This window comes from Mastigocoleus testarum BC008 (assembly GCF_001456025.1).
In the GTDB taxonomy this organism is placed as follows: Bacteria; Cyanobacteriota; Cyanobacteriia; order Cyanobacteriales; family Nostocaceae; genus Mastigocoleus; species Mastigocoleus testarum.
Window position 1 is genome coordinate 115343 of sequence record NZ_LMTZ01000107.1, and the last position, 57671, is coordinate 173013.

Here is a 57671-nt window from a genome sequence, read left to right on the forward strand (position 1 = left end):
TAAATAGCTTATGAAAATCGCTCAGATTGCCCCCTTGTGGGAAACAGTTCCGCCTCCTTCTTATGGAGGAATTGAGCTTGTAGTGAGTCGTTTGACTGATGAACTGGTAAGACGAGGTCATGAAGTTACCTTGTTTGCTTCCGGAGATTCGCAAACACTAGCGTCCCTAGAGGCTGTTTATCCTCGTGCATTACGCTTGGATTCAGAGATTCAAGAAAGACCTTTGTACGAAGTATTAGTCCCTAGCCAAGCTTACCAACGAGCGGCGGAATTCGATATCATTCATTCCCACGTGGGAGTTTGGGCATTACCTTTAGCCGAGGTAGTCTCAACACCAACAGTACATACTCTGCATGGTAGATTTAGTCGGGATAGTAGCGAAATATTTGGTTATCACTCAAGGCAACATTACGTTAGTATTAGCGACGCACAACGTCAAACAGACCTTAACTACGTTAAGACTGTTTATAACGGCATCGATATTGCTAACTATTCTTACTATCCCACACCTCAAGATCCACCTTACCTAGCGTTCTTAGGACGTTTTTCTCCGGAGAAAGGACCACAACACGCTATTGCAATTGCTAAGAAAACTGGTTGGCGATTGAAAATGGCAGGAAAAGTAGACGCCGTAGACGTCGAATTCTTTGAACGAGAGATTGAACCTTTGATTGATAACAAGCAAATTGAGTTTCTAGGTGAAATTGATCGTGCAGACAAGGCAGATTTGCTAGGTAATGCATCTGCAACTCTCTTTCCTATTACCTGGGATGAACCTTTTGGCTTGGTAATGATTGAATCAATGGCTACTGGTACGCCAGTAATTGGTATAAAAATGGGTTCAGTCCCTGAAGTTATAGCTCATGGAAAATCAGGTTTTGTCTGCGAAACCTATGATGAAATGGCAGAGATAATCCCAGCAGCTTTAGAATTGGATCGCAAAACATGTCGAGAACATGTGAAAAATAACTTTACCGTGACCCAAATGGTAGATGGTTACGAAGCAGCTTATAAGAAAGTATTGCAAAGTTCAATAATGCAAAGTCTTATGAAGAATAATCGTTTCAATCCTGCTCAACTCTTTTCGTTACTAAGATAGTCTAATGAGTAGAAAAAGGTTTTGCACTAATCACTTTCGACTAGATATTTGATTCAACTAGATATTTGATTCAACTAGATATTTGATTCAACTAGAGATCTGAGAACATAGTTTACTCAGAATAATCTAGCTGCGAACTACGGATGTGGCTTGCTTACAGATAATGGTAAAGATGTCTCAAAAAGGGAAAAGGCTTTCTAAAACCTTCTTATCAATACCTCCGGTAAGTTATAGCCACAGTTCGATCAAAAGGAGAAAATCATTATGTCAGGCAATAATTGTCCTTATTGTAATGGGAAGCTGCTACGTCACATAAACCATGGTGAAGTTTATTGGTTTTGTAGATCCTGTTGGGTACAAGAGCAAGCACCCCTTACTTCTATATATCCCCATTCACAAGAGAATGGTATTCCTAATGAAGTAATGATGAATTGTAAGGGCGAATAAAATACTACAGCAGAATTCAGGAGTCAGAAGACAGGAGTCAGGAGTCAGGAGTAGAATCTGCTTTATAACTGACTTTCAGTTTTTGAACTGTACCTCACTTAGTTGCAATCCGCTATAAATCACACCAATGTGATTTTCCAAGAATTTCAAAAATGACAAGGGTTTTTGGGCTAGGGCTATTTTCAAACTGTGTCTCGATTCCTTTTAAGTCTCGATTCCTTTTAACCCCCTTTAAATCAAAGTCCCCCAACTCAGCGGGGGATTTAGGGGGATCTTATAATCAACAAGTTATGTAGTGTAAATTCACATGTCAAAAATACACCCTAGCCGAGAAAAATCTTTTCCTAAGATATTCTTGAAATTACGAAACTATTCGTAGATTACAAAACCCGCAGCAGGAACCGGGATGAGGACAGATTTACCATTTCTTGTTTCAACAGGTATCTCTTTCCCTAATAGTTCTGGATCGGTAGAGTAAATACATTTGAGGAAATCGCCTTCATTATGTAACTCATTGTCGATGCTTACCCAGGCTATTTGCATCTGTTCGTAGTCAGTATTAATCGCCAACACTATCTCTTTTTCACTGAGAATGCGAGACCAAGGTATAACCGTACGGATTTGATTTCCAATCATTTGCGGTAAACCAAAATTTTCTCCATCGGCAGAAATTGAACGCAAGTATTGACGACCCCGACGCAAAACTATTTTCTCGCGACGAATCTGTAAGATTTTGGCTACTTCTTGGTAAACCCAATTTTCCTCATTGAAAAAGTGTACTCCCTGGCTTCTAAATGCTCCAAAATTACCACCAAACATAGCTTCGCGCAAATAACGATCATTATTTCCGTGACCATCAAAACCTTGTTCTGTACCGTAGTATATACAAGGAATTCCCAAAGTCATAACATTGAGTGCTAAAGCATTCAACACGACTTTTTCCGCATCCGGATCGGCACAGAATCGAGCCTTATTTTCACCCTTACGAACCTGGTCGTGGTCGTCAAACATTGTCACAACCTTGTCCCTAAACCAAGTATGGGATTCTTTATTCACTAGTTCTGAATTACGAAATAAATTGAAGTAATCTGCAGGGTTGCGATATCCCTTAACAAGATATTCGATTTTATCGGGAATATCATTGATTCCTAAAGCTGCATTCAAGCCGGTTTTTTCTAGAGTCGTAAATGCTCTTTTCCGTCCTCCAGTTATTTCACCAATTAAAAAGAAATTTTCCTTACCAATACTTTGAGCAAACTCATGAATAACTGAAACAAAAAAGCGAGTTGCACCCTCCTCCATATGTTTGACAGTATCGATTCTAAATCCATCGATATCTGCATAAGCGATCCAAAACTTATATGCTTGAGACAAATATTTAAGTGCAGGAGAAGGATTGTAATTGTCCAGATTTCCCTCACCATGAGTGACGTCTTTTAAATCAAAAAAATCTCCCTCTAAATACTCTGGGTCATTATCCCAACTATTGATGCGTCCTTTTTGAGTGTAGAATGATGGGTCTTGAAATTCAACGGGCCAAACTGCATCATCTTCATCAACCCAAGTTGACGGATTATTAGGATCTGTTTTCCGAAACGGTATGGTGGGATTACCTGATTTATCATTAAATCCCTGAACAGGATAAAGATTTCCATCCCAACGCGGATCGAAATTCCCATTTATATCTCTGTAGTTGGGCTGATGTTTGGAGTCATAACTAAAAATATTACCGGTATGATTGAAAATAATATCTAAAATGACATAAATATCATTAGCATGAGCAGTTTTAACTAACTCTCGCAAATCTTCACGGGTTCCAAAGCGAGGTTCGACATCAATAAAATTTTGAATTCCATACCCGTGGTATGTTTCTTGAAATTTTACCTGTTTAAAAATAGGGCTGATCCATATCGCTGTTACCCCCAAACGTTTTAAATAGCCAATTTTACTCGTTAAACCTTTAAGATTTCCTCCCACATATTTGAAACCAGCTTCGCGCCAACGTTTTTCATCCTCAGGAGTTGTTATAGCATTTCCCTTATCTTGCTCCTTGAACATTGGAGTAGTTCGAGTTGCACTTTTTGCAACTATATTGCTATCAATATCTCTGTATCCGATTTCTTTACCATCGGAAAATCGGTCGAGCATCATGAAGTAAAATATCTGATCTTCCCAAGCAATTGGAGAAGGATGGAAACCTGTATCGGGAAAAAATGACTCCAGATTCAGCTTTGATAATTGCTTCCCAACCATTTTAGAATTCTCCATAGCACCCCTGTTAGTGAATTGAATTTTGTTTTTTCAATTACAAATAGCTCAATAACTAACACTTAGTTATAAAAATGACAACTTTTTTGCTAAAATCGCTATTTATCTCCTTCCCGAGAATAAGGAATACCCAAAGCTGATGGTGCTGCAGATTTACCCGCCAAACCTATAAGTGCAAATAGTGCCGTAACATACGGTAACATAATTAAAAATTGATAGGGTATGTCTGCTCCCAAAGCTTGGACCCGCAGCTGTAACGCTTCAGTCGCACCAAAAAGCAAACAAGCAAAAAAACTACCTACAGGATGCCATCGACCGAATATTAAAGCTGCGATCGCAATAAATCCCCTACCTGCGGTCATCTCTTCAGTAAAATATTTAACATGTTCTACGGCAAGATATGCACCTCCCAAACTAGTTAAAAATCCACTAGCTAACACCGCCAAATAACGCACCTTTTCCACTGATATTCCTGCAGCATCCGCAGCTTTTGGAGATTCCCCCACCGCTCTCAAAGTTAAACCAGGGCTAGTTTTAAATAAAAAATAAGTACTAAAAATAACTAGAAAAAATAATAAATAGATTAATATATCTTGTCGAAAAAGTAAGGATCCAAGGATGGGTATATTAACAAGAATAGGAATACTAATTTGTGACAGTCCGGGTAATTCTTGAGAAATAATATTACTAAACAACCTTGCCAAAAAAGATGTTAAACCTACAGCAACAAGGTTAATAGCCAAACCAGAAACAACTTGATCTACTCGCAAACTGATAGATAGGAAAGCATGAAGAAAACCTACCAAACTTCCAACTACCACCGCAGCCAAAATTCCCAACCAAACATTAGCAGTATAAGCAGTCACAATTGAACTAGTGAAAGCACCAACTAACAACATTCCTTCCAAAGCAATGTTAAGTACTCCAGAGCGTTCGCAAAATAATCCACCCAAAGCAGCAAACGCTAACGGAACAGAAAGACGCAAACTGGAAAGAAGGTACTCTGTTAAAAAATCGTTGGTCATCTATCACTGGTAATGGGTAATGGGTAATGGGTAATTGGTAATTGGTAATTGGTAATTGGTAATTGGTGGTTCTTCACTTACTATTACTGGCTCCTAACTCCTTACTTTTTACTTTTTACTTCTTACTTTTTACTCTCCGGGGTCGGTTTTAAATCCAAAGGAGGTAATGGTTGACCTGGGCTATTTTCTTCCTGCTTCCACTCCGACAGTTCTCGATTAACAGCGTTAGCAAAATTTTTGGATACTAACAGTACTTCGATTTTGTCACTTGAATTAGAATTTATTTTTTTTCGAGCATAAAGAGATTGATCCTGAAAATCAGAACTACCTAAAATCAGTTTGCGAACTTCCTTATTTTTGAGTTTTATCTCGATAGTTGCTTGGGGTTTATCCAAACCATACCGAGATAATTTTTCTTGTGATGTTGGTATTTTAGTATCACTTTTTCCATTTACTAACAAATCTGTAAGATAAGAAACAGATGCATTACTAGCAACTTCTTGGGAAGGAGATTTTAGCAGCCATTTATTTTTTTTAGATCTATCTGGATTCCTTTCCAAACTAACTTTGGAATCATTGGTACTAATATTTAAAGATTGGATATCGTCAGCTGCAAACGAAAAAATTTGCTTTTCTTCTGCTTGTGCGCCTTCTCGCTGCTTTGTACCCTGAATTTCAAAAAAGTAAACGAAACCCCCCAAACCCAGTGCCAGTAAGACTAAAATTAAAGTTGTGCGCGGTAATTTCATGATTCTACTCCCTCCTTATTTATTACCGAACGCTTAAAAAAATTAACCTATCTCCTGCTCCCCGTTTCTTGATAACTGTAGCCCGTAAGGGCTTGGCGTTAGCCATAAACAGTTAACTGTTAACTGTTAATTGTTAACTGTTAGCACCTAGCGGTTAGCGGAGCGTGACGTTAGTCAGAGCGTACCGGATCCGTAGGTAGCGCAGCTATAGGTATTGCGTGCGCGACAAGGGCGTAAGCGTACTGTAAGTATTGCGCATTAACTGTCACTACCTCCTCCTCAACCACCAAAGAAAACCTGCAGTTACAAAAGCAAGCAAAGGTAAAACAATTACTGATGTAGATGAGACAATAAAACTTTGAGTTGATGTTAAATTCAGACGACGATTCTTTTGTTCCTTGGGACGAATAGAAAGAGCTTGTTCATCATCTACTTGTGAAAGCCAAGTTAATGAATTGAGGAATATATCACCATTTAATTGTTGTCCGAACAAACCATTAATAACAAAGTCTGAATCACCTATGACTACCAACCTTGATTCTTTGGATTTTTCTTCTTTAGGTTTTTCTTCTTTAGGTTTTTCTTCTTTGGGTTTTTCTTCTTTGGACTTTTCTTCAGTTTTTACTTCATTTGGTGAAGGACTTGGTGTAGTATTCGATTTTGCTTGGGGAGAATTCTTTTCAGTAGTGTTTGGAGTTTCTTTAGGAGTAGGTTTTGCTTCAGATGAATTTTCAGGCGTTGAATTTGTATCTGTCGAACTTGCAATTGTTTTCTTTAAAGCAGCACCTAAAATTAATGGTCCTTTGCGATCACGACCTTCATTAAATTTTAAATCTTCACTTTTGAGATCGCTTTCAGCCCAAGAATTAGGGTAAGGTTTAGTTTTCAGTAATTCTGTAACTTCAATTCCATCAACTTGAGTAATCTCAATTGGACGGGCTAAAGGATATAAAGAAAATCCATTACCAAAGTCTTTAGTAATAGGATGTTGACCGTACTCAGAAATATAAATTGCAGATGGACCACCATATTCAGGAGCAACAGAAACATCAACAGCTAGACGGTCATCCAACTTAACACCCCATTCAGATAGCAAGGTATTTAATTTGGGATCGGCATCGGGATCTATCATTAATAATAGATTACCGCCATTATCAAGATATTCTTGTAGTGCTTTAACTTCACTCTCAAATAATTCTTGCTTGGGACCAGCAATGACTACAACATTAGTATTTTCAGGTACTGTTTTTGATTCAACTAAATTTAATGGTTCGGGCACAAAAATTGTGTCTCCAACAGCTTGGAAAGCTTGAGACATTGAATTTTGACCTTGAACTATTTGAGCTTCTCCATGTCCTTGTAAAAAGTAAATTCTTAGTTGAGTGCTACTAGTAATTTGTTGTAAGCGATTTGTTAATTTAACTTCGGAAAGAGGTTGATTGTCACCAACTACTTGTACCAATTGACGTTTATCTCCATACACAAGATAAACTTCTCCTTCCTCTTTGACACCAAAACTTTTCGCCTGTCCTGGTTTAGCTAATGGGTTTATATATTCAAAATCAAAATTAGAGCTTTGTCGTCGATAGTTTTCCAACAATTCTTGGTCTTGAGGGTTTTGATTATTCGTAAATATCAAAACTTTGATTGGTGCTTTTAAGTTTTTTACCAATTGTTGGGTTTGGGGTGCAAGGGAAAATAACCGACTTTCAGTTATATCTGTCCGATATTGATAGCGAATTCCCAAAAAGTTAACTAACCCCAAAATAGTTAATATAGCTAAAGTGGCAATTATGGCGTTAGTTCCTGCTTGGGTCGAACGACGTTCCCACCATTTATTTTGCTGGCTTTGCCAAACTAAATATCCAATAATAACAGCCGTCCCCAAACTTATTAATGCTAAAGGTATAGCATCCCAAGTTTCTGAGACTAAACCGACAGCTAAACCTGCAGTAATAAAAAATGGACCAAACCAAAATAAATATTTCAAAGATTTCCCTTTACTAATACTTTTCATTTATCAGTTAACAGTTAACAGTTATCAGGAGTCAGGAGTCAGGAGTCAGGAGTCAGGAGTCAGGAGTCAGGAGTTAGGAGTCAGGAGTCAGGATTGTGCGCTACCGCGCACCGCTTTGCTAACAGAAGTCAGAAGTCAAAAATAATCAGTGAACAATTACCCATTACCCATTACCCATTACTCATTACTTCTCATTATTGACGTTGAAAACGGAATGCATCAATCGACTGTGCAGTAAGGAAAATACCTAAAAAAATGTAACTAAAGAATAAAATTAAACTACTAGTATCAAAAATTCCTTTGACCAAATTACTATAATGTTTGAGCAATGATAAATGACTTAATGCTTCCCCTAAAACCCCACCTAAATTATTGGCAACCAAGTCAACAAATAGCAGTAATAAAATAACTGCAAAAGTAATAATTGCAGAAAGAATTGTACTATCTGTCAAAGAAGAAATAAACATTCCTAGTGACAAAATAGCTCCCGCAAATAAAATTAAAGCCAGATGACCCAACAAAGGAATTGTAAATTGCATTGGAGGATTCGACGCACTCAATACAATTGCTTCAAATATTAATAGTGGCAAAATTATAGTTGTTACAAAAGTAAGTACGCCAAGCAACTTACCCACCGCAACAGCCCAATTAGTAATTGGTGATGTGGCTAACAATTCTAAGGTCCCACGTTTGCGCTCTTCCGTATACAAACCCATAGATAAAATTGGTAGGATAAATAATAATAACCAACCAATACGATCTAAAAAGGCGCGGATAAACTCATAAGGTACATCTATAGGTGGTGTAGGAATTCCCAATTGTTGTCCCCGTAAGTCCAAGCTGACAACAAAATTTAAAATATCTTGTAAAATCGTGATAAAGAAAAGCCCAGACAAAAACCAAAAAACACCGGCGATTGCATAAGCTAAAGGCGATACAAAATAGCTTTGTAACTCCCGGCGATAGATGGCAATAATGTTATTAATTACTATACCCATTTAGGCAACATCTCCTGACTCGGCTAATACTGAATCTGTTTGTGTTGAATCTGTTTGTGCTGAATCTTTTTTTCCCAAACTTATTTCAGATTCAAGTTTTTCTTCAGTTGTTAACTCCAAAAATACATCTTCCAATGTGGCTCTGACCCTTCGCATTTCATATAACTCAAATTCAGTACGTAACAAAGCAGCAGCTATATTACTCCCTGGTTCGGTACCGGGAACGCAAATCACCCGCAAGTTAACGCGATCTGCATTGTTCTTACTGTGACTTCCAATCGCCGGAATTGATTCTACCAAAGAAACATCAGGTAAATTTTGCAACACTTGTTTGGCAAGTGCTGCTTCTCCAGCAATTTCCAACTCATAGCCAGAACCACCTGCAAGTTCGCCCATTAAATGTTCTGGCGTGTTCGTCGCTACAACCTTACCCCCATTGATAATTGTGACCCGGGAGCAGACCATACTCACTTCCGGCAAAATATGAGTTGAAAGAATAATTGTATGTTCGCCGGCTAAGTTTTTAATTAGATTTCGTACCTCAATAATTTGGCGGGGATCCAGACCAACTGTAGGTTCATCAAGGATAATAACTGGTGGATCGTGGACAATTGCTTGGGCAATACCAACTCTTTGACGGTATCCTTTAGAAAGTTTACGGATGATGACGTGGCGTTTGTCAAATAAGTTGCAGCGCTCCATAGCTGCTTTAATCCTAGCAGCGCGATCGCCTGCTGCAACACCTTTGATCCGCGTCACAAAATATAAGTATCCTTCCACTGTCATTTCTAAATACAACGGCGGAGTTTCTGGTAGATAACCAATCCGCTGGCGTACTGCTAGAGAATTTTCGTGGACGTCAAACCCAGCAATCCTAACCGTTCCACGAGTGGCTGGCAAATAACCCGCGAGAATTCGCATGGTAGTTGTTTTACCTGCGCCATTCGGTCCTAGGAAACCAAGAATTTCCCCTTGTTCGACGCTAAAGGTGACATCACTGATAGCGGTGTGAGAACCGTATATCTTACTGAGATGTTCGACTTCTATCATCAAAAAAACTACCCATCAAAAAAAACTACAGACATCAGCTCGTGAACTTCTAAATTACCAAATCATAGGAAGGGATAGGCGAATGGGGATTGGCGACTGGTAATTGGGACTGGTAATTAGGACTGGGTAAATCGGTAAAGATGTTTGACAAATCACATTTGTGCGATTACCAATGACCAATAAATAGCTAATAGTTGACTGTTCCCCTATGGCTAAAGTAACGCAATAAGCACATAACGAAATGCTAACTAAGCTAACGCCATAACAGTAGTACACGTGTATTCATTTTTTTGATTCCCAGTCGCCTATCCCCAGTCGCCTATCCCCCAATCCAAAAAAAAACCCAGTTTGTGTAATAGGGCATTTGTAGATTTACTTATCATTGTCATAATTTAAACATTTCAGAGCCAATCAGTAATCAATGGAGAACTATAAGCTTGTTACCACAGTTTATGTCAACCCAACCAAAGGCAACGATGCCAATACTGGGTCAAAGTTGGCTCCATTTAAAAGTCTTACCCGTGCCTTAAAGACAATCAATATTACCCTATCCCCCACAATTATTCACTTAGCATCTGGTCTTTACAGCACCAACAGTGGAGAAATTTTTCCATTGCAAGTTCCAAAAGGAGTAATTTTGATCGGTAAGGAAGCCACAAAAGGAAAAGGGATCGTGATTTCTGGGAGTGGTAAATATCGGAGTCCAAGTTTCGGTTTACAGCAAGTTGCAATGGTATTACTTGATGATGCCAGTCTTATGGGTATTACTATCACCAATAACCAAAACAGAGGAACTGGTATTTGGATTGAATCTAGTATTCCCCAGATAACTAATTGCACTTTAAAAAATTGCGGTCGAGAAGGTATTTTTATCTGCGGAAATGCAAAACCATTAATTGTTGATAGTACCTTTATTGGTAATGGGGGTGCTGGGTTATTAATGGCAGGGAACAGCAAAGGAGAAATTTGGCGCAATGTTGCCCAGAGAAATAAACTGGGGATTGTTATTAGCGATTTTGCTGCACCTTTAATTGCAAAAAATACCAGTTCGAACAACCAAATTGGTATAGCTCTGTCGCGACAGGCTAGACCTGTTTTACGCCATAATTCACTTAAAGCCAATACTTTGGGTGGATTGAGGGTAAACGATCACTCTACACCCGATTTAGGTCATCCTGATGATGCTGCTGGTAATATTTTTCGCGACAACCGTCATTTTGACGTTCATAACAATACTTCAACAAAATTAATTTCTGCTGGTAATGAATTAAATCCAACTCAAATTAAAGGAGTCGTGGATTTTATCGCTGTTACAACCCAGACAGCACAAGCTAATTTGTCTCACAGTACGTTGAATGATCTCGGCGGACATTGGGCTAATACATTTATTGAAGCCTTGATTACTAAAGGCATAATTAGTGGTTTTCCCGATGGTTCTTTTCGACCAGAAGCACCAATTACCCGCGCCCAATTCGCCACAATTATTGCTAAAACTTTTCATTTACCTATTATTCGAAATGTTAAGAATTTTATCGATATTCAACCGGGTTTTTGGGGCGCAGATGCCATATCCCGCGCTGCAGGTATGGGATTTATCAGTGGCTTTCCTGATGGTACCTTCCGACCTGAGAAAAACCTGAGTAAGATTCATGCCATTTTAGCCCTAACTAATGGACTTAAATTTAAAGGCGGCAATCCTAATATTTTGCAAGTCTATCAAGACCGGGCCCAAATTCCCAGCTATGCAACCAATGCTATAGCCTTAGCCACTCAAAAACGTTTAGTGGTTAATTACCCCGAAGCTTCGCTACTGGAACCCCAAAGGGATATTACAAGGGCAGAAGTTGTCGCCATCGCCTACCAAGCATTGGTTGCAAGCAATCAGGAAGAACCGATTATTTCACCTTATATCGTTAATCCGAATATTAATATGCCGTCATTTTCTGACTTGCGGGGGCACTGGGCAGAAAATTTTATCCGAGCATTAGTTAGCATGGGATTAACCAGTGGTTTTCAAAATGGCACCTACCGTCCAAACAAATTAATGAATCGCGCCCAATATGCGGCTTCGATCGCAGCGGCTTTTGAACCAGCTGTTAAGGTTCGGGCACCTCAGTTTTCTGATGTTCCTAAGAATTTTTGGGCTTATAGACAAATTCAAATCGCAGCTAGCAGCGGTTTTGTTAGCGGATTTAACGATCGCACTTTTCGTCCTCATGAAAATGTCGGAAGGTTGCAAGTAATTGTTTCCTTAGTCAATGGACTCAATTTGTCTGCTACCAGTGAAGATGTTTTAGAACACTATACTGACATTGAGGAAGTACCTGTTTATGCACAAAGACCAGTGTATATTGCTACACAAAGACAAATTATGATAAATTACCCTGACCCAAAAAAAATCCAGCCTTACAGAAAGGCAACAAGAGGAGAAATAGCAGCAATGATTTATCAAGCATTGGTTGCAGTAGGTAGAGCACCTGCCATTGATTCGCCTTACATATCTAATCTGTATAATTCTTCATCGCGACAATTAACCAGATAAGTCACAATAATTACTATCAATCCAACAAAGGTCTTTTTTTAAGCCTTGTAAACAAAAGTACTTTAAGGCTTTATGCGACGGGAGCAAAATGTGGCTCTATTGCCAATAATAAATACCAATAAATTCGCACCTGTTGCGGAAAATTCTCCGAATTTGGCAATAGGTTTATTAACTCACTATAGTTTTGACCTTGGCGGCTACAGTGCTAGCGAACTAGTAAATCGCTGGCGCAAAGATTACGCTGTGAGTTGGTTGCGTCTGGCAATTATTGAAGCGCTTTACCAAGGACGTTACAAAGCTGTCTCGGTGCAACAAATATTAACATTGTGGCATCGACGAGGTCAGCCAACTTATCATTTCAACGTGGAATTTGAGAATTTGATTTGCAGTAAATTGCCAGAAGATTTAACTGCTGCTCCAAATGCATCAGCTTTTCTCGCTGCTCGAAGTGATTCCCAAGAGACAAAATCTCAAAACGTAACTTCTTTTCCCCTCAAAAATCATACTTCACAGCCAGTAGCTCCCCGTATTAAAGCTGCGACTCAAAAACAGCTCCGTGCTTCTTATGAGTCACATCAATATAAAACTTCTTCAAGAGTAAATACATCTCCACAGGAAAAATATCGCCAGTTAAGATCGTCTGCGCAAACTGTTGTTGCACAAAGCAAACAGAGGTATTTACCATCGGGAGAGCATAATTTATCGGCTTCTGATGAATTTTCATGGGGATCTCAAGGTGGGATGGTAGAAGGTTTACCGGTGGAAGATACAGCCACACAAAAGGCAACGACAACAAAGTTTCTCCCTCAGTCCGATGTTAATCGTCCTCCCATTGGGCAATTTACTCCGGAAAAAAGCGATCGCTCCGAGCTATTTACATCAAAACTCAGAGCGATCGTACGGGAAGAGACAGGTTAATAAGAACGGTAATGTAAAAAGTAAATTCAACTTATCGCTTTATCGGTTCAACTGTTGCTCGCAAACCATTATTTTTGAAGATTTTTACGAGCGCTTTCGCTTTACTATGAGCGCTGAAAACTCCAGCCTGCATGGCACTGCGACCGCGCCACTGTCGGAGAAATGCACCGGGAGCAAGATATTTAACTAAATCTCGATCTCTAAGATTGCGGACTTCTACAAATACTCGATAGCGGGAACTTGTTGGGGCTTCTCTAATCGCAACGGTAGACGGAGTTTCAATATTATTTCTATTCCTATTGTTATTAATATTCGGTGGTGGTATCAGTTGCTGGGTTCCAGAATTACTACCTAAAGGAACATTTGGATTTGGGACAGATAATATATCCGGGGAAGCTGCTTTAAGAGCAGGTAAGCCTTGATTGGGATTTCCCTTTGGTTGGCTTGGTAATTGTTGGTTTGGTAAGGGAAGTGGCGAATTTGAGTTAGGAGAAGGGGCTCTAAACTCAATGGTATTTTTATCAATTTGAACGGAGTTAATTTGGGGAAGCTCGGATCTATTATTTGTGACGTTCGCCCTTGGTAAGGGATTAGCTTGTCGCTGAGGCGAATTAAAAATTAGTGGTTTTGGCGGTAAGTTCGGTGCTGGCGATCTAGGTGCACTAAAAGTAACTTCTCGTTTTAAAGAATTTTGACCTTGACGACGGGAAAGATTAGTATTATTGCTCGGAAAGTTCAATGGACGAGCAATGGTAGATGGTAGATTTGAGGGACGAGCAATCGGTAAAGACCCAGTTCTAACTACCACGTCGCCGTCGACCCTATCCTGTCGAATAATATTACCAACAGCTACTATTTGTTGCTTTGCAGCTTTAGCGTTTATATCGTGACGGGCGTTACCACGAAATTGATTTCCACCAGCTTCATTGGAATCTCCTAGATTTGGCTGCGCTTGGGAAATAACTACTAAGCCATCTTCTTTACTATTCTCAATAATATTATTTCGCAGGATTGGGCGAGCATCAGCTTGAACGATTATCCCGCTACGGTTAAATTTAATTTGATTTCCCAACACAACGGGTTCGGCACTCGCTGCAATATTAATACCAAAACCAGTATGTTGAAACACATTGTTTTGAACTTCGGCTTTGGAATTACCTGTAATAGTGATGCCATTTGCACCATTGCGATAAAAGTAATTTTTACTTACTTGTGCCGCGCTATTACCCGTAATTGCAACTCCATCCTGAGTAGAACCTGTGAAAGTATTACCCGTAATGGTGGGATTACTGGATTCAATCCATAAGCCATAACCTCTGGGATTGTTGTTAGTAACCGTAACGCCGGATAAAACCGCTTTGTTTGCACCCACAACCGCAACATTTTTACTCCCGAAGGCTCGGCTGAGGAATTCTCCTCCTCCCATAATAACTATCCCGCGCCCCCCAGAGTTTTCCTCACCAGTAATTGTTACACCGGACTTAAGGAACAAGGGAAACTTCTCCCCACTACTTTCACTATAATTACCTTCTGATAATCGAATAACGGTATTTGATTTAGCGATTTCTAGGGCTTTAGTAATGGTTTGTAATGGAGCAGCACTACTGCCATCCCCAGTGTCATTTCCAGCACGTGGGTTGACAAAGAGCACATTAACCTGAGAAATTGATCTGACATCAGTTTTTCTTGTACTCGGTGTAGGGGGTAGCTGAGCAACTGCTTGTGCAAAACCCAAAGTCAAACAAATTGTAACTCCCACTCCTATACTGGCACTTAGATACAACACAAACCAATTCAAAACGCTGAACATTTCTAAATTGAAAGATTTAGCTTTTCTTTCATCCCGAGAAAATAAATAGTTTTTCGGGAGTTGTTGTCGAAAGTATTTAAAGACTAGTTGGGAAATAAATTGGGTGTGATTCAACTTATGACACTCCTTATACCAGCAAAACCTTTTTATACTGCAAAACTTGAAAATGTCGATGATGTCACTTACATATTGTCCTATTGTGCTTTTTTTGTTGGTGCATTTTTAACAGATGACTGGGAATGCTGAGGATGGGGATACTGAGAATGTTTGAGTGTTGAAGCTTGAGTATATTATGTGACATTAACCTGCAATACACTCATATTAAATTCTCGCTTCTATCTCTTTTGGTATAGAGTGAGTACTTAATTAACCATGGTGTTACAGAGGTTGCACAATATCAGATTTAATTTCTCAAACTACACAAAGACTAATTGACTGTGAGGAAAATATACTTAAAATTAAGTCGCGTCATTGTCCATAAAGCCTTAAAATCATCTGCGGTTGATGCTGTTGTATAAGACTTTCGGTCTAATAGGGATTAAATCAGTTTAATTTGCTAAATACTTTTGGTATCCCCAGTCTCCAATCTCCTTTTTAATATAAAAATAATTTAGTCAAGATTAACGATATTTGCGACATTGCCAAGATGAAAGAGTTGGACTGTTACGAACGGAGCATTAATGGGGTTGTTGTAATGGTCGAGCCTTATAGCCAAAAACAACATACACAACAAGTTATTTACCGTATTTTAGATGCAAATCTAGACCGAGGACGGGAAGGCTTAAGAATTATTGAAGAATGGTGTCGCTTTGGGTTGGATGACCCTCAATTAGCTCAAGAATGCAAGCAATTGCGACAGGAGTTAGCTAGTTGGCATACTAACGAACTTAGAGCCGCTCGGGATACACCTGGCGATCCTGGTACGCAATTAAGCCATCCCCAAGAAGAGACAAGAGGTAGTGTAACTTCATTGTTACAAGCTAATTTTTGTCGAGTAGAAGAAGCTTTCCGGGTATTAGAAGAATACGGGAAGCTCTACAAACCGGGAATGGGACAAGCATTTAAACAAATGCGTTATCAGGTTTACACCTTGGAAACCAGAATGATGGGTTATCAACGCCATCAATTATTATGGCGCTCGCATTTATATTTAGTAACCTCTTCGAACTGTGACAATTTATTTGAAACGGTAGAAGCAACTCTGAAGGGCGGCTTAACCCTAGTACAATACCGACATAAAACTGCCGACGATATTATTCGTTTGGAAGAAGCAAAAAAATTAAAAGAACTATGTCGTACCTATGGAGCTTTATTTATAGTTAACGACCGAATAGATATTGCTTTGGCGGTAAATGCAGATGGCGTACACCTCGGACAGCAGGATACACCTGTTGCGATCGCGCGTCAGTTACTTGGTCCCCAACGCTTGATTGGTCGTTCTACCACTAACCCAGGAGAGATGCAAAAAGCAATCGCCGAAGGTGTAGATTATATAGGTGTTGGACCAGTATATCAAACTCCTACTAAACAGGATAAACCAGCAGTGGGCTTAGAATATGTCAAGCATGCTGCAAAAAACTGTTCTATCCCTTGGTTTGCGATCGGTGGAATTGATACAAATAATATCAATGATGTTATTGATGCTGGAGCAAGTAGAATAGCAGTTGTACGGAGTTTGATGCAAGCAGAACAACCGACTCTTGTTACCCAGTATTTGTTATCTCAACTCAATCGAGTCGGATCTGAATCTGCAGACTAGTACCGTTGTGCGGAAGTCATTAGCGGATCTGTAGGTAGCGCAGTTAGAGGCTAGAGGTTCTGACTAACGTCACCTTGCGGATCTGCTGATGCTGCAGGCTAAGGGCGTTTCCGTAGGGCACAAGTCACAATTATTTTATTATCTAGCTTTTGAGTTTTATAAATGGTTGTTTCATTTCCGCCGACTTGTATTAGTTAATCTAAGTTTAATTAATCTAGATTTAATTATCTTAAATCTATATTACTTTTTTGATGTGTTAGGTGTAAATCGTATGTAACACACCGTAAATAAAATTAGGTGAATAAAAATTAATGTGAATAAAAACTAATATAAATAAAAATATTACATGTGCAAAATTAATGCTATGAAAAAATTAATTATTTGCTAATATCTTAATCTTTAATTGGTTCAGATCTATCCCGTACGTTCAAACTATTATTATTTAAACCAGCAGATTTAAATTTGTATAAATTATATGGTCTATAAATATGTCCGAGCAAATTAATCTTATTGTTAACGGCGAAAGTCGTAGTTGTCCTCCTTTTTGCACTTTACCTAAAATTCTCCAACAATTGGGCTATAACCCTCGCCTGGTAGCAGTGGAATATAATGGTGAGATTTTGCATCGTCAGCTTTGGGAACAAACCGAAATTCAGTCAGGCGATCGCTTAGAAGTTGTCACAATTGTTGGTGGAGGTTGAGTTTTATCAGTTAACAGTTGTCAGCTATCAGTTTATGGCTAACACCATCTCCCTGACTTCTGACTTCTGACTTCTGACTTCTGACTCCTGACTCCTGACTCCTAACTCCCAACTCCTGACTCCTGACTCCTAACTCCTAACTCCCAACTCCTGACTCCTAACTCCTAACTCCTAACTCCCAACTCCTGACTCCTAACTCCTAACTCCCAACTCCTGACTCCTGACTCCTAACTCCCAACTCCTAACTTCCTCACTGAATTTGCTGATTAACGTTATAAGAATAAATATATTTTTCGTTATGGGAATCTACATCATTAACTGTTAAACCAATAACTTCCGCTCGATAGCGTTTCAGTTGCTCTACACTGTCATGGAAACAATTACGACTGCTGATACCGGTACGGACGACGAATAAAATATTATGTATTATTTTTCCTATTATTGCTGCTTCACTAGTTAAGGCAACCGGTGGACTATCTACTAATATATAGTCATACTGAGCAGAATTTTTGATTGCATTTAGGCGTTGTTCAAACCCACCGCGAGCAACAAACTCAGCAATTCGCTCTTCTGGAACTCTCATTGCTAATAAGTCTACATTCTCGAAAACATTAATGGGTCGTAGTTGCAAATCTCCAATACTCTGCCCATAATAACCCAAAGATTGTGTTAGTTCGCATTTACGAAAATCAGCATCAACAATCAAAATTCGAAATCCTAATTCGAGTAATGCATTAGCAAGTCCTAAAGTAACTGTGGTTTTACCTTCGCCTGAATTTGCACTTGCTATCATCAGGGATTTATTCTCCAAATGAAGCAAACTGATAGCAGAAGCAAGACGTTGAAACTCGACTTTCTCGTTAATTCCTTCTCCCATACTAGTATCTAAACCTTTCATATAAGGGACACTTGCAAGCACAGGGAAGTTTTTTTGTTGAATATCTTTGGGAGAAATTAAAGGATCGCGCCTTTCCTGTAATAAGATAATGGCTACACTACCAAAGATTGATATCAGTACAGCGCCTAAAATAATCAACTGGATATTAGGACTAGATGCTTCGTTATTAACGAATGGTTCATCTAATAACTGAAAACTAGGATAAGTATCAAAAGCGGAGAGTCTTACTTTTTCTGCTTGTGTTACTAAACCGTTGTAAATCTTTTTGGTCATATCATATCTTCTCTGCAAATCCATCAATATTCCTTGCTTTGTAGGTAACTTCTTCAGTTGCTCCCTCAAATAATTAATTTGTATTTGCAATTGTTGAGCTTTACTCGACATTGCTTCTGCTTGGCTTTCTGCCAAAATCAACTTGTGAACTATGTGTCTGTCTGCAAGGTTTGGGTTGATTGCTACAGAACTGACTGAATTATCAGATACCCGATCTTCTTGTAGTTCATTACGCAATTCTTCTTGTTGAAATTTCAAATTTTCGATACGGGGATGGTTATCAGTTAAGTAGGTTTGAGCTTCTTGAAGAGAAATATTGACTTTGCTTAACTTTTCGCGAATCGATAGAGATGTTTCAGTTCCCTTTGTTTGTAATGACTTGAGCGCTGTTTGAGGAGGAAGAGATAAGCGTGCTGAAAGAATTCGAGTTTGAGCTTGAGCAGCTTTTGCTTCCGCTAAAGCTTCGACCCTAGATTTGTTTAGAGCATTAATAGTAATTACTTTTTGTTTGGCGTCATGTTCGTCACTGATCACATTCCCTGCTTCTTTGAATTTATTCAATTTTTTTTGTGCATCCATCAATTTACGATGTGCTTGTCGTACTTCATCTTGAATAAATTCTGATTGGGAAATAACTCGGTCTTGTCGTAGTTCTTGTAAACGTTCTTTGAGACTAGCAATCAAGTTTTGCGCTCGCTCTGTTGCAAGTTTTGGAGTAGAACCTTCAACACTCAGTGATATGACGGTAGAGTCATTCTCTGGAGAGACATCAAATAACCCTCTGTATTCGCTCAGCTGTTTATATGATGTTTTTTGTGGGTCCTGTTCCCATACTTTTTTCAGTACGTTATCGCTGGTCGCAATTGAGGAAATAACGTTTAGTGGATTGACCTGTTGAGAAAATCCCACCTCTTTAGTTTTCAAATCATCTGAATTATCTAAATCTGCATCAACATTACTTGTTGAAGTGGGTAAAATTAATAATGATTTACTAATCCAAACTCTTGGCAAAAGGGCGATATTAGCGACAGCTATACCAAGTATGATTTTATTCCAAGCTAATACAAACTTCCAATGTCTAACAGCAATTTTAGTAGCTTTTTTCATAAGATTAAGTATTCCAATATTTTTTAAATTCGCATTTATTTCGCATTATTTTTTATATTTACTTGATTTATGACCAAATATCAATTTGTTAGTAAATCGTTAGAAATTTGTTAGCAATTTAGATTGAGAACTATAACTCTATAGATGAGTGTCTTTAAAATAACTCATCTAGTTAGTGACAAAAATAACTTCAAATCAAAGAGGTTTTATGCACACCATGCTGTTACTGCTGTATTACAGTAGGTTTCAATATATAACTAACATTTATCTAACTTTTGACTGTCGAATATAATAGTTAATATCTCCAACTGAATATATGGACAATCAAAAACCTACTATATTTCTTGATTTGAAAAATCTGTTTTTGTTGAAGATTATCGTAGGGAATGCTACTCCTCAAATATCATAAAAAACCTTATTAGATATGACATCTAAGTTATAAGCATCTTTTCTGTCTCGAGCTGAATTAATAAAAATTTTCTGAACTAATATACAGAAAAGTAATCAACAAAGCTTATTTGAATAAGTAAAATAATATATATTTCTAGGACCTAATCAACCGGTCGAATAGCCATTTATGACGAAAAACTCTCCCTGCACATACACACATACTTTGGCTAATGATTTTAAATTTGTTTTTGTGTATCAAAAAAACTGTTTCTATTAGATGCACCATAGTTGAACACACATTTAATAATAAGCTTCACACACCACAATCAAAAGTATTACCAAAGAAGATCTAGTTTTGAAAAGTAGTTTCACAGAAATCATACATTATTTTATATTTTTTTTGTTTTTCTTTGTCAAGATTTAATTTTTGTGATGTTTTTTCGTGTTTGATAAAAATCAATTGCATTGACATTATTTAGTCTTAAAATCACTTGTCATGCTGTTATTAAATGCTAGTTTTAAAATCAAAGAAAGTATGCGGTTACTTGATAGCAAGGTTAAAAATACACTTTGGTGCAAATAAATCTAATAAATTTTTTGGAAGTGGAAAATAAAATTAGTCTGAAATTAAAGATACAAGTAGGTTAGTAAGAAGAATCATAACTTGTAATAGCGCTTTGGCACTAAAGCCCTACTACAAGCCAAATTTTATATTTATTTACRTAGTTTACTTTTTTCTCGCTTGCTTACTTAGGGCTACGCGCAAATTGAAATAGGCCGTCCTTATGGCGACAAAAAGCTTAGGATAGGACTATAGTTAGTTTTTAACGAATAGGATTTATAAATCCTAACCTTATTACGTAGGGCTTATAAATTGACGCTCCCCGTCCTATAGAGGAATTGGTATTACACAATAAAAAATCTGCAATAGAAATTGCAGTTCATGTATTCAGGTACGGTTATCTACCGAAGATATCACTCCAACGGAAGCTGTCTGAGTAGTATATTTAACGTTAAATTAAAAATATAGTTAAAGAAAAGTCGCTATCTTCAATTTAGAAAAGAGAATAATTTTTAGGATTGATGTTATTAAATCAATATCACAGACTCAACATCTATCTTGACAAAAAGTTACTAATATCGTTTTGATGCTACTGTGTTATGTTCAAAAAATTCCAACAAGCTGTTAAACCGCTTTTAAAAACGCTAGTAGTTTTATGTCTAGTGTTTACATTTATTTTGAGTCATGCTGATGCGGCGCTAGCAGCACGTAGCGGCGGTCGCATTGGTGGTGGTTCTTTTAGATCTCCTAGCCGTACTTACACGCCTCGTACCTATGCACGTCCCGGAGGAGGTAGATATTCCCCCTATCCTGGTGGTGGTTTTGGCTTTCCTTTTTTATTACCATTTTGGGGCATTGGCGGAGGATTTAGCGGTTTATTTGGGATCTTGATTTTTATTGCGATCGCAAATTTTATCGCCCAGAGTTTTCGTCGTGCAGGTAGTTATGAAGGAGATGAAATTGGTTACAACAATAATAGTCCCGTGTCCGTAACTCGTTTGCAAGTAGGACTATACGCCCAAGCACGTGGCTTACAAAAAGAACTGAACACAATTGCCGAAACTGCTGATACTAATTCTCCAGAAGGAAGGGCAGAAGTATTACAAGAAACTAGTCTCGCTCTGTTACGCCATCCGGAATATTGGGTATACGCAGGTGGTGGTACAAAACAAGCAAAATTAACTGCTGCTGAGGCTGAGTTTAACCGCCTATCATTAGCAGAACGCAGTAAGTTTACAGAAGAAACCTTAACTAACGTTAATAATCAACTCAAATCATCCACATCTCAAGCTGTTTTAGCTGGTGAAGTTGATAATCCTACAGAATTGATAGATCGAGGACCCGGAGAGTACATTATTGTTACCTTGATTTGTGCAACCTTAGGCAAATTTCAAATACCTGATATCAATAGTAGTGATGACTTACGCCAAGCTTTACGTCAGGTTGGTAGCATGCCAAGCGATAAACTCCTAGCGATTGAAGTCCTCTGGACACCTCAAGCAGAAGGAGATACCTTGACAACTAATGACATTTTAGAAGCGTATACCGATATCAAAGTGGTTTAATTCGGTTATACCAATTTCAATTTACTTAAAATGCACCTTGGAATTCATCATTCATTCCAAGGTGCATTTTGGAATCGTATTATTACACCAAATCCGATTTTTAAAACCTCTTTATGTTTTTTGGGATTTCCCTACACACTTCCCACACTTCCCACACTTCCCACACTCCCCACACCTCCCACACTTCCCACACTCCCCACACTTCCCACACTTCCCACACTCCCCACACTCCCTCCCCAAACTTTCCACAGGTCATCCAGAGAAACCAGGAAGTGGCTGAGAACAAGCAATAACAACAGTATCTTCTGGAAAACTAATCAAATCTAGATGTTTTGGGTTATTAAGTATTTCGTAGGCAACTAAGAAACCAGCAATTGTCCAAGTTTGGTACCTTCGGGCTTCTTTACCAATCAAACGCCCGTGACGACCATCATAATATTCTGGCCATTTGTCTTTAAACAAGCGAGATGCGGCAACTTCCAATGCCATGTATCCCAATTCAATTCGATTGGTTTTTTGTGCCGCAGCAGCTAATAACCACAATAAAAATGGCCAATTACCACCATTATGGTACGACCAAGGAATATTTTTGGCGTCACAGCCAGTTATAGTCTCCCAGTCTCGACCTTCGATTGCAGGGAAACAAACCTTGATTGGCATTCTTCCAATTAAACTTTCCCAACGGACTGATATCAAATCCATAATACTGTGGGATTGTTCTTCCAAGGCAAGTTGTGAAACAATCGCCATTAAATTACCTTGGGAAAAGAAACGAAAATCCATTCTTCCTGGACCTAAGTTTCCTACAAAATAGCCTCCTGGCTCTGGAAGCCATTCTTTTAACCACTCAGGAATAGTATCTGGATAAATATTAAATTTGTTGATTGCTGTAATTCCGTATTCCTCAACTTTATAGCAGTAGATTTCGTTAAGAATTTGTAGATCGAGCCAGTAGTAGCTGCGTAAATGATAGGCCAAATTCCCCAACCGTTCTTCCACAACAGCAATATATTCGTCTTCTGGTTTTAATAATTCTCTGGCTGCTCGTAAAGAAACATAAAATAATGCTTGAATGTCCAAAGGATAACCATAAACTCCCATGCGCCGGTCAATCATAAATGAACCGTCAGGAACTAGCATTGTGGGAAACATATCAAAGCGGGTGGTCAAGCATACATCTAAAATCAACTTGATGCCCGTTTGAAATTCAGCGCTATGAACCAAAGACCAATCATTACTCGCTTTGACATAGGCGCGCAATATAACTAGCCACCAAAAGCCGGAATCCACAGGTGCGACCCTAGCAATTGCATGCTCTCCAAAATCAGCATGTATATACTCTTCACTATTTTTACTGTGAACGACTTTAAAGCTTGCGGGCATTAAACCTTGACCTGGTTGAAAGCATTCCATTCGCTTATCCCAGCTTTGTAGTGTCAAAGTTTCAAGCAAAAAGTTACGGACAATTTCCGTCTCACCCTTCATGAGAAACGCCAGTGCTGAAACTGCAAAATCGCGAGTAAAACACTGGTCGTAATTAAGAGAACTCATATGTGAGTCGCAAGCAGCTACAGTACCTACTGGAAGACCGCGATAGTTAATTATTGAGTCTTCCAAAGCTTGCCATGCCAGTTCCACTATATTTTTTGAGACTTCCACCTTTATTAGTAGCCTCCCAGTTTAAAAATAATCACAATTAATCAAAATTAAAAATATAACTAAAATACAATCGAGGAAAGGTTTTACAGTCTAGTTCACAGATGTTTTCTCAGCAAGTATACATAATACAAATACTGTTAAAGCACCAAATTAAAATTGACTGATGATAACCTATCCCAAAATTGTAATTCTACTCCTCAACTACAAGGATGAAAGCTTTGTTATCGATTTTCTGTAACTTTTATTAGTAAAAATAAATTATTTATGTATCGACGCTCTAGTGAGACTCGTTGTTATTTTGCTTTTTTAACTCTTGAATTTCTAAAGGATTATCTTCCTTAACTTTGCTTTGATTAACTACTTGAGAAAAATATTTAATGTCGAAATTTAATATTTCTGGAACTGGGTCATAACCTCCCCGACAAAAAGGATTACACCGCAATATTCGCCAAAATGCAAGCAAAAAACCCCGAGAAACTCCAAATTTATCAATAGCTTCGACCGCATACTGAGAACAAGTTGGTACAAAGCGACAAGTTGGAGGGAATAAGGGGGAAATGAATATCCTGTAAGCCTTGATTAACCAAATGAAAATTTTCTTCACAATAAAAAGTGCGTGATTCCAATTACTTTTATTTTTCCTCAATATTTACCTCATATCCAACATTTATTTAACAAATATTGTAATAAATTTGCGAGTATATACTCAAAAGAATATTACTTTTTCTTTGCTTAATCATAGCAATTTCCAACGCAATAAGTAATGTATAGGCTGTATTACATTTGTTCACAAAAAATTAAATTTTCCTCACAGGTTTCTCACATTTTCAACCTACTCTGAAAACATAGCAGCTTATGTGTTGTGTCAACAAAGTTACAAACAGACTGTGGCTGTTGCAGTTAAATAAATCAGGTTAAAGAAAATGATGAACTACTGTCCTTGCTGCACTGATATTCTTTTGCGCCACACAAATGGTAATGGTGTTTATTGGTTTTGCAGAACTTGTTGGCAATCAATGCCAGTTTCTGAGTATAAAAAATCTGATTTGTTAGCAGAAATGTCATTAAGCAATTTATCTCAAGTCATTAAGAAGTTAGAAAAAGTTACTTGTTTGACAGAATCTCAAAAACAAAATATTGCAACTAGCAGTAAATCAGATGTACAGTCAACAACGCTTGTAGAAATTTAAGATTCAAGATAAATCACCTCAAAAATAAATCAATTCAAAATAAATCAATTCAAAATAAATAAGATTAGAAAGATTTTTGAATAATAGTGATTTTGTTTTCTAAGTTTTGACATCAAGATATGCAGTAATTTCACTTAAATTACATCAAAAAATTATAAATCTTGGTTAATATAAATTAGTTGCGAGGATTAATTTATTTAAGGATTGCAGAATCTAATAATTAGCTTAAATCATAATCCCATTTTTTCATGGGTTTATGATTTTTTAATAAAAATACCCCGAAAATTATTCGGGGTTTATTATTTTTTACCTTCTAAATAGTATTTTATTCAAGCCTAAATTAAACTGAATTTGATTGTGTGTCAGGAGAAGTCGCAGTCAGAGACTCTTTTTTCTCTTCAATTATTAATACAGAGCAATGAGCATGATGTAATACATAATTGCTGACACTACCTAAGAAAACTTCAGCGAGTCTAGAACGACTACGACGTCCAACAATAATTAAATCAGCATTCCAATTACGAGCGAATTCACAAATATTACGACCAGGGCTACCAAGTGTTTGAGTAAATTCAGTTTCTACGTTATTTCTTGTCGCGAGGTTAGTATAATACTGTAGGATTTTGATTCCTTCTTGCCTAAATTCATCCCATTCTTTTTGATATAGTTCAGTTCTCGTTAATTCTGGATAATAATTCAGACTTGAATATATCGGCATTAAAGGACTATTTTCCTCTTCTGAAGAAAGAATATGAAGCAACATCAATTTAGCATTACTTTTCACTGCTAAGTCTAATGCTTCTTCAAAAACTTGCTTGTTCATGTGGGACCGATCTAAAGCCACAATAATTTTCTTAAACATAGTATTTATCCCATTCTAAATCTATAAATGCAGTCAGTGCATTTTTGATTGATATTTATAGGTAGATTAACTAGCCAAATCACGCCTTACACTTATATTTATAGTAAGGAAATTTGAGGAATTTGTGAGGGATATTGCGGTGGGAGAAGTAAAATGAATAATAACCACGCTTTGATTCTGGATTTAAGCACCTTGGAGATAATCGTTATTTTATTTACCACTACTAGTAATGTAGTTCGGTTATTGGTAGCTAAATTATATTTACAGATTTAAAATAACTACAACTTTTTCCAACTCAAACGATTAAGTTATGACACGTTAATGAAGAGAAATAATAAGAAAAATCAAGGAAATATAAGTAAATAAATACTTATGATTTGAATGCTGATGATGTTTTGATGTTATGCGTATAGTATTTTTCAAATAGGCAAAAATATCTAATATTATTTTTGTTACCTGTTTCCTACTCCCTGTTCTCTAATAATGAAATATTTTTAGTTAACCTAATTGACAACCACGATATTTACATTACATTAAGTAATTGCTCAGCAAAGATATAAATGAAGCAAAATAAGGTTATGACTTTTTAGGATTGAGTCACTAACCATAAAATATGTCCCTTGGAGGCATGGTCGCAAAGGAATGAAACTTAGAATCAAGATGTAACCAAACTAAAACCACGGTTTTAACTTATAGAAGCAACAAATAAATCCGATCGGCATCAAACAGTGTGACATAAATTTTCAATCCAATAGTAAAAATCGGTTAGTGAATTCGGAATTTGATAATGTTTGTCTTTCTCTGATGGAGGAGATAAATATCGTCATAAATCAACATAATTTACATAGATTTTGAAGGTAGGAAAAATTATGAATGCCAATCAACTTATAACAAGATATGCAGCAGGAGAAAGAAAATTTCAAGGATGGAATCTTCATCAAGCAAATCTTTGTGACCTTAACCTAAGTGGTGCGAACTTCTCTGGTGCTGATTTGAGTGGTGCTGATTTGAGTGGTGCAACATTAAAAGGATGCGACCTTACGAGAGCAAACCTAACTGATGCAGATCTGAATGGAGCAAATTTAAGCGGCACAAAAATGAGTGATGTCAACTTCATTGGGGCTGAACTCACGGGTACGAATTTACAGCAAACAGATTTGAGTCATGCTGATTTGCGGAGTGCTAATTTAGTTAGAGCAAACTTGCTGGGTGCAAACCTAACAGATGCGGAAGTTAGTGGAGCGGATTTTAGGGAAGCCAATCTGAGCTATGCAGGTTTACTTGGTTGCAATTTAAATGATGCAGATACCAGTGGTGCAAATTTAACCAATGCAATGATAACTGATAGAGAAGTAAGTGGTACCATTATGCATGCAAGTATCTCCCATAAATGGGTTACTTGGGCTGGTAGTTATTAACTATTTGCTTGGAAATATAATTTTGAAACAATTTGAGACAACTTGAAGCGTAATTTTTTGGACTTGCAACTGTTTCGATATTGACTGCAAAATTAAAGGTAAATAGTATTACGGTGGTGTTGCAATAACCCTTTTTGGTTGTTGCAACACTTATATTGTGCGTAGGTATTATTGATATAAATCGAAATTATGACGTCATATAAAATACGGAATAAATTGACGTTTGAAAATCTCGATATTTTCTTTAATGTGAAGCGAAGCGATTATAAGATTGGGAAAATAATCCCTAAAATATAACACACTCCAATTAAAAGTAAGAAAATTTCCTTGAGTTTCTGTTTTATACGTGCTACATATGAATAGTTATGACTTATTGATACAATAAACATTCCATAATTGTTTATTAGTCTTAAGTCAGTAATTTACAGTATGAAATTAAATCTAACCTTACCTTTTTTATTGTTTATCAAAGGTTAATTCAGGGTTGGGAATATTTATCAGGGTAATTATTATCAGGGTAATTATTATCAGGGTAATTAATCGTTGCAAATTACTGGGAGCATCTCAATTTTTAGAATTTACCAAAGTTTAGGTTGTCATTGCGAATGAAGCGCAGCGGAATGAAGCAATCGCAGCATCTTGACTTTGTGATTGCTGAGGACGCGCTCCGCGAACGCTCCATTGCATTACGCTCGCAATGATAAAACATATTTTTTAAAACTTGAGATGCTCCCCAAATTACTCGTTAGAGGTAATGATTTAATTATCAGCAATTAAAATTGTCATTGCTGATGTTAGTGTTTTATGCCCGCTTTTATTTTCTTAAATACTGTTCTCTTCTGGGCTAGTAAAACTATTACTAACTTACTTTTGTACTTTGTTTAACATTCCTCTCTGGATATAGCGGTTGGGAAGAGATTTGATTTTTGAACGCATACTGAGATTCAAATTTGCGTTTTACTTTGTGCTGCGCTTTGCTTTGCATGTCATTTTATTTTGGGTTTCTTTATTTATTTAATTTGATAGCTAATTAAGGAGTAAAATCATGAAAACTTACAAGAGCATACCAAATTATTTATCTCGAATCTTATTCGACACTAATTTATTTCTTGAAAATCAGAATAATCAAGAATTAGTTAATAATTATTTTGCATCTCTTCGCCAATCAAAGTCATTTAGATTATTACATACACCACTCTTTGATTTTGATGATGTTGAATCTGCTAATTTTAGTAACCTATTTTTAGCATTTTGGAATCGCAAGATACATGATGGCGATTTTACATTTCCTCGACTGAGAAGGTTTGTTAAATCCTCTAATATAGTAATGTTTGGCGATGATGAATCTGCTAATTTAAATAACCTATTTTTAGAATTTTTAAATCACAAGCAGAAGATAAATGATGATTTGTTTAGTTATTTACCACTAAGCATAAATGATAGAAATACTTTTAATTCATTCAGTGGTTTAATTTTTCCAACTTTAGGTGTTCCCAAGTCTCGTAGGGTTAATAGAAGTAAGCAAAATATTGCTGTACAGGAAAATACTGCTATTAGTAACAGTCATGAGAATCTTGAGAATAACAATGATACGGTTATTAGCAGAACTATTTCTGAGGTATTGAAGAATCCAGAAACACAGTTAGATGAAACCAAAGTTAAGGATAATTTAACTGTTGTTTTTGCAGATAATCTTGAGATTGATAACAGCAGCGGGCTGGATTTGTTGGATATTTATGGAATAGTAGATACGGCTTTACAGGATACCTATAAATATCTGAGCAAGTTCCGATTCGATTCTGAATATAGTGAGAAGTTAGAGACGGCTTTTGGTACTGATTTTAATCGGGAAGCAGCAGATAATTTATTTGATAATTTTGCAGACAGGAATTTTACCGATATTCCTACTATTAAAATTGTGAATCGTGGTGCAATTTATGGTGGGAATGGTGCTTTTTCTACGGATACTGGATTAGTTTATTTAGCGACTGAATTTCTAACTGAGAATTCTCAAAATACTGCTAGAGTTACCGACGTATTAATCGAAGAAATCGGTCATTTTGTTGATTCTGAGATTAATGAGATTGATTCTCCTGGTGATGAAGGAGATATTTTTTCGGAATTGGTTCAGGGGAATACTCTGAGTGATGAGGAGTTACAGGCTTTAAGAGAAGAGAATGATATTGTTACTGTTATTCGTAATGGTCAAGAAGTAACTACTATTCCTAATGAGCCAGATATAAAAATTGAGAATAATACTAAATTAAGAGTTGGAACATGGAATGTTTTTAGTAAAAACGCAACTTCAGTAAATTCTCAATCTTTCCCAGGAAATATCGCAGAGGTCTTGAGAAGAATAAATTATATAGCGAAATATGGATGGAATCACAATATAGACATCATTGTTCTACAAGAAATACCAAATTCAAGCAACTTTCCACTAGCAACAGAGCTATCAAAACTGTTAAATAATCCTGCCAATCCTGGATTAACGAAATTTACTAAAACAGGGCTACAAACTTTAACAGGAAATTACAATTATAAAGTTTTTGAAACTGAGTATCCTAATCCGAATCCTCCTGGGATTAGTAATAATAAAATAACAACTGATGGATACTTGATTTTGTATAATGGTAGAACTATTAATAATATAACAAACCCAAGTTTTTATTATCCCCATAGTTTTAGACATGGGAATACATACCAATATAGACCACCTATTCAGTTTGATGTACAAGGAGGTGGAGGTTCCTATAGATTTTTGACATGGCATAATGAAGTTAATGATTACAATGGTATTCCTCATCAACATACCGCAGCAACTAAGAATTTAGAATTGTTAACTACAGCATTAGCTGCCGATCCCTCATACCAAAATAATCAATACATTTTACTTGGGGATTTAAATGTTGGAAGTCAGCAAATACAAGGAACAACTGCTAATCCTATACTTCCGAACATGGGTGGACATCAGTCTAGTCAAAAATTAGATTATATATTAACAAATAGAGGGGTAGTAGATGAACTAGAGATTTTTAATACGCAAAATATAAACCCTGGCCAAACAAATAATGTTGATTATAATTTATTTAGCGATGCACATTATGCAATGTTTGCTGAAATTACAACTAACGCTGCTAATTCACAAACATTTATCTTTGGAAATACTATAATAAGTACAGGAAATCAACGACTTATTAACAACAAGCCAGTTAAAAAAGGTAACAATTTTAGTGGAACTCTTCAGTATGAATATTCAGGTCATCAACCAGAGCCTAGTTGGGAAAATCAAAGAATTAAGATAGGAAAAAATGAGCGTATTTTCGCCCCACTTACTATTGTTGATGGTGGCAAAGTAACAGTTCGTAAAGAAACTGTAGATGGAAAAACCAAAGAATTTATCTACATTGAAGAAAATAGCTCTAATGTAAATGCAAAGGTTTATTCGGCTATTGGTAATAATAGAAGTTCTGCTTTATTTAATGGAAACCTTAAATTTGATGCAGAAACACTATCGGGAACCATTACTGATAAAGGTGACAGTGACGATTCTGGATTCAAATTACTTGGTGGAATAGAAGTTTTTTTTGAAGGCTTATCATTTGATGAAGATGAAAATGGTAACCCTCAACTAAGATTACAAGGTTCAATGTTATTACCAGAAGAACTGGTTGGTGTAAACGGTTTAGTAGAAATTAATGGAGAAGATTATATAGGTATCAGTGATAATGGTGTTAGTGTCTCTGGAGGTTCTGTAAAACTTCCTGGTGAGGATACCTTAAATATTCTCGGTCTGTTGGAAATTAAAGCAAATGATGCTGAAGTACACTTTGATTTTGACAATCAAGAAGCAACACTCCAAGGTACTTTTAGTATTCCCACTCTCAAAAACACCACATTTGAATTAAATGGTGGTAATTACATCAAGATCAAAAAGACTGATGAAGGTCTTGATTTCTCAATGGTAGCAGATGTTCATGCCTCAAATATTCCCTTATTTGGGGAATGGGAAATCCAAGACATCAATCTAAATGTTAATACTCCTAATAATAGTTTTGTTGTTGATGCTGAACTAAAAACCCCTGGTAGTCCAATCAACCTAGAACTTGCATTTAATCAAGGTAAACTCACCCAAATAACAGGTAGTAGTGGTATCGGAACAGATTTTAATTTCTTGGGTGCACAAGTAGATATCCAGACAGTAAACGCTATTGTTGACATAAACCCACAAGATAGCGAACCCTGGGACCCAGAATTTTCTCTTCAAGGTGAAATTGTAATTCCTCAACTCAGGGGTTTAAGAGGTTCGCTAACAGGTAATAATAAGTTAATAGTTAATAAAAACGGAGCTAAATTAACAGGTGCAGAGTTATCAGCTGATGACATCCAATTTGGAAAATGGAAACTCCGCGATATTAAAGTAAAATACGATAGTAATAAAGAGGAATTTGTTGGCAGTGCCTTTCTCCAAACTTATACTGGAGAAGATATAGGAGTATCACTAATATTTGATCGCAACGGTCTGAAAAATATCACTGCTACTAACGTTAATTTTAATTTATTCGGTGCTAAAGCAAATATCACCACCATAGATTTTAATCCTGATAGAAGACCGGATGATCAGGACGACTGGGACCCAGAATTTTCTCTTCAGGGTGAAATTGAAATTCCTCAACTCAAGGGTTTAAAAGGTTCGTTAACAGGTGATAAGAAGTTAATAGTTACTAAAGATGGAGCTAAATTAACAGGTGTAGAACTGACTCTAGATGAAATTAATTTTGGAAACTGGAAACTAAGTAATATACGAGTATCTTACGATGCCAACCAAGGAGTATTCGCTGGCAACGCAACTTTGTCAGATTTAACGGGAATTGAGATAGGTGTATTATTAGAATTTGATCAGAACGGTCTACGAAGAATTGCAGCCAATGCTAGTGACCTTAAATTATTAAATTATACTGTAAGTGATGTCACTGTTGACTTTACTATTGACAAAAACCTACAAGATAGTGAACCTTGGGATCCAGAATTTGTATTGGGAGGTAGAATCACAAATAATGGAGTTTCCCCTGGTTGGAAGATAAAAGAAGCAGCGTTTCAGATTGATACTACCAATAATCAAACAAAAATCTTTGCCGAAGGAATAATTGAAATACCTTCTGGAGTTGAAGTTGATGCTAAAGTTTATTGGAATGGTAACAAATTAGAATCTATTGAGATAGACGTAGAAGATCTTAATAGACCCATCGGTAAACCAATTGCATTTCTTCAAAGTATGAGTGGCTCCTATCAAGGAAGCACAACAGAATTTACAGGTAGTCTTGGGATTACATTAGGACCACAAATTGATTTACAGCGAATTTCTATTCCTTTTGTTGACATTCCACAAGAGAGAGTATCACTTCTAAGACTAGATCTAAGTGCAACTGTTACTCCAGAATATTTTAATGGTAAGGGCGAAGTTAAAATTCTTGATGGTCTACTAGGAATAGGAAGTAGAACTGGTGAAATTAATTTCAATTGGAAGCATAACTCTTTTCTAGCAAAAACTGAGTTGGATATGCTATGGGGACTAATTAAAGCAGATGCTTCCCTGATAGGTCGCGGACGTGGTGAAAATCAGTTTGATATCTATGCTTTTGCTGAAGGAAGTGTTAATATTCCCGATCCTATTCCCGTTATCGGAGGATTCACATTAGGGTCTGGAGGTGCTTATCTTCAATTCATAGATGATGGTAATAACAGTAATGATTACATTGCAGCTTGGGGGCAATTCTTATTTTGGGAAATAGCTTTAAAATTTGGTTTTGATGGCAGTATCAGTTTTATTAATTCAGGAATATCTCAATTTGCAAAAGACAATATTGCTAGTTTAGAAGCGAATATTAACAACGCTTATACTACTCCTGCTAATCTTCAGCTTTCCCCAACAGGTACGGTTGAAGGTAAAGGTACTCGTGGTGACGATTTCCTCAAAGGTCGAGATGATGATAATACTCTTGATGGTGGAGATGGTAATGACGTTCTGAGTAACCGTGCTGGTAATAATCTATTCAGTGGTGGTGCTGGTAATGATATTTTGATTGGTGGATGGGGAGATGATACTTACGTTTTTGATACAGATAATGCACTTGGAGCAGACACAATCAATGAAACCATGATTGCTGTCAAAACATTCAATAATAGCTATGTTAAAGCCAGTAAACCTGGTATTGGTAAATGGTTTCTAGAACGAAACCAATTTATAGGAGATTGGGAAAAATTTACTGTTGTGAATAATGGTGATGGAACAATTTCTCTGAGAACCTTCCATGAACATCATTTTTGGAAAGCCGATAATATTGGAAAGTATCTTTTTGGTCCCTGGAATGTCCAGCAGAACCCCTTTATCGGTGATTGGGAAAAATTCACAATTGTTGAAAGTGATGGGAAAATTGCTTTCAAAACCTTCCATAACACCTATGTACGTGTCAATGGTTGGGACATAGATCAAGGTACACGGATTGGTGAATGGGAAAAATTTGAGATTGAAAACCAACATAATAACAGTACAGATACATTAGATTTCTCTGCAACCACTACGAAAGTTATTAACCTAGACTTGAGCAATCCTAGACAACAGTATATTAATGAAAATCTTTCTTTAACTTTAGGTATTAGTATAGGTTCCCAGACTTTCATAAATATAGAAAACGCATCTGGTGGTAGTTTAAATGATACATTACGAGGAAATCATTTAAATAACCGTCTGTTAGGAAAGAATGGTAATGATTTTATCGATGGTTTACAAGGTAATGATTGGTTAACAGGTGAATGGGGTAGAGATACCGTAATAGGTGGTGATGGTGATGATGTAGTTCTGGGGGGTAATGAAACTCCCGATGGTGATTCTGCAAATGATACCTTATGGGGTGGTGCTGGTAATGATTATCTGGATGGGGAACAAGGTCATGACTGGTTGAGCGGTGAATGGGGTAGAGATACCGTCAAAGGTGGGGACGGTAACGATACACTTTATGGAGGAAACGAAAACCCCCATGGTGATTCGGCAAATGATACTCTATGGGGTGGAGCAGGTGATGACTCTCTTGACGGTGAACAAGGTAATGATTGGCTAACAGGTGAATCGGGTCGCGATATTATTAGAGGTGGTGACGGTAACGACACAGTTTTGGGAGGAAATGAAAATCCCCATGGTGATTCGGCAAATGATACTCTATGGGGTGGTGCAGGTGATGAYTMTCTTGATGGMGARCAAGGTRATGATTGGYTAASWGGTGAATSGGGTMGMGATAYYRTYARAGGTGGKGAYGGTAACGAYACASTTTWKGGAGGAAAYGAAAACCCCYATGGTGATTCGGCAAATGATACTCTATGGGGTGGTGCAGGTGATGAYTMTCTTGATGGRGAGCAAGGTRATGATTGGYTAASWGGTGAAGATGGTCAAGATACCGTCAAAGGTGGGGACGGTAATGATACACTCTATGGAGGAAATGAAAACCCCGTTGGTGATTCAGCAAATGATACCCTACTGGGTGGAATTGGAGATGATGTTCTTGGTGGAGAACAAGGAAACGATTCATTAAATGGTGAAGCTGGCAATGATACATTAACTGGTGGGGCTGGTGCAGATAATTTTGTATTCAATTCCAGTTTAGACGGGATTGATACTATTACAGACTTTTCTAGTTCAGACGGAGATAAAATTCAGATTGTCTCTAGCTTTGGTGCAACTTCTACAAGTCAATTCACTTACAACAGTACTACAGGTGCTTTAAGCTTTAACCAGAATGGCAATGATACTCATTTTGCGACCTTGAATACCAATGCTGGTTTGAATATTACCCAGGACATCATACTTGTATAATCGATTTCAGATTCGATTGAAATAAAATAAGTTCTTACAAAGGTGGAGTAACCCACCTTTTTTATTCCTTGTCTGCTTAAGTAGCTGTAAAATCTAAGTAGTAATACATAAAGTTAACAAATTTAGGGACATCATATATCTTGTTGTCTCGCCCCAACGATAGCTAAAGCAACCCCAATCAGTAATACACCCGCACCAACAAATTCCAACACTCCTGGAACCTCTTGATAAATCAAATAACCAAGAAAGCTGGAACATATTGGCTCAAACAAGATAGTCAATGCAACCAAAGTCGGCGAAATTGATCGCATCGCCCAATTGAAGCTAGTATGTCCTATCAGTTGGGGAAAAAGAGCCATTAACAAAACATACAAGTAAAAAGTAATGGGGTGATCGATATAACCCGAATCGAATATCACAGGTAAAGGTAAAAGTATTACTGCTGCTGTTGTATACGCAACAGTCACGTATGCTCCAATGCTTAATCCTAGTTTTTGGGCTTCCCGTCCCCAGAGTAAATATAAACTTGCTGCACATGCTCCCATCAAAGCCAAAGCATTACCTAACAATGCTTGACTAGTCGCAGTCTGGATTTGAAGATTTCCAAAACCGATCGCGATCGCACCAAAAACAGCGATTCCCACCCCAGTGACCGTAAGAAGAGAAGGTTTTTCTTTAAACCAAAGCCAAGAAAATAGAGTTACCCAAAGGGGGTTAGTTGCAACTAAAGTTGTAGAAGCAGTAATTGATGTGTAACTGAGGGAAGAAATCCAAGTTGCAAAATGTAAAGCGAGAAAAATTCCAGCAATTCCAGCATAGTAAATTGCTTGAGAATTAACCCGAAGCTCGGGAAATTTTCTTGCAGATGGAAGCAGTATCAACGCAGCGATAGTTAATCGTGAAGCAGCAAGAACCAGACTAATTCCAGCACCAGAAGTCCCTGCAGCGTCAAACGCCAATCTGGTAAAAATTGCAGCAGTCGAAGCCGCACATACCCCAACACTAAGGACTAAACCAATCTTCCAATTTAAAACCATTATTGATAGATTCTCAGTGTTGCCCCATTCCAGTACCTGTGAATAATTTTACTACCCAAACTTATCTGTTATTTATTAACTATTAACTGATAACTGTTAGCGCCTAGCAAAGCGTACCGGATCCGTAGGTAGCAGCTCCGTAGGTAGCGCAGCTATAGCTATAGGTATTGCGTGCGCGTTAGCGGCTAGCGGTAGCGTACCGTAGGTATTGCGGGACACGTAAGTGTACACAGCGCATTAACTGATAACTGATAACTGTTAACTGTTGACTGATAACCTCAAGGAGATTTCTAGATGACGGTAACTGGAGTAAAAATTATTTTGGTAGAACCTGCAGGTCCCATGAATGTAGGTTCTGTGGCGCGGGTAATGAAAAATTTCTGTTTAAATCAATTAGTTTTGGTTAATCCCAAATGCGATTATCTAGGAGAGGAAGCACTGAGAATGGCAGTTCACGCAAAAGATGTTTTGCAAACAGCCGAAGTAGTTAACACTTTACCTGAGGGATTAAAAGGATGCAAACGTGCGATCGCCACAACTGCTAGAAGTCGAGATTGGGAAATACCCTTAGAACCACCCCGCATCGCCTTACCTTGGTTACTTGAAGAAATCGGACAACCATCCGCATTAATTTTTGGTCCAGAAGACAGGGGACTGAGTAATGAAGAATTAAACTACGCTCAGCGATTTATGCGCATTCCCACAAATCCAGAATATGCTTCCTTAAATTTAGCAACGAGTGTAGGTATCTGTTGTTATGAATTGGCAACAATTTCAGGAATTTTTTTAGATTCTAAGGTGGACAATTCAGAATATAAAGTAGAAAATCATTATAAAATACAACCACAGATAGAAGCGAAAACACAAGAAAACACCAATAACACCTTTGAAAAACCCCTAGAAACATTATCAGTTAATCATTCGGAGTATGACATCGCACCTTTAGACGTTGTCGAAGGTTATTACCAACAGCTAGAATCTGTACTATTAACAATTAGTTACCTATATCCCCATACAGTAGCTAGTCGGATGGAGAAATTCCGTCAAATGTATAATCGCGCCCAACTGCGAACAAAAGAAGTAGCTATGCTACGGGGGGTTCTGCGTCAAACCTTATGGGCGCTATCAAATCACGAATTGCTAGATATTTCCAATCAAGCAAATTCCAGCCAAGCAAGTGAACGTGAAAACTTGTAAATCATTATCCAAGATGTACGGGATTATCCTGCACAATAATGATTTATGACTTACACTAAACACGGAAACGCTATAACAGTGGCAGTTATCAAGCTCTAAGTCGGGGTGCTTTGGAAGTAGGTTAAGTTTTCGGAAGTTAGTACGGGAGAATTCGAACGTACGCGAGAGTTCTACTTGAGTAACTCAAAAGGAGTAGCGGTGTCAGAGTCAATTGACAAGTTCACAGCTTTTCCACGGCGTCAACCTAGCAACCGCCGTCAGTTTCCTAGTATAGAAAAAAAAGTGGCAAATAATTCAGGAAAATCTCGTAGAAAGCAACCGCCAACCTCAAGGGGAGGTGCATTGGCGCGTCCTCTCGCCAAGCATTCTGCCGCGAAAGGCGTTCCTGTTAAACGTGTAAAAACAAGGGTACCCGTCGCGAAGTCTAAGGGTAATCCGCCCAGAAGAATTCCTCCTTCTCAGGTTCATACGGCAAATTCCCGCAGTGCTGTTCCTGCAAGGGCTAAACCTAAAGCAGCTAACGCCCAAGCGGTGAAGTTAAAGCGGGTACGCAAACAGCCATTACCAGGGAAGAGGATTACAATGTCTCGCCGGACGCGCTTAAAGCCGATGGCTAGAACAATTCTGTACGCCTTGCGACTGTTAATCGTTGGAGTTGGTATTGGTGCAATAGTGGGTACTGCATTGTCAATGTTTGACCCGGCGACCAGAATCAATTCTGCAACCTCATCTTCTGAGGCTAAAGTCGGACAAAATCAATCTCAATCTAATTTAGATCCAGGAAATCTCGTACTCACCCAAGAGATTGCTCCTTTAAAAGCTAGCTTGCAAAGTATGGCGAATCAGAATCCTAGTATTCGTCCAGGAGTATATTTAATCGATTTGGATGATGGGCGCTATGTAAATGTGAACGCCACACTTAGTTTCCCCGCTGCAAGTACAATTAAAATCCCTATTTTAGTTGCCTTTTTCCAGGATGTAGATAATGGCAAAATCCGCCTCAATGAGGTTTTGACCATGGAAAAAGATGATATGGTCGGTGGTTCTGGAGATATGCGCAACCAACCAGCAGGGACCACATATAAAGCATTGGAAGTTGCTGATAAGATGATGACTATCAGTGACAATACAGCTACTAACATGTTGATAAAGCGTATGGGAGGTATGCAGGCGCTCAATCAACGTTTTCGTCGTTGGGGTTTGACTCACACAGCACTTCGCAATCCACTTCCAGATATTGAAGGGACAAACACCACATCACCCAAAGACTTAGGAGATGTGATGGCGATGGTAAGTCGGGGTCGTTTGGTAAGTATGCAATCACGCGATCGCATTTTGGCAATTATGCGACAAAATACCAGAAGGCATTTATTACCTACAGGTTTGGGAGAAGGAGCAACAATTGCCAATAAGACGGGATATATCGGTAAAATGTTGGGAGACGCCGGTTTAGTCGATCTAGTAACCGGTAAGCGTTATACCATCGCCGTGATGGTAGAGCGAAAGGTTAAAGATGACCCCAGTGCAGAAAAGTTTATTAAATCTGCTTCCCGTCAGGCTTTTGAAGAATTAAGTAAGCCTAATAATCTTCCAAACCAAAGTAATCGAAGCGGAAATAGTCCACCGGTTAACCCCATGCAACAGAGAGGGATGACTACTCCCACATATCCGACTAATAGGGGTAACGTGCCTATGAATACTTATAGTTCGCCAGTGACGTCACCAGTTCACACCAGGTTTGGAAGAAATTATCCCCCAAATCAGTATCAACAGCCAGCCAATCAGCAGTATCATTATCCATATCAGAGATAATATTCTTCGTATAAATCATGGCATCTAATAATCCTTCAATTCAGTTTTTTGCTGGCATAAAAGAAGAGCTGGATAACGTTAGTCTGCGGAGAAATACCCGTTCTGGGAACCGCGTTATTGTAATGACTTTTAATAAATTGAAAGCGATAGAAGGTGCAAATAGTTTTACTAAGCAATCTTTAAATTCCATGCTTTTAACTGACGAAGAAGGTGATATTAGCGTTACACCTTCTTCAACTCGATTTATTTTTGGTGGGGATGAAGGGGATGAGTTAAGGAAAGTAGAGTGCAAGGTTGAAATCGAACATGAGGATCATTGGGAACGTTTTATGCGTTTCATGCATCGTTATGCAGAGCAAAATGGGATGGAGTATGGAGAAAAATCCCAATCCACTGATGCTTGATGGTAGTTATTTAACTTGATATACATCCGCAACTTTTTCAAGTGAATAAATCACGTGTAGAGACGTACCATGGTACGTCTCTACAAGATGGTACGTCTCTACAAATATTTTATGTTTGACACGTAATTCAATTATATAAAAACAGTTATTACCAATAACGGTTATTTATTTTTTTACTAAGATATATGCTTTTGCATATGTTGGTAATCTGCGATTATTTTCGTTAAATTTTTGTCTATTGGGAAAGATTCCGGCGAGAAAATCTAATTGATAAAGATTGGGTAGGAAAGCGCCACCTGTATCTGCTAAAACTCCCATTTTCAATCTTCTGCGACCGCCTTTATTGTACTCTAAAACAATAATTTTACCTAAACCAACGTTTAAGACATCTCCAGCGAAGGTGACTCCCGGTTTAACAGATATTTTTGCATTTATCTCATGACCGTAACCTTTGATTGCATCAACTTGTCTGAAATACCAATAACGTTTTTGTGCTCTTCTTTTTAACCCTTTGACATAAGGAATTCCATTATTTCGATCTACATTGAAAAATGCTTGAGAACCGTCAGGAAAATTAATCAGGATTGTACCTTGCATTAATGCTTCTTCTAAACCTTCTCGGGTAAGATAAGCAAGGGGTTCAACCTTACCAAATTCTTTTCCACCGCGCTCATAAATTCCTGATAAAACCTGTTGCTTAGTATATTTTTTATAAAATTTATCTGTAGCTAACTCGTCCTTGAGACTGTAAATTGGCGTATTATAAGTAGAAGTTTTTCTTCGAGAACCGGAATGGGAAAAAACAGCATATTTGGTGATTCTTAAATTTTTTCTCCGCAGATTTTTAGGATTATATGCAGACCATTTAATTACTCTGAAGTGTTTGTTAATAAAATTGGGATCCTGTAAGCGGGTTGGTCTACCATTAGCAATATCTTGGCGTAATGTTGCAATCATAAAATCCAAAGTTTTGAGAACATCCGGTATCGTTACACCTTGGGTTCCCAGTATTCCGGTTCTCTGCACATCTGGGTCTGCATCACTATGTTCTTGGAAATATTTTCTGGTGTTTAGCAGAACTGTTAATAGGTCTGATTGATTTAGATCGACTTTAGTTCTGGGTAGTTTTCCGGTTCTAAAAACGCGATCGCCATTAATCTTAAATTTATTTCTTTTTAATTCATCAATTACTTGGTAAGTTTTTGATAATGATTTTTGTTGCGCTGTATCTTTCTCTTGTTGATTACTATTGATTGTAGATACTGGGTTAACAGTTAAACTGTTTTGATAATTTGCAGCTAACTGTAGTGAAGTTTTTGTTTCAGTGACTGAATTTTGATTTTTTAGTTGATTTTTATTTTTTGTTTGAAGTTGACTTTGAGCGTAGGAAATACTTTGGGAACGAGTACGTAAATAACTTCCGGTTAAAGTAACCCCAAATAAAGCAGCAAAAGCGACACCTAAGCAAAGTTTTTGATTGGAGAATATACCCATAAGATAAAAATCAATATTCAGTGACATTTATATTGATTTTGCACTAAGAAAAGATGTTCCGTACAATTAATTTAGGACAAAATTAGAAGTCAAGAGTTAGGGGTCAGGAGTCAGAAGTCAGAATTATGCGCAATACTTACAGTACGCTTACGCTAGGTCGCGCATGTGTTAAAGCCTCGCTACCGCTAACGCAGCGCTAACAAAAGTCGGGAGAGGAGGTAAATTGAAGGATTTTAATAAAAGTAAAGCACTAGAGGGGAGTACTTGATATAATAATTTTTATATATTTTGTAGTTCTACGCGATCAAATCTGGAACTCTAAAGCTTTGAATCTTTTGTGAATCGAAAATATCTAACTTCATATTATCAATATGACTTTTGTCATGGATTTTTATGACTCTATTCAGCATTAAAGTCCGATTTACGCTGCTAAAATTCATGTGTATTGCGTATAATACTTGGCTCAATGACTCAAATACAATTTGGATACACTTAAAATTCGATATACTCAGAATTCGATATATTTAGAATTTGATTTTTTATAATCTGCTTTCCTTGTTGTTTCTATATATCTGCAAGAGTAATACTCTAAAACAGATTATCGTCAAAATAGTATTCTTTTTGTTTTAATATCTTTTTCCAAATTTTTTGTTCATTTGACTTCTTTGTCGATACAACTCGAAATTGACCTACTGTAAAACTCAAGAAATATTTAACTCTAAACCTATTGGGAACTGATTTATTATGTTTCAGCCACAAAATGGAGTTCGCCAAAAGGCATCTATTATTTTTTGGCGGTATATTATTCGTTATACGTTTATTTTTGTTTTTCTCAGTCTATCTACAGCCTGTGCTTCCCTGCAAGCACAAAATAATAAACCTGAAACTTCTACGCAAACAGAAATTCCAACTTCCAGTAGGGTTGTAGCCCTCGGTAGAATTATACCTGAGGGAGATGTAATTAAAATTTCCGTGGTCAATGCGCGGGATAGTCGCGTAAATCAAATTCTTGTCAAAGAAGGTGATTTTGTCAAACCGAATCAATTAATAGCGGTTTTGCAAGGAACAGAAAGAGCCGAACAGCAGTTGCGAGAAGCAAAAGCCAATGTAGCGATTAAACGGGCTAGATTGCTGAAAATTCGTCAAGGAGATGCAAAAGTAGGAGAATTAGCTGCTCAAAGAGCAGCGATCGCAGAGTTGGAAGCTAGATTGCGATCAGAAACAAGACAAAAAGCAGCTTTAGTTGCTCAAGCAGAAGCTACTTTGCGTAACACTAAAATCAAATATGAGCGCAATCACGTGTTAACTAAAGAAGGAGCACTCCAACAAGCTGAACTAGATAACGCTACAGAAGAATACAAGAGAGCACAAGCTAGTATTTCCCAAAGTAAAGCAGATTTAGAAAATACTACGTCAACTCTAGAAGCAAAATTAACAAAAGAAAAAGCAAATTTACGTAGGTTAAAAGAAGTTCGTCCTGTGGATGTAGAAATAGCTAAGGCTGAATTAGAACAAGCCTTAATTCAAGTAGAACAACGCAAAGCTGAATTGGATGATACACAAGCAAGAGCACCAATTGGCGGACAAATTTTACGAATTAATACCCGGGTTGGAGAACAGGTAAATACCGAGCAGGGTATTGCAGAACTCGGACAAACCAAGCAGATGTATGTAGTTGCGGAGGTTTATGAAACCGATATTATTCGGGTAAGAAAGGGACAAACAGCCACTATTAATAGTGAATACGGTGGGTTTAAAGGAGAAATCAAAGGTAAGGTAGACCAGATTGGCTTACAAATTGGTAAAACTCGCCTCAATCAAGATAAAACAAACCCAAATACTGATGTTAACGCTCGAGTAGTGGAAGTTAAAATTCGTGTCAATCCTGAAGATAATCCCAAAGTCTCGGCTTTAACAGGAATGCAAGTCCGCGTCAAAATTGATGTTTAACTTATTATTCCTCCAATTACCAATTACCCATTACCAATTACCAATGACAAAATATGAAACCAAAAAAGTTTCAACCTCAGACACCCTTAGCTTGGGCGCAATTATCTCATCAAAAAATGCGTTTAGCTGTTGCAACCACAGGAGTTTGCTTCGCTAATATCTTGATGTTCACTCAAGTAGGATTGCTATCAATGCTCACCGAAGGAACAACCAAATTACATGAAAGTTTGAGTGGCGATCTATTATTAGTTTCTACCCTAAGTCCTACAATTCGTTGGGGTATTCCCTTTCCCCGTGCTGCTATTTACAAAGCAGCAGCTATAGATGGAATAGATTCGGTTAGTCCGGTCTATATCGCTCGAGATAATTGGGTCAACCCGACAGAATTTGCGAGACAGAAAAATTTAGCTACCTCTTCCCCCGGTAGAAAAAGACAGAGAAATTTTGGGAATAGGGTGAGAATTATTGCTTTCAATCCCGCTCAACCTCCAGTATTCGATTTACCCCAGGTCAATAATCAGTTAGCTAAACTGACTTCACCCGATGCAGTACTATTCGATCGTCTCTCGCAACCATCTTTAGGTGAAGTTCCCCAAATGTTAACAACCCAGGAAGAAGTTACAACTTTAATGGGTAATCGCCGCACCTATGTTGTAGGACTCTTCAAGATGGGTAGCACTTTGTTTGCCAATGGTAACATCATTATGAGTGACTGGAACTATGCTAAACGTAAAGGACAAAGTAGCCTTGATCAGGTGACTATTGGAGTCATTTCTGTTGATGAAGGAGTAAATATTAAGAAGGTACAAGCTCAATTACGCGCTAATATTCCCAAGGAAATTGGTGTATTCACCCATGAAGAATTAATGCAACGAGAGCAAATGTTTGATGCTTCAGAACCGAATGGAGTCATTTTAAGATTTGGTACCATCGTTGGTTTTATTGTGGGGATAATTATTGTTTACCAAGTTCTTTACTCTGACATTAACGATCATCTTTCCGAGTATGCAACCCTAAAAGCAATGGGTTATGGGGACAAGTCATTATTAGTAGTTGTGATTCAAGAAGCAATTATCCTTGGGGTGATGGGATTTATTCCTGGTTTTATCGCCTCGGTCGGTTTATATCAGTTACTATTCATGCTAACCAGAATTCCCATAGCCATGAAAGTAAGTATTGCTCTACAAGTTTTTATTCTTACTTTAGTAATGAGTATTGTTTCCGGTGCGATCGCTACGAATAAGCTTCGTTCTGCAGACCCTGCAGACGTTTTTTAGAAGTAATAAGTAATAAGTAATAAGTAATAAGTAATAAGTAATAAGTAATGAGTAATTTGCTCTTCCCCATCCTCCCACACTCCCCACACTTTCCCCAAGTCCCCAGTCGCCAATCCCTACTATGAAACCTACTGTTGCTGTTAGTAATCTTAATCATTCCTTTGGTAAAGGTAAACTACTTAAGTCTGTACTAAATGATATTAATTTAGATATTTATCCGGGAGAAATAGTCATTTTGACAGGACCTTCCGGTAGTGGAAAAACTACTTTATTATCTTTAATTGGTGGGCTCCGTTCTGTACAGTCTGGTAGTTTAAAAATTCTTGGTCGAGAATTACGAGATATCAGTAAAAAACAGGCAACTAAAGTGAGAAATCAAATTGGTTTTATCTTCCAACACCATAACTTACTTAAATGCTTAACAGCTTACGGTAATGTGCGAATGTCCCTGAAACTACATCCAGAAATTCCCACATGGGAATATCGTCAACGCGCTGAAAATATCTTGAGAGCAGTTGGAATAGCAGATTTTGTCGATACGTACCCAGAAAAATTATCAGGGGGACAACAACAAAGAGTTGCGATCGCTCGCGCATTGGTTGCTCAACCTAAATTAGTTTTAGCCGATGAACCAACAGCTTCTTTAGATAGTAAAACTGGAAGAGATGTAGTCAATATTATCCAAAAACTAGCCAAGGAGGAAGGTTGCTCTGTAATGTTAGTGACCCATGACAACCGAATCCTTGATATTGCCGATCGCATCGTGCAAATGGAAGACGGATGTTTAAAACTATAAAGTTTTACTTCCAAACAATGCATTTGGGGGAATTTGAGAGTGACTTAAATAATTAAACTCAAAATAAGCCTTAACAGTAGATAGACTATTCGTTATTACTTAAAATACTAATCAATCAAGATGCTTTTGTATGGGCTTTTTATGAAATGCGACGAAATAAGTTTGATATTTCTTGCATAATTTAAGTTACCAGCGACTGGGTCTCCATCAAAGCTATAACTATAACTGTATTTATTATTTATTGTTTCTCCGATCTAGTTCATACAAATTGAAACTGCGTTAATATTTAATACATTACTCCCAAAAATGCTTTTCTTTCTAAAAGCCTCAGCAATTTTATGTCTCTACCAAATATTGTTAGTATCCCGGTTCTTAAACAACGCTATCAATGGATTGCTGAACCTTTAAGTTTCCTGGAGCAAGCAGTTAAGTTGCACCCCAATATATTTACTGCTCAGATATTCGGCGCAAAGCAACCAATAATATTTGTTAATCATCCTCAAGCAATTCAAGAAATATATTCCAATGATAGGAAAATCTTTACAGCACCAGGGAATCCAGATGGGGTGCTTAAACCATTAATTGGAGAATATTCTCTAATGTTGCTCGATGGCGAACCTCACAAACGCCAGCGTCAGTTAATAATGCCTCAATTCCATGGTGAAAGAATGCAATTGTATGGCGAAATAATCAGCAATATTACGGATAGAGTCTTCAGTGATATACCGCAAAATAAAGCTTTCACTGCTCGTGATATCACATCAGATATTTCCCTTTCTATCATGTTACAAGTTGTATTTGGCTTACATGAAGGAGAGCGTTATCAACAAATTAAGCATGGGATCATTGGGATGATGGATTTATTCCGCTCTCCCTTAGCTTTTAGTTTGCTATTGTTCCCTTTTTTACAAAAAGATTTAGGAGCTTGGAGTCCCTGGGGTAATTTTTTGCGTCGAAGGGAAATGCTGGATAAATTACTTTATGCTGAAATTAGTGAAAGACGTTCCCAATTAAACGATCCCAATCGGGTTGATATTCTTTCATTATTAATGTCTGCAAGAGATCCTGAAGGTAACTCCATGACAGACAAAGAGTTACGGGATGAAATGATGACATTGCTGGTTGCGGGATATGAAACCACTGCTACAGCAATGGCTTGGGGATTATATTGGCTTCATCACAAACCAATCTTACGTTCCAAATTACTGGAAGAATTAGACAGTCTTGGAGAAAATCCCGATCCTGTAACTATATTTAAACAAAAGTACTTAACCGCAGTTTGTAATGAAACCTTGCGGATTTATCCTGTCGCAATGACGACTTTTGAGAGACAAGTAGAAGAACCTGTTGAGTTGTTAGGACATAAACTAAAACCTGAAAGTTATATTTGGGGTTGTATTTATCTATTACACCATCGAGAAGATTTGTATCCAGATTCAAAAGAATTTAAACCAGAGCGATTTTTAGAAAGACAGTTTTCTCCCTATGAATTTATGCCTTTTGGTGGAGGAGTACGTCGCTGTGTTGGTTATGCTCTAGCACTGTTTGAAATGAAGTTGGTACTAGCACATGTAGTTTCTCGTTACAACTTGGAATTGTTGGATGATAAGCCAGAAAAGCCCCAGCGTCGAGGCGTTACCATTGCACCTGCACGGGGTGTAAGAATGAAGATGAATGGTATTCGCGTACCTCAAAAGTCTGCAGTTCCTGTCATAAGTAAGTAAAACTATCGGTTGTTTATGAGAAAATCCCCACTTAAACATATGTCTGGTGGGGATGAAAGAGGTAGGAAAACTTTTTTATCTAAAAATTTTTTAATTTAAGATTTTTTTAACTTAAAATTTTGGAACTTAAGATTTTGGAACTTAAGGTTTTGGAACTTAAGATTTTGAAGTTTATAGTTTTTCTTCCCAAACACGTCTAATAACTCTTCCATCATATGTTTCCTCTCTATACCTCTTGTTTTCACTCTCCAAGCGGGTTGTCGCTTTATATTTCCCACTACTTGTGATTAATGTATGAGAGTCTACAAAAATATAATCCAAAACAATAAAACTATTGCTCAGAATCAAGTTCTTCATGTCAGGAATTACTTCTTTTAAAATCCGACCTCGATTATCATCTTTAAGATTTTGCTCAGTAACATTTGAACCAAACTGACAGAACATCAACCCTGGTTGTTCTGAGTCAGTACAACAGTTCATGAGATATTCAAAATTTTTATTGTCAAAATTTGTATTTTCAAAATTTGTATCTTTATTTTTCTTGTGATTGTATTTCCAAGTAGCCTGAACGCCAAACTCTATATGAGTGAGATTGTAGTATTCGGCGATCGGTAAGATATCCTCTTGACCAACTAATTTAACTGTTACGATTGCAAGGTCAGAACTCCATACACCCTCTGACTGAGCATAATATCGATAGAGTTCCTCATTATTGGTCGATAGCTCGTTTTTATCTTGACAAATCATGGTTATTACTCCTTGCGCTTCCTCCATTTCTCACCATTAGAATATTCCCACTCTCCATAACCTTGACCAGAAATAGGTTTCAGGTTGAGGATTTTTTGAGCTTGTGAACTTGACCTTATAAGAAATTCAGGTCTTTTGTTTGGTGCTACATATTCTTATAGATGACAGCCTTGTTAATTTATGCAGTTTGTATATAAATTTTGGTCTGTTATTAGATACACACAGAAATAATTTATTCCCTAAAAATTATGGGAAAATCACAGTTGCTAGCCAGATCCGTGTTTGTGACGTTAGTCATATGCAGATTCTCTTTTGACTTTTGTTAGCAAATCTTGTCCGCAGGAAATGCATATTTTGATTTCTTATTTTGGACTTGCGTATCCTGCTTCCCTGTTTCCCTTTCTTAAATCCTCTAAAAATTGGAATATAGATTGTAATTCTGGTGAAAACACATCCCATCCTGTAGATGCAAAAAAATCAGACAAATCTACTTGTAGTTGCTGCTCGTAAATACTTGCTTGTAAAAGCATCTCTAATCGGTCTAATTGCTGGACAAACTTAGCTTCTGCAGAACTACCTTGCTCGTATTCCTCCCACAGGTTAATCCACTTCCATCCATTAGGTAACTTATTAAATACTTGCAAAACCGATTGTTTTTCTAATTCAAACTTGTGATTCTTGTCAATGTTATCTTCAGGAGTAAAGTCACCAGCGTAGATTTCTCCTAAATCATGAATTAAAGCCATTCTCACTACTTTATTCACGTCTAATTCTGGATATTGATCTGCTAGCAACAAACCCAATAAAGCGACACAAAATGAATGTTCAGCAACACTTTCACAATGCTTCGGCTCAATACCATGTTGCAACCAACCTTGACGATATAATTGCTTTAGATGATTGAATTCAAAGTAAGCTTCAATAATTGGTAAAGTATTTTTACCATCTAACAGACTAATCGGTAAAGATGCTTTTGTATGCATGGTTCACAAAAATAAACTTTAGGGAACAATATAAATTTAAAAATTACATTTCAAAAGATTATCATTCTTCACGCATCAAATCTTTACAGATGTGCCCAAAATTACTTTTATATACACATAAATTTTGTTTAAAAATTTTATTGCTGCTCTCATCAAAGTAGAATCATGTAATTACAAATACTTAACTCAATCAATGTTTATAGTCATTTCTTAATATTTAGCTTTCTTTCAATGAAACAATATAGAATGTCAGTCTATTTATCTATTTAACATCTAATTAATATTTACTACGGCTAAAAAATAATAAACTATACTTGAGTGAAGAATTTTGGGTATATCAATGGCAAAATATTTAAATTAGTTTTTGAGAGAAAATAAAGAGTGATATTTCCAAGCCATTAGATTTTTAGACAGAACCATAAATGACGGAACCAAAAGTTCGCTTGGCACGAAAATCTGACAAAGAAGCAGTACTAGCTTTTTGTCAAATTCTTCCAAATAATCAAAAAGACTATATTCCTTTGGTTTGGGATAAATGGATTCGCGATCCATCTGGTTGTATTTTTGTCGTTACGATTGATGATGTTCCTGTAGCAATTGAACGAGTTGTGCTGATGTCAGACTCTGAAGCTTGGTGGGAAGGACTGAGAGTAAGCCCTCAATATCGCGGTCAGGGTTTGTCAAAGATTTTAGAGCTTACTATAAATCAGTATTTAGTAGAATCAGGAATTAATATATCACGCTGTATGATTCTTGCCAGTAATGAGATTATGGCTGACATAATGTCAAAACGAGGTCGTAAAAAAGTTGGAAACTTTGACTTCTACGAGACAGATTCAATTAATTCACCAAGTACACAATTAATTAAGTTAAATTCAAATGATTTAGATTATGTTTGCTCATTAGTCAAAAATTCAAATGATTTAACTTTGAGACAAGAAATTTATGTCAGTTATGGTGGAAAGTGGCAAGAAATAACTGTAAAAGAGCTTAAAAAACGTCTTTCCTTAGGAAAAATTTGGGGATTAAAAAAAGATGAGAAATTACTTAGTATAGCTATCGAAAGTTATTCTGAAAACTCTAATGAAAAGTTTTGGATTGGATACGTTAATGGTACTAAAAATAGTTTACCAACTCTTTTGTACGAATTACGAAAATTAGCACACAGTTTAGGTTATACTCTCGTTGGAGGTTTTTTTCCTCGTAGTGAAGTTTTATCTGTATCTTTTGATTTAGCCAATTATATTAAAATAAATCAACGCTGGGTATATGAATGGAAGAATAGTTAATTCTATATAGTACAAATAATCGTTTTTTGAACTATACGGATTCACATAAAGTTTAATCATATAATAAATATTTATCATTTTTATTACAAGCTTAAAATGAAAATTAGAGAAAAATATAAAACCTTAAAATTAGTTATTCTAATACCTTGGTTACTTCAAATAATAGTTTTTATCATACTTATAGCTTACTTATCTTTTAAAAGTGCTCAACTAGCTGTTAATAATATATCTGAACAATTATTCTCTGAAATTATTTTTAGGGTAGAAGAAAAATTTCAAACCTATATTTCATCAGCAATTACAATAAATAAGATAAATGCTAAAGTTATTGAAAATCAAAAAATAGCTTTTAATGATAAAGATAAATTAATTGAATATTTTTTTAATCAATTAATTTTGTTTCCGGACATTACGGCAATATATTGGGGAAATGGTTTAGGAGAATTCTATGGAGTTGGAAGAGGAAGAGATGGTTATTTAATGAAAGGTTTTTCGAATGAAGAGAATAATTATACAGAACCTTTTTTCCGTTATGCAAAAAAGAAATATTCAATCAAACAGCCAAGATTATATAACGTTACAAAAAGAGAATGGTATAAAGTTGCAATTGAAAAACAAAAGCAGACATGGAGCAAAATATACACTTCATTTGGAAACAAAACGAAATGTTTAACTAATGTTTATCCTATTTATGAGCCAAACGGTAAAATAAAAGGTGTTTTAGGAGTAGACATACATTTCAATCACTTTAATCAATTTTTGCAAAATTTAAAGATAGCAAATACTGGTCAAGTTTTTGTTATAAATGAATCTGGGATAGCAATATTTACATCGGATAACAAGTATTCTTACTATTACAAAAATATGCCTGATGAAGTTTCTAAAATAGCTAACAGTAATAATACTTTAAATAAAGCCGTTGGTCAGTTGATAATAGAAAAATTTGAAGGCAAATTCGATAAAATAGATAAATCACAGCAGATAAATTTTAATTTTGCAGAAGAAAAATATTTAATTAAAATAGCGCCTTTTAAAGATGAATATGGACTAGATTGGTTAATAGTAGTAACTGTCCCTGAATCGGATTTCATGGGGCAAATTCATGCCAATACTCGTAACACGATCGCATTATGCATAACAGCTTTAATCGTAGCAATTATAATTGGCATTCTCACAACTCGATGGATTACTCGACCAATATTAAAAGTTAATTCTGCTGCTAAATCCTTAGCTTCTGGTAACTGGGGTCAAAAAATCCGACTCGATCGCAAAGATGAATTGGGACAACTAGCCAAATCCTTTAATACTATGGCTAGTCAATTACAAGAGTCATTTACTGCTTTAGAACAAACCAATCGTACCTTAGAACAAAAGGTAAAAGAACGCACCAAAAAGCTATCAGAAACAGTAGAACTCCTCAAAGCGACCCAAGAAAAACTTGTCTTTGAAAATGAACTACTCAAAGATGCTCAAGTAGAAGAATATCAATACCAAATCGGTGGAACCTTACCAATAGATTCTCCTACATATGTAGTAAGAAAAGCCGACAGACAACTTTATAAAGCCCTCAAACAACGACAATTTTGCTACATTTTCAACGCCAGACAGATGGGTAAATCAAGCCTGAGAGCAAAAATGATGCACAAACTTGTTGAAGAAGGATATGTTTGTGCGGCTCTAGATTTAACAGAAATAGTTAGCGATAATACTACTGAAAGCCAGTTATATCACAGCATTATCTTTAGCTTAGCTAAAAAGCTAAGTTTATTACCTGAATTTGATTATCGTAGCTGGAAAAAGAATTTAGATTATCTTTCTCCATTAGAGAAACTGGGGGAATTTATCGAAGAAATTCTTCTCAAACAAGTTCAGCAATCAATAGTGATTTTCATTGACGAGATAGATACCGTTCTGGACCTAAAATTTTCCGTAGATTGCTTTTTTGGTTTTTTACGCAGCCTTTATAATAAACGAGCTGATAATGATTCGTACCGTCGTTTAACTATAGTTTTAATTGGTAGAACCGCTCCAAGTTATTTGATTCAAAACCCTGAAAGTACTCCCTTTAATATCGGTTGTGGTATTCCATTAGAAGGATTCAAACTTGACGAAGTTGAACGGAGTTTAATCAATGGATTGCGAGAAAATTGTCATGACCCCCATAGGACAATAGAAGAAGTATTAGACTGGACGGGAGGACAACCATTTCTAACTCAAAAAATATGTAGTTTAATTAGGGATTTTTCTTTGATAATTAATGAGGGAGAAGAAAGGGAATTTATCACTCAACTAATAAGAGAAAAAATTATCGAAGACTGGGAAAATAAAGACCAACCAGAACATTTGAAAACAATTAAGAACAAGTTAACTAAAAATAAACATGATTCTCTACTTTTATTATCAAAGTATCAAGAAATGCTTTCAATAGGGGAAATTAAGGATGAGCAAACCTGGGAATGCTTAGAGTTATTTTTATCCGGAATAGTGCGAAAAGAGGCAGGAAAACTAAAACTCTACAATCGGATTTATGGGACAGTGTTCTCTAGGGCTTGGGTAGAAGGAGAAATAGGTAACCTCTCAACAGGTAAATAATTGCTATAGGGAGTAGATTTTGTAAAATCTTGTTGTAAAAAGTTGTCTAAACTCAAATTTTGTGTTTTTACTTGGTGAAGTGCTTGACGAACTAAATAAGGATGACCACCAATAGCACCCATTAATTTTGTGACTTCAGCTTCCTTCCAATCCAGTCCATGTCTACGAGCTAAATCGAGAATCTCAACTCCAGAAAAATCAGGTAAAGAAACCGTCAGCCCAACATTAAAAGGTGATTTGTTAGACTCTAAAGGAAGTGGATTATCCCGATACACTAAAATTAAGCGGAGTTGACTCCAGGTGGGATTTATTTTGCTATTTTCATGCCAAGCTCGTAACATAGCAAGAAAATCACTTGCAATTTGTTCGCGAGCAAAAAGATGATCTAATTTATCAAAAGCCAAAATTAAAGGACGATCTATCTGACCCAATAAATAATCCTCAAAATAATAAGTACAGCTAGATTTACAACCCAAGTCATCATCCCAATATTCTTCGAGCTTAGATGGTAATCTTAATTCTCTAGTAACGTTTAAACTCAACCACCTCAGGAATCGAGTTAAATCCGTTAAAGTTTCCCGATCTGTTAAATGTAAATCCAGACAAACACCGCGACAATCTTTAGCTAAATTGATTATTCTGTGCATCAAAGAAGATTTACCCATCTTAGAAGGTGCACAAATTCTGATTAAACCTCCTTTGCGCATAATAGTTCGCAAACAAAGGGATTCTATTTCTTTGCGTTCGACGTAAAATCTAGAATTGCTAGGGACAACTCCCACCGGTAGTTCTAGAGTATCGTCATATAATTCTTGCTTTAATTGCTCTAAGACAAATTTTACGTTTCTTTTATCAATCGACTGACCAAAATGCGATGACAATAACGACCATAGATCGGAGCCTACTCGCTTTGCATGGTCTTTAGAACAACCATATTTATAAGCTATTTGTTCGTAACTTTCATCATAATATGCTCCTTTGAGTATAGTGATTTGCAAATTGTTTAAATCTTGTCCGATTTTATCTTTAATAACTTCAACTAAAGAATCGAGGAACATTAATGTTTGTTTTGTCTTATTACTCATAATTCACGATTTCAAGTCACTATATCTAGGAAATAAACTTCGATTTAACTATTCGTTTACATTTATTTTAAAACTGACGATTATCAAAAATTATCAGAAAGATTATATCGAAATTGTTTGCTAAAAATTTCTTAAATCAGGTAATTACTTTTCACTCTATCGTCATCACACTTGTTCCGATCTTGAAAAATAGTCATGGGTAAAGTTTTTCTTATAATCTCTGCTTAAATCGGACAAGTGTAAAGTTTTATGTCAATAGTCAATGTCTCTGACGGGTATTAGCATACATCACTTTTATGCCACTTAAATAATTTTAGGTAGTATCTAATGCCACTTTATCTATTTTTTTGATTGCAATGGTGATATGACTAATTTTATAAAGGTATTATTAACATTTTTTGTGGCTTTATTAGATATAAAAGTGAAATTCAAATGTCACCTTAGTCTCTTATCTACAAAGTGGACTTATTGATATGGTTTTATTATTATTCACTATAAGTTTTCTACAATAAATATCACACCTTAGTTATTTAATTAAAGATTTAAAACAATTAAAAATCATTTTTTAATCCTGTTATCTTATTTATTTTTAATACCTTTGGGTAGGATTAATACAAGTAAATAACTGTTATATGTAAAGACAAAATATCTAAATACTTTGGGATAAGTCAAATAATTTAATTTTTATATTCTTTATCCAATATTTTCCCATTACAAATCATGAAAGATGAACAAATAAGTAAATTACTCGAAAATATTCAAATAGTAAGAGATAAAGCAACAGAAGCAATAGATATTTTGCAGTATGAAGAAAGTTTAAATTTTGAACAGTTAAAGGATATTTATGGACGCTTAGAACTGGTTTGTGGAAAAACCATCGCTAGTCAAGTGTTTATTGAAATAAATCTCACCGGTGGCTGTAATTGTCCTGCATGTGGAGAGGAGAAGATTTTAATTAATTGGGATGAAGGGACAGTTGAGTGTCAAAATTCAAAGTGTGGGTACAAATGGTAGAAAATATATGTTGTGTTTCAAGCACAAGAGCGGGTTAAAGCAAGAAAAATCTGCTTAGGAGTCATATAGTACAATTACTAGAATATTTGATGACTCTTATTATTCAGAATGACTATTATTAGTAAATACCAACGCCTTACCTTTGCAGTATTTTTCTCAGTTACCTTATTTTATACTCAAACAGCATCTGCAATCATTGTTAGACCTCTGCGTACAAAAAATGCAATGCTAGTTTCTGCACATCCCTTAGCAAGCGAAGCTGGATTAGAAATGTTGCGCAAAGATGGTAATGCTGTTGATGCTGCAGTTGCTACAACCTTAGCAATTTCCGTAGTCGAACCATTCTCTGCAGGGATTGGGGGTGGTGGTTTTTTATTATTTCGCAATGCTAAAACTGGAGAAATTAAAGCTTTAGATTTTCGCGAACGCGCACCCCTAAAATCAACTAAAAATATGTATTTAGATGAAAATGGTAAGGTGCGTCGAGGTGCAAGTATTAATGGTTATCTAGCAGTAGGTACTCCCGGAACAATCGCTGGAATGTATGAAATCCACAGTCAGTATGGAAAATTACCTTGGTCTACCGTAGTTAAACCTGCAATTCGCCTTGCAAGAAATGGTTTTGTAGTCAAACAAAAGTTTACCGATGCTGTCAAACGACGTCAAAAAATGATTTTGCAAAATCCGGTAGCGCGGAAAATTTTTACTCGCAATGGTGAATTTTATCAACCGGGAGACCGATTAATACAGCGAGATTTAGCAAACACTCTGCAAGCAATTGCTATAAATCCGCGTAATTTTTACACTGGTCGAATCGCGCGCCTGATTACTGCAGACATGAAAAAAAATGGCGGGTTAATTACTTTAGAAGATTTGAGCAACTATAAACCAAAATGGCGATCGCCAGTATGTGGTAATTTTCGCACATCGCGGGTTTGTTCCATGCCACCACCATCATCTGGAGGTGTTCACTTATTACAAATGCTCAATATTATTGGCGATACAGATTTAAAATCATTAGGATGGCATCATCCGGATGCTTTACATCTGTTTGCGGAAGCAATGCGAGTTGCTTATGCAGACCGTTCAGAGCATTTAGGCGATCCAGACTTTGTGGAAGTTCCAGTCACACAACTTATAAATCCTGCGTATGCTAAATATCGGCGTCAGCAAATTAGCATGGACAAAGTCAAGCGTTCTAGTGAGGTCAAACCAGCAGATATAAAAACCCTGCAACGCTTTTCAAGCAATATTTCTTCAACCACATCTCAGAAACAATTAAATTTACAAGAGTCAAACCTAAAACAGTCAAATCAAAAACAATTAAATTTAAATAACCGCGAATCATCCGATACTAGTCACCTCACAGTTGTGGATAAAGAGCGTAACGCCGTCAGTTTAACATTTACAGTTAATTTGGGTTTCGGTGCTGGTATAGTTGCAGATAGAACGGGAATTGTACTTAATAACGAAATGGATGACTTTGCTGCAGCACCGGGAGTACCCAATGCTTTCGGATTACTGGGTAATGAAGCTAATGCGATCGCACCAAATAAAACTCCCCTTTCCAGTATGACCCCCACAATCGTCACCGAAAATGGAAAACTCCGTATGGCTGTAGGTAGTCCTGGGGGTAGTACTATTATTACCCAAGTATTGCAAATAATTCTAAATGTACTGGAATACGATATGGATGCAGGTGCTGCGGTATCTGCGTCGAGGGTACACCATCAATGGTTTCCTGATGTGTTGCGAGTAGAAAAATTTGGTTTGGGTGCAATGACTTTAGAAGAACTACGTCGTCGGGGACACAAAATAAAACAGACTAGATCTTGGGGAAATGCTAATACTATTGTTGTCACACCTGATAATTCTTTAGAAGGTGCAGCAGATCCACGGGGTGAAGGTGAAGTAAGAGGTTTTTAAATTTAGAGACGTTCTATGAAAAGTATCCACATTATAAATAACCAAAAACAGTAGATGGAAAAGTTTTCCAGAACCCTTGTCAGAACTTTATTTGAGTTTTGGGACACGATTTACTGGAATCGTCTCGGAATCTACTTTTTAAGGAACGGTTCTTGTCGGTGGGTTAAAAGTGCAGTACAAACAATCATGGTTGTCAGCCCAAAACGTTGGCTAGAACCCTTATTATTTCGTCAATCGACAAAAGTTGTCCATCTACTGAAAAAACCCAGTCTTAATGACCGGGGTTTGGGGATGATTATAGAATTGGGAAATATTTCCCTTAGGCTAAATATAGAGCTTAAATATAAGTAGCTTACGCTAACCTTGACTACATAATCCTTCCTACTTGTTCCAGAAAATATCAAAAATTTTTTCCTAGCAATTTTACCCATCCAGGACAAGTGATATCATGTCCGCTTAATTACTTATGAAAAAATATGTTTGTTTGTAGTAGCGCTTTAGCGCCATAGTAAAGATATTGGCGCTAAAGCGCTACTACGAACCTTATCGCAAGTGTTTTATCGGACACGATATGATACAAAATCAAAAACCCAGTCTTAATGACCGGGGTTTAGGGATAACTATAGAACTGGGAATATATTTCCCGTGGGTTAAATATAGAGTTTAAATATAATTAGCTTGCGCTGATATTGACTACATAATCCTTCCCACTTATTCCAGAAAATATCAAAAAATTCTTCAGGTAAATTCTTCAACTACCTTCTTGACCCAACACAGAAAATCAATCTGTTTCTGTTGTGAGATTTTGTTCGCTAATAATTTGAGAATTTTCCGTTGACATTGCTGTTAACTTTTCATCCCTTAATTGCTTTAATCCATCTTGAATCAGAGATAGAATAATAATCCAAGAAACAAAGCCAAGTGCAAGGTACTTCCCGTAAAATGGTAATTCGAGCGGGCTGTTCCACACCATATGAAGTACAACAGCAAAACCAAATACTCGTAAGAATCTAGGGTCTTTCACCATTGCAAAGCTGAATTTTCGTTCCCCTTTGATTTTCCAAAGTACAGCAGCACTCATTCCACTCCAAACAATATGGCTAAATGGAGCTAACATTCCCCTTAGCATAATAAGACTCAACATTACATCGAGGTTGTTAGAAGATAAAC

At 36.8% G+C, this 57671-nt stretch carries 41 protein-coding genes (1 of these 41 cut by a window edge); 23 read left to right on the top strand and 18 right to left on the bottom strand.

Annotation, left to right across the window (positions count from 1 at the left end; genetic code table 11):
• Window positions 1-10 precede the first annotated feature (10 nt).
• Together BC008_RS25890 and BC008_RS46755 are read left to right on the top strand one after the other, a co-directional pair.
• Window positions 11-1099 (top strand): glycosyltransferase family 4 protein, encoded by a 1089-nt coding sequence (locus tag BC008_RS25890; RefSeq protein WP_058184027.1) that lies wholly within the window; start codon window positions 11-13, stop codon window positions 1097-1099.
• 264 nt (window positions 1100-1363) lie between these two features.
• On the top strand, window positions 1364-1546 hold the full coding sequence (locus BC008_RS46755; RefSeq protein ID WP_082650638.1) for a hypothetical protein: 183 nt from the start codon (window positions 1364-1366) through the stop codon (window positions 1544-1546).
• 369 nt (window positions 1547-1915) lie between these two features.
• Here the strand turns inward: BC008_RS46755 and BC008_RS25895 are convergent, their stop codons facing one another.
• The 6 genes from BC008_RS25895 to BC008_RS25920 all read right to left on the bottom strand — a co-directional run bounded on the left by BC008_RS25895 (window position 1916) and on the right by BC008_RS25920 (window position 9653).
• Complete coding sequence (locus BC008_RS25895) at window positions 1916-3814, bottom strand: alpha-amylase family glycosyl hydrolase (RefSeq protein ID WP_201026181.1); 1899 nt, start codon at window positions 3812-3814, stop codon at window positions 1916-1918.
• 98 nt (window positions 3815-3912) lie between these two features.
• A complete protein-coding gene (locus BC008_RS25900; RefSeq protein ID WP_027846777.1) occupies window positions 3913-4839 on the bottom strand; it encodes an ABC transporter permease in 927 nt (308 codons plus the stop codon).
• A gap of 122 nt (window positions 4840-4961) precedes the next feature.
• A complete protein-coding gene (locus BC008_RS25905; protein ID WP_058184028.1) occupies window positions 4962-5588 on the bottom strand; it encodes a DUF4340 domain-containing protein in 627 nt (208 codons plus the stop codon).
• Between the two features lie 268 nt (window positions 5589-5856).
• The gene (locus BC008_RS25910; RefSeq protein WP_027846989.1) at window positions 5857-7605 is read right to left on the bottom strand and encodes a GldG family protein; all 1749 of its coding nucleotides are present in this window, start codon (window positions 7603-7605) and stop codon (window positions 5857-5859) included.
• 194 nt (window positions 7606-7799) lie between these two features.
• Window positions 7800-8603: an ABC transporter permease gene (locus tag BC008_RS25915; protein ID WP_027845632.1), complete on the bottom strand. Its 804-nt coding sequence runs from the start codon at window positions 8601-8603 to the stop codon at window positions 7800-7802.
• A complete protein-coding gene (locus BC008_RS25920) occupies window positions 8604-9653 on the bottom strand; it encodes an ABC transporter ATP-binding protein (RefSeq protein WP_058184029.1) in 1050 nt (349 codons plus the stop codon). It lies immediately after the preceding gene.
• A 421-nt stretch (window positions 9654-10074) separates the two neighbouring features.
• Here BC008_RS25920 and BC008_RS25925 point away from each other — a divergent pair, with 421 nt between their 5' ends.
• Both BC008_RS25925 and BC008_RS25930 read left to right on the top strand, forming a co-directional pair.
• Window positions 10075-12195: an S-layer homology domain-containing protein gene (locus tag BC008_RS25925; protein WP_027845633.1), complete on the top strand. Its 2121-nt coding sequence runs from the start codon at window positions 10075-10077 to the stop codon at window positions 12193-12195.
• Between the two features lie 72 nt (window positions 12196-12267).
• A complete protein-coding gene (locus BC008_RS25930; protein WP_058184030.1) occupies window positions 12268-13113 on the top strand; it encodes a hypothetical protein in 846 nt (281 codons plus the stop codon).
• A 31-nt stretch (window positions 13114-13144) separates the two neighbouring features.
• On the opposite strand, the gene BC008_RS25935 is transcribed toward BC008_RS25930, so the two are convergent.
• Window positions 13145-15037, bottom strand: a complete 1893-nt coding sequence (locus BC008_RS25935) for a DUF1565 domain-containing protein (protein WP_027845635.1) — start codon at window positions 15035-15037, stop codon at window positions 13145-13147.
• A 3-nt stretch (window positions 15038-15040) separates the two neighbouring features.
• On the opposite strand from BC008_RS25935, the gene BC008_RS52180 reads away from it, so the two are divergent.
• From BC008_RS52180 to thiS, 3 genes are all read left to right on the top strand, one after another.
• A complete protein-coding gene (locus tag BC008_RS52180) occupies window positions 15041-15169 on the top strand; it encodes a hypothetical protein (protein WP_268768247.1) in 129 nt (42 codons plus the stop codon).
• Window positions 15170-15569: 400 nt separating this feature from the next.
• A complete protein-coding gene (locus BC008_RS25940) occupies window positions 15570-16682 on the top strand; it encodes a thiamine phosphate synthase (RefSeq protein ID WP_027845636.1) in 1113 nt (370 codons plus the stop codon).
• Between the two features lie 488 nt (window positions 16683-17170).
• A complete protein-coding gene (gene thiS, locus BC008_RS25945) occupies window positions 17171-17383 on the top strand; it encodes a sulfur carrier protein ThiS (RefSeq protein WP_058184031.1) in 213 nt (70 codons plus the stop codon).
• A 250-nt stretch (window positions 17384-17633) separates the two neighbouring features.
• On the opposite strand, the gene BC008_RS25950 is transcribed toward thiS, so the two are convergent.
• Window positions 17634-19661, bottom strand: coding sequence for a GumC family protein (locus BC008_RS25950; RefSeq protein WP_027844338.1), 2028 nt, complete (start codon window positions 19659-19661; stop codon window positions 17634-17636).
• A 1551-nt stretch (window positions 19662-21212) separates the two neighbouring features.
• On the opposite strand from BC008_RS25950, the gene BC008_RS25955 reads away from it, so the two are divergent.
• Window positions 21213-22178 carry a DUF1517 domain-containing protein gene (locus BC008_RS25955; RefSeq protein WP_027844337.1) on the top strand — a complete coding sequence of 322 codons (966 nt, stop codon included), beginning with the start codon at window positions 21213-21215 and terminating at the stop codon, window positions 22176-22178.
• A gap of 131 nt (window positions 22179-22309) precedes the next feature.
• On the opposite strand, the gene BC008_RS49680 is transcribed toward BC008_RS25955, so the two are convergent.
• From BC008_RS49680 to yidD, 3 genes are all read right to left on the bottom strand, one after another.
• Window positions 22310-22468 (bottom strand): hypothetical protein, encoded by a 159-nt coding sequence (locus BC008_RS49680; protein WP_235595941.1) that lies wholly within the window; start codon window positions 22466-22468, stop codon window positions 22310-22312.
• Window positions 22431-23837: a glycoside hydrolase 100 family protein gene (locus tag BC008_RS25960; RefSeq protein WP_235595942.1), complete on the bottom strand. Its 1407-nt coding sequence runs from the start codon at window positions 23835-23837 to the stop codon at window positions 22431-22433. Before BC008_RS25960 ends, BC008_RS49680 begins: the two co-directional genes overlap by 38 nt.
• A 277-nt stretch (window positions 23838-24114) precedes the next feature.
• Window positions 24115-24441 (bottom strand): membrane protein insertion efficiency factor YidD, encoded by a 327-nt coding sequence (gene yidD, locus BC008_RS25965; protein ID WP_058184032.1) that lies wholly within the window; start codon window positions 24439-24441, stop codon window positions 24115-24117.
• A 319-nt stretch (window positions 24442-24760) separates the two neighbouring features.
• Between yidD and BC008_RS25970 the strand changes: the two genes are divergently transcribed.
• Complete coding sequence (locus BC008_RS25970; protein WP_058184033.1) at window positions 24761-25027, top strand: hypothetical protein; 267 nt, start codon at window positions 24761-24763, stop codon at window positions 25025-25027.
• 340 nt (window positions 25028-25367) lie between these two features.
• On the opposite strand, the gene BC008_RS25975 is transcribed toward BC008_RS25970, so the two are convergent.
• Entirely contained in the window at window positions 25368-25889 is a 522-nt protein-coding gene (locus tag BC008_RS25975; RefSeq protein ID WP_027844336.1) for a universal stress protein, read from the bottom strand.
• 869 nt (window positions 25890-26758) lie between these two features.
• Between BC008_RS25975 and BC008_RS25980 the strand changes: the two genes are divergently transcribed.
• Both BC008_RS25980 and BC008_RS25985 read left to right on the top strand, forming a co-directional pair.
• On the top strand, window positions 26759-27307 hold the full coding sequence (locus BC008_RS25980; RefSeq protein ID WP_027844335.1) for a pentapeptide repeat-containing protein: 549 nt from the start codon (window positions 26759-26761) through the stop codon (window positions 27305-27307).
• 1045 nt (window positions 27308-28352) lie between these two features.
• Window positions 28353-35174, top strand: coding sequence for a hypothetical protein (locus BC008_RS25985; RefSeq protein WP_058184034.1), 6822 nt, complete (start codon window positions 28353-28355; stop codon window positions 35172-35174).
• Between the two features lie 131 nt (window positions 35175-35305).
• Here the strand turns inward: BC008_RS25985 and BC008_RS25990 are convergent, their stop codons facing one another.
• Window positions 35306-36211: a DMT family transporter gene (locus tag BC008_RS25990; protein ID WP_027845550.1), complete on the bottom strand. Its 906-nt coding sequence runs from the start codon at window positions 36209-36211 to the stop codon at window positions 35306-35308.
• Window positions 36212-36505: 294 nt separating this feature from the next.
• Between BC008_RS25990 and BC008_RS25995 the strand changes: the two genes are divergently transcribed.
• The 3 genes from BC008_RS25995 to psb28 all read left to right on the top strand — a co-directional run bounded on the left by BC008_RS25995 (window position 36506) and on the right by psb28 (window position 39624).
• On the top strand, window positions 36506-37408 hold the full coding sequence (locus BC008_RS25995) for an RNA methyltransferase (protein WP_027845551.1): 903 nt from the start codon (window positions 36506-36508) through the stop codon (window positions 37406-37408).
• A gap of 198 nt (window positions 37409-37606) precedes the next feature.
• Window positions 37607-39220: a serine hydrolase gene (locus BC008_RS26000; RefSeq protein WP_036267371.1), complete on the top strand. Its 1614-nt coding sequence runs from the start codon at window positions 37607-37609 to the stop codon at window positions 39218-39220.
• Window positions 39221-39237: 17 nt separating this feature from the next.
• Window positions 39238-39624: a photosystem II reaction center protein Psb28 gene (gene psb28, locus BC008_RS26005; protein ID WP_027845553.1), complete on the top strand. Its 387-nt coding sequence runs from the start codon at window positions 39238-39240 to the stop codon at window positions 39622-39624.
• Window positions 39625-39789: 165 nt separating this feature from the next.
• Here psb28 and BC008_RS26010 read toward each other — a convergent pair whose 3' ends face one another.
• Complete coding sequence (locus tag BC008_RS26010; RefSeq protein WP_027845554.1) at window positions 39790-41118, bottom strand: hypothetical protein; 1329 nt, start codon at window positions 41116-41118, stop codon at window positions 39790-39792.
• Between the two features lie 744 nt (window positions 41119-41862).
• On the opposite strand from BC008_RS26010, the gene BC008_RS26015 reads away from it, so the two are divergent.
• From BC008_RS26015 to BC008_RS26030, 4 genes are all read left to right on the top strand, one after another.
• Window positions 41863-43068 carry an HlyD family efflux transporter periplasmic adaptor subunit gene (locus BC008_RS26015; protein ID WP_082650604.1) on the top strand — a complete coding sequence of 402 codons (1206 nt, stop codon included), beginning with the start codon at window positions 41863-41865 and terminating at the stop codon, window positions 43066-43068.
• A 53-nt stretch (window positions 43069-43121) separates the two neighbouring features.
• A complete protein-coding gene (devC, locus tag BC008_RS26020; protein ID WP_027845556.1) occupies window positions 43122-44345 on the top strand; it encodes an ABC transporter permease DevC in 1224 nt (407 codons plus the stop codon).
• A 121-nt stretch (window positions 44346-44466) separates the two neighbouring features.
• Window positions 44467-45141, top strand: a complete 675-nt coding sequence (locus tag BC008_RS26025) for a DevA family ABC transporter ATP-binding protein (RefSeq protein ID WP_036266908.1) — start codon at window positions 44467-44469, stop codon at window positions 45139-45141.
• Between the two features lie 338 nt (window positions 45142-45479).
• The gene (locus tag BC008_RS26030; RefSeq protein WP_027845066.1) at window positions 45480-46865 is read left to right on the top strand and encodes a cytochrome P450; all 1386 of its coding nucleotides are present in this window, start codon (window positions 45480-45482) and stop codon (window positions 46863-46865) included.
• Window positions 46866-47036: 171 nt separating this feature from the next.
• On the opposite strand, the gene BC008_RS26035 is transcribed toward BC008_RS26030, so the two are convergent.
• Window positions 47037-47639, bottom strand: coding sequence for a hypothetical protein (locus tag BC008_RS26035; RefSeq protein WP_027845065.1), 603 nt, complete (start codon window positions 47637-47639; stop codon window positions 47037-47039).
• 335 nt (window positions 47640-47974) lie between these two features.
• Entirely contained in the window at window positions 47975-48595 is a 621-nt protein-coding gene (locus tag BC008_RS26040) for an HD domain-containing protein (RefSeq protein WP_058183902.1), read from the bottom strand.
• A 422-nt stretch (window positions 48596-49017) separates the two neighbouring features.
• Here BC008_RS26040 and BC008_RS26045 point away from each other — a divergent pair, with 422 nt between their 5' ends.
• Window positions 49018-49884 (top strand): GNAT family N-acetyltransferase, encoded by an 867-nt coding sequence (locus tag BC008_RS26045; protein WP_027845064.1) that lies wholly within the window; start codon window positions 49018-49020, stop codon window positions 49882-49884.
• A gap of 96 nt (window positions 49885-49980) precedes the next feature.
• Window positions 49981-52476 carry an AAA-like domain-containing protein gene (locus tag BC008_RS26050; protein WP_058183901.1) on the top strand — a complete coding sequence of 832 codons (2496 nt, stop codon included), beginning with the start codon at window positions 49981-49983 and terminating at the stop codon, window positions 52474-52476.
• Here the strand turns inward: BC008_RS26050 and BC008_RS26055 are convergent.
• A complete protein-coding gene (locus tag BC008_RS26055) occupies window positions 52410-53561 on the bottom strand; it encodes an AAA-like domain-containing protein (RefSeq protein ID WP_027845063.1) in 1152 nt (383 codons plus the stop codon). The genes BC008_RS26050 and BC008_RS26055 overlap by 67 nt on opposite strands.
• 720 nt (window positions 53562-54281) lie before the next feature.
• On the opposite strand from BC008_RS26055, the gene BC008_RS26060 reads away from it, so the two are divergent.
• The 3 genes from BC008_RS26060 (at window position 54282) to BC008_RS26070 (ending at window position 56852) form a co-directional block, all read left to right on the top strand.
• Entirely contained in the window at window positions 54282-54575 is a 294-nt protein-coding gene (locus tag BC008_RS26060; RefSeq protein ID WP_027845062.1) for a hypothetical protein, read from the top strand.
• Between the two features lie 108 nt (window positions 54576-54683).
• Window positions 54684-56501, top strand: coding sequence for a gamma-glutamyltransferase (ggt, locus tag BC008_RS26065; protein ID WP_027845061.1), 1818 nt, complete (start codon window positions 54684-54686; stop codon window positions 56499-56501).
• Between the two features lie 54 nt (window positions 56502-56555).
• Window positions 56556-56852, top strand: a complete 297-nt coding sequence (locus BC008_RS26070; protein ID WP_027845060.1) for a hypothetical protein — start codon at window positions 56556-56558, stop codon at window positions 56850-56852.
• 430 nt (window positions 56853-57282) lie between these two features.
• On the opposite strand, the gene BC008_RS26075 is transcribed toward BC008_RS26070, so the two are convergent.
• Window positions 57283-57671: the final stretch of a PrsW family intramembrane metalloprotease gene (locus BC008_RS26075; protein ID WP_082650603.1), read on the bottom strand. Its footprint extends 757 nt past the window's final position; only the last 389 of its 1146 coding nucleotides appear in the window; its start codon lies off the right edge, out of view — the gene reads right to left on this strand; its stop codon occupies window positions 57283-57285.

Excerpts from the sequence above, each read along its gene's own strand:
- BC008_RS25895 (WP_201026181.1), bottom strand. The coding sequence starts at position 3,814 with ATGGAGAATTCTAAAATGGTTGGGAAGCAATTATCAAAGCTGAATCTG.
- psb28 (WP_027845553.1), top strand. The coding sequence starts at position 39,238 with ATGGCATCTAATAATCCTTCAATTCAGTTTTTTGCTGGCATAAAAGAA.
- ggt (WP_027845061.1), top strand. The coding sequence starts at position 54,684 with ATGACTATTATTAGTAAATACCAACGCCTTACCTTTGCAGTATTTTTC.
- BC008_RS25905 (WP_058184028.1), bottom strand. The coding sequence starts at position 5,588 with ATGAAATTACCGCGCACAACTTTAATTTTAGTCTTACTGGCACTGGGT.
- BC008_RS52180 (WP_268768247.1), top strand. The coding sequence starts at position 15,041 with ATGACACTCCTTATACCAGCAAAACCTTTTTATACTGCAAAACTTGAA.
- thiS (WP_058184031.1), top strand. The coding sequence starts at position 17,171 with ATGTCCGAGCAAATTAATCTTATTGTTAACGGCGAAAGTCGTAGTTGT.
- BC008_RS26055 (WP_027845063.1), bottom strand. The coding sequence starts at position 53,561 with ATGAGTAATAAGACAAAACAAACATTAATGTTCCTCGATTCTTTAGTT.
- BC008_RS25995 (WP_027845551.1), top strand. The coding sequence starts at position 36,506 with ATGACGGTAACTGGAGTAAAAATTATTTTGGTAGAACCTGCAGGTCCC.
- BC008_RS25955 (WP_027844337.1), top strand. The coding sequence starts at position 21,213 with ATGTTCAAAAAATTCCAACAAGCTGTTAAACCGCTTTTAAAAACGCTA.
- BC008_RS25980 (WP_027844335.1), top strand. The coding sequence starts at position 26,759 with ATGAATGCCAATCAACTTATAACAAGATATGCAGCAGGAGAAAGAAAA.
- BC008_RS25970 (WP_058184033.1), top strand. The coding sequence starts at position 24,761 with ATGATGAACTACTGTCCTTGCTGCACTGATATTCTTTTGCGCCACACA.
- BC008_RS46755 (WP_082650638.1), top strand. The coding sequence starts at position 1,364 with ATGTCAGGCAATAATTGTCCTTATTGTAATGGGAAGCTGCTACGTCAC.
- BC008_RS25950 (WP_027844338.1), bottom strand. The coding sequence starts at position 19,661 with ATGAAAAAAGCTACTAAAATTGCTGTTAGACATTGGAAGTTTGTATTA.
- BC008_RS25910 (WP_027846989.1), bottom strand. The coding sequence starts at position 7,605 with ATGAAAAGTATTAGTAAAGGGAAATCTTTGAAATATTTATTTTGGTTT.
- BC008_RS26070 (WP_027845060.1), top strand. The coding sequence starts at position 56,556 with ATGGAAAAGTTTTCCAGAACCCTTGTCAGAACTTTATTTGAGTTTTGG.
- BC008_RS26025 (WP_036266908.1), top strand. The coding sequence starts at position 44,467 with ATGAAACCTACTGTTGCTGTTAGTAATCTTAATCATTCCTTTGGTAAA.
- BC008_RS25900 (WP_027846777.1), bottom strand. The coding sequence starts at position 4,839 with ATGACCAACGATTTTTTAACAGAGTACCTTCTTTCCAGTTTGCGTCTT.
- BC008_RS26045 (WP_027845064.1), top strand. The coding sequence starts at position 49,018 with ATGACGGAACCAAAAGTTCGCTTGGCACGAAAATCTGACAAAGAAGCA.
- BC008_RS26050 (WP_058183901.1), top strand. The coding sequence starts at position 49,981 with ATGAAAATTAGAGAAAAATATAAAACCTTAAAATTAGTTATTCTAATA.
- BC008_RS25930 (WP_058184030.1), top strand. The coding sequence starts at position 12,268 with ATGCGACGGGAGCAAAATGTGGCTCTATTGCCAATAATAAATACCAAT.
- BC008_RS25915 (WP_027845632.1), bottom strand. The coding sequence starts at position 8,603 with ATGGGTATAGTAATTAATAACATTATTGCCATCTATCGCCGGGAGTTA.
- BC008_RS26035 (WP_027845065.1), bottom strand. The coding sequence starts at position 47,639 with ATGGAGGAAGCGCAAGGAGTAATAACCATGATTTGTCAAGATAAAAAC.
- BC008_RS26040 (WP_058183902.1), bottom strand. The coding sequence starts at position 48,595 with ATGCATACAAAAGCATCTTTACCGATTAGTCTGTTAGATGGTAAAAAT.
- BC008_RS26060 (WP_027845062.1), top strand. The coding sequence starts at position 54,282 with ATGAAAGATGAACAAATAAGTAAATTACTCGAAAATATTCAAATAGTA.
- BC008_RS25975 (WP_027844336.1), bottom strand. The coding sequence starts at position 25,889 with ATGTTTAAGAAAATTATTGTGGCTTTAGATCGGTCCCACATGAACAAG.
- BC008_RS25925 (WP_027845633.1), top strand. The coding sequence starts at position 10,075 with ATGGAGAACTATAAGCTTGTTACCACAGTTTATGTCAACCCAACCAAA.
- devC (WP_027845556.1), top strand. The coding sequence starts at position 43,122 with ATGAAACCAAAAAAGTTTCAACCTCAGACACCCTTAGCTTGGGCGCAA.
- BC008_RS25940 (WP_027845636.1), top strand. The coding sequence starts at position 15,570 with ATGAAAGAGTTGGACTGTTACGAACGGAGCATTAATGGGGTTGTTGTA.
- BC008_RS25990 (WP_027845550.1), bottom strand. The coding sequence starts at position 36,211 with ATGGTTTTAAATTGGAAGATTGGTTTAGTCCTTAGTGTTGGGGTATGT.
- BC008_RS26030 (WP_027845066.1), top strand. The coding sequence starts at position 45,480 with ATGTCTCTACCAAATATTGTTAGTATCCCGGTTCTTAAACAACGCTAT.
- BC008_RS25920 (WP_058184029.1), bottom strand. The coding sequence starts at position 9,653 with ATGATAGAAGTCGAACATCTCAGTAAGATATACGGTTCTCACACCGCT.
- BC008_RS26015 (WP_082650604.1), top strand. The coding sequence starts at position 41,863 with ATGTTTCAGCCACAAAATGGAGTTCGCCAAAAGGCATCTATTATTTTT.
- BC008_RS26010 (WP_027845554.1), bottom strand. The coding sequence starts at position 41,118 with ATGGGTATATTCTCCAATCAAAAACTTTGCTTAGGTGTCGCTTTTGCT.
- BC008_RS25890 (WP_058184027.1), top strand. The coding sequence starts at position 11 with ATGAAAATCGCTCAGATTGCCCCCTTGTGGGAAACAGTTCCGCCTCCT.